The sequence below is a fragment of the Pectobacterium aroidearum genome (genome assembly GCF_015689195.1).
Lineage (GTDB): Bacteria > Pseudomonadota > Gammaproteobacteria > Enterobacterales > Enterobacteriaceae > Pectobacterium > Pectobacterium aroidearum.
Genome location: NZ_CP065044.1, coordinates 4,264,045 through 4,321,715 on the forward strand (window position 1 = coordinate 4,264,045; position 57,671 = coordinate 4,321,715).

The 57,671-nt window shown below is 48.1% G+C and carries 60 protein-coding genes and 1 tRNA gene (1 of these 61 running past the window's edge); 38 read left to right on the forward strand and 23 right to left on the reverse strand.

The features are described from left to right. On the forward strand, positions 1-1,037 hold the 3' portion of the coding sequence (locus I2D83_RS18985) for an NADPH-dependent 2,4-dienoyl-CoA reductase (RefSeq protein ID WP_205947106.1). Its footprint begins 1,018 nt before the window's first position; 1,037 of the gene's 2,055 nt are visible here — the last part of the coding sequence; the start codon falls outside the window, past its left edge; the stop codon is at positions 1,035-1,037. Between the two features lie 16 nt (positions 1,038-1,053). Here I2D83_RS18985 and rlmG read toward each other — a convergent pair whose 3' ends face one another. Further along, positions 1,054-2,193, reverse strand: coding sequence for a 23S rRNA (guanine(1835)-N(2))-methyltransferase RlmG (gene rlmG, locus I2D83_RS18990; RefSeq protein ID WP_012773243.1), 1,140 nt, complete (start codon positions 2,191-2,193; stop codon positions 1,054-1,056). 161 nt (positions 2,194-2,354) lie between these two features. Here rlmG and I2D83_RS18995 point away from each other — a divergent pair, with 161 nt between their 5' ends. The 3 genes from I2D83_RS18995 (at position 2,355) to sstT (ending at position 6,184) form a co-directional block, all read left to right on the forward strand. Beyond that, entirely contained in the window at positions 2,355-3,353 is a 999-nt protein-coding gene (locus I2D83_RS18995) for a Gfo/Idh/MocA family protein (RefSeq protein WP_205947107.1), read from the forward strand. A 272-nt stretch (positions 3,354-3,625) separates the two neighbouring features. Then, on the forward strand, positions 3,626-4,579 hold the full coding sequence (locus I2D83_RS19000) for a TerC family protein (protein WP_012773241.1): 954 nt from the start codon (positions 3,626-3,628) through the stop codon (positions 4,577-4,579). A gap of 357 nt (positions 4,580-4,936) precedes the next feature. After that, entirely contained in the window at positions 4,937-6,184 is a 1,248-nt protein-coding gene (gene sstT / locus I2D83_RS19005) for a serine/threonine transporter SstT (protein ID WP_194431552.1), read from the forward strand. A gap of 84 nt (positions 6,185-6,268) precedes the next feature. On the opposite strand, the gene I2D83_RS19010 is transcribed toward sstT, so the two are convergent. The 4 genes from I2D83_RS19010 to uxaC form a co-directional block, all read right to left on the reverse strand. Next, positions 6,269-6,799 carry a YgjV family protein gene (locus tag I2D83_RS19010; protein WP_180777436.1) on the reverse strand — a complete coding sequence of 177 codons (531 nt, stop codon included), beginning with the start codon at positions 6,797-6,799 and terminating at the stop codon, positions 6,269-6,271. A gap of 88 nt (positions 6,800-6,887) precedes the next feature. Next, positions 6,888-8,378 (reverse strand): UxaA family hydrolase, encoded by a 1,491-nt coding sequence (locus tag I2D83_RS19015; RefSeq protein ID WP_012773238.1) that lies wholly within the window; start codon positions 8,376-8,378, stop codon positions 6,888-6,890. Between the two features lie 19 nt (positions 8,379-8,397). Then, positions 8,398-9,864, reverse strand: a complete 1,467-nt coding sequence (locus tag I2D83_RS19020) for a tagaturonate reductase (protein ID WP_181829711.1) — start codon at positions 9,862-9,864, stop codon at positions 8,398-8,400. Positions 9,865-10,070: 206 nt separating this feature from the next. Then, positions 10,071-11,480, reverse strand: a complete 1,410-nt coding sequence (uxaC, locus tag I2D83_RS19025) for a glucuronate isomerase (RefSeq protein ID WP_012773236.1) — start codon at positions 11,478-11,480, stop codon at positions 10,071-10,073. Positions 11,481-11,896: 416 nt separating this feature from the next. Here uxaC and I2D83_RS19030 point away from each other — a divergent pair, with 416 nt between their 5' ends. The 10 genes from I2D83_RS19030 (at position 11,897) to I2D83_RS19075 (ending at position 19,065) form a co-directional block, all read left to right on the forward strand. Next, on the forward strand, positions 11,897-13,198 hold the full coding sequence (locus I2D83_RS19030) for an MFS transporter (protein ID WP_181847066.1): 1,302 nt from the start codon (positions 11,897-11,899) through the stop codon (positions 13,196-13,198). Between the two features lie 207 nt (positions 13,199-13,405). Beyond that, positions 13,406-14,182, forward strand: coding sequence for a transcriptional regulator ExuR (gene exuR, locus I2D83_RS19035; protein ID WP_012773234.1), 777 nt, complete (start codon positions 13,406-13,408; stop codon positions 14,180-14,182). Positions 14,183-14,636: 454 nt separating this feature from the next. Then, the gene (locus I2D83_RS19040) at positions 14,637-15,320 is read left to right on the forward strand and encodes a DedA family protein (protein WP_012773233.1); all 684 of its coding nucleotides are present in this window, start codon (positions 14,637-14,639) and stop codon (positions 15,318-15,320) included. A gap of 2 nt (positions 15,321-15,322) precedes the next feature. Next, on the forward strand, positions 15,323-15,718 hold the full coding sequence (gene mzrA / locus I2D83_RS19045; RefSeq protein ID WP_012773232.1) for an EnvZ/OmpR regulon moderator MzrA: 396 nt from the start codon (positions 15,323-15,325) through the stop codon (positions 15,716-15,718). A 5-nt stretch (positions 15,719-15,723) separates the two neighbouring features. Further along, a complete protein-coding gene (locus I2D83_RS19050; RefSeq protein WP_012773231.1) occupies positions 15,724-16,113 on the forward strand; it encodes a DUF1090 domain-containing protein in 390 nt (129 codons plus the stop codon). A 177-nt stretch (positions 16,114-16,290) separates the two neighbouring features. Then, positions 16,291-16,596, forward strand: coding sequence for an ElaB/YgaM/YqjD family protein (locus tag I2D83_RS19055; RefSeq protein ID WP_012773230.1), 306 nt, complete (start codon positions 16,291-16,293; stop codon positions 16,594-16,596). A 13-nt stretch (positions 16,597-16,609) separates the two neighbouring features. Continuing rightward, positions 16,610-17,005, forward strand: a complete 396-nt coding sequence (locus I2D83_RS19060) for a phage holin family protein (RefSeq protein WP_205947108.1) — start codon at positions 16,610-16,612, stop codon at positions 17,003-17,005. Further along, positions 17,002-17,292 carry a YqjK-like family protein gene (locus I2D83_RS19065; RefSeq protein WP_180777433.1) on the forward strand — a complete coding sequence of 97 codons (291 nt, stop codon included), beginning with the start codon at positions 17,002-17,004 and terminating at the stop codon, positions 17,290-17,292. Before I2D83_RS19060 ends, I2D83_RS19065 begins: the two co-directional genes overlap by 4 nt. 273 nt (positions 17,293-17,565) lie before the next feature. Beyond that, a complete protein-coding gene (locus I2D83_RS19070; protein WP_012773227.1) occupies positions 17,566-17,961 on the forward strand; it encodes a DoxX family protein in 396 nt (131 codons plus the stop codon). A gap of 108 nt (positions 17,962-18,069) precedes the next feature. Then, a complete protein-coding gene (locus I2D83_RS19075; RefSeq protein WP_180777432.1) occupies positions 18,070-19,065 on the forward strand; it encodes a glutathione S-transferase family protein in 996 nt (331 codons plus the stop codon). Between the two features lie 70 nt (positions 19,066-19,135). Here the strand turns inward: I2D83_RS19075 and I2D83_RS19080 are convergent, their stop codons facing one another. Further along, on the reverse strand, positions 19,136-20,032 hold the full coding sequence (locus I2D83_RS19080; RefSeq protein WP_012773225.1) for a LysR family transcriptional regulator: 897 nt from the start codon (positions 20,030-20,032) through the stop codon (positions 19,136-19,138). Between the two features lie 112 nt (positions 20,033-20,144). On the opposite strand from I2D83_RS19080, the gene I2D83_RS19085 reads away from it, so the two are divergent. Next, positions 20,145-20,843 (forward strand): pirin family protein, encoded by a 699-nt coding sequence (locus tag I2D83_RS19085; protein WP_012773224.1) that lies wholly within the window; start codon positions 20,145-20,147, stop codon positions 20,841-20,843. Positions 20,844-20,949: 106 nt separating this feature from the next. After that, on the forward strand, positions 20,950-21,459 hold the full coding sequence (zur, locus tag I2D83_RS19090) for a zinc uptake transcriptional repressor Zur (RefSeq protein WP_010298842.1): 510 nt from the start codon (positions 20,950-20,952) through the stop codon (positions 21,457-21,459). Positions 21,460-21,551: 92 nt separating this feature from the next. Here zur and I2D83_RS19095 read toward each other — a convergent pair whose 3' ends face one another. The 3 genes from I2D83_RS19095 to I2D83_RS19105 all read right to left on the reverse strand — a co-directional run bounded on the left by I2D83_RS19095 (position 21,552) and on the right by I2D83_RS19105 (position 23,341). Further along, positions 21,552-21,761, reverse strand: coding sequence for a CsbD family protein (locus tag I2D83_RS19095; RefSeq protein ID WP_010298839.1), 210 nt, complete (start codon positions 21,759-21,761; stop codon positions 21,552-21,554). 495 nt (positions 21,762-22,256) lie between these two features. Then, complete coding sequence (gene lexA / locus I2D83_RS19100; RefSeq protein ID WP_012773222.1) at positions 22,257-22,865, reverse strand: transcriptional repressor LexA; 609 nt, start codon at positions 22,863-22,865, stop codon at positions 22,257-22,259. Between the two features lie 110 nt (positions 22,866-22,975). Next, positions 22,976-23,341: a diacylglycerol kinase gene (locus I2D83_RS19105; RefSeq protein WP_012773221.1), complete on the reverse strand. Its 366-nt coding sequence runs from the start codon at positions 23,339-23,341 to the stop codon at positions 22,976-22,978. Between the two features lie 127 nt (positions 23,342-23,468). Between I2D83_RS19105 and plsB the strand changes: the two genes are divergently transcribed. Further along, entirely contained in the window at positions 23,469-25,937 is a 2,469-nt protein-coding gene (gene plsB / locus I2D83_RS19110) for a glycerol-3-phosphate 1-O-acyltransferase PlsB (RefSeq protein WP_205947109.1), read from the forward strand. A gap of 132 nt (positions 25,938-26,069) precedes the next feature. On the opposite strand, the gene ubiA is transcribed toward plsB, so the two are convergent. The 5 genes from ubiA to I2D83_RS19135 form a co-directional block, all read right to left on the reverse strand. Further along, positions 26,070-26,933: a 4-hydroxybenzoate octaprenyltransferase gene (gene ubiA, locus I2D83_RS19115; RefSeq protein WP_205947110.1), complete on the reverse strand. Its 864-nt coding sequence runs from the start codon at positions 26,931-26,933 to the stop codon at positions 26,070-26,072. Between the two features lie 12 nt (positions 26,934-26,945). Continuing rightward, positions 26,946-27,479, reverse strand: coding sequence for a chorismate lyase (ubiC, locus tag I2D83_RS19120; RefSeq protein ID WP_012773218.1), 534 nt, complete (start codon positions 27,477-27,479; stop codon positions 26,946-26,948). A 377-nt stretch (positions 27,480-27,856) separates the two neighbouring features. Next, positions 27,857-29,503: a chaperonin GroEL gene (groL, locus tag I2D83_RS19125; protein ID WP_012773217.1), complete on the reverse strand. Its 1,647-nt coding sequence runs from the start codon at positions 29,501-29,503 to the stop codon at positions 27,857-27,859. Positions 29,504-29,548: 45 nt separating this feature from the next. Then, a complete protein-coding gene (locus I2D83_RS19130) occupies positions 29,549-29,842 on the reverse strand; it encodes a co-chaperone GroES (RefSeq protein WP_005971295.1) in 294 nt (97 codons plus the stop codon). Between the two features lie 231 nt (positions 29,843-30,073). Then, a complete protein-coding gene (locus I2D83_RS19135; RefSeq protein WP_012773216.1) occupies positions 30,074-30,547 on the reverse strand; it encodes an FxsA family protein in 474 nt (157 codons plus the stop codon). A 524-nt stretch (positions 30,548-31,071) separates the two neighbouring features. On the opposite strand from I2D83_RS19135, the gene aspA reads away from it, so the two are divergent. The 7 genes from aspA to I2D83_RS19170 all read left to right on the forward strand — a co-directional run bounded on the left by aspA (position 31,072) and on the right by I2D83_RS19170 (position 38,474). Next, on the forward strand, positions 31,072-32,511 hold the full coding sequence (gene aspA / locus I2D83_RS19140) for an aspartate ammonia-lyase (protein WP_181845104.1): 1,440 nt from the start codon (positions 31,072-31,074) through the stop codon (positions 32,509-32,511). 247 nt (positions 32,512-32,758) lie between these two features. Beyond that, positions 32,759-34,060: an anaerobic C4-dicarboxylate transporter gene (locus I2D83_RS19145; RefSeq protein WP_180777427.1), complete on the forward strand. Its 1,302-nt coding sequence runs from the start codon at positions 32,759-32,761 to the stop codon at positions 34,058-34,060. Between the two features lie 131 nt (positions 34,061-34,191). After that, complete coding sequence (gene cutA, locus I2D83_RS19150) at positions 34,192-34,524, forward strand: divalent cation tolerance protein CutA (RefSeq protein WP_205948220.1); 333 nt, start codon at positions 34,192-34,194, stop codon at positions 34,522-34,524. Then, positions 34,500-36,230 carry a protein-disulfide reductase DsbD gene (locus I2D83_RS19155; RefSeq protein WP_205947111.1) on the forward strand — a complete coding sequence of 577 codons (1,731 nt, stop codon included), beginning with the start codon at positions 34,500-34,502 and terminating at the stop codon, positions 36,228-36,230. The genes cutA and I2D83_RS19155 overlap by 25 nt, the downstream gene beginning before the upstream one ends. 43 nt (positions 36,231-36,273) lie before the next feature. Then, positions 36,274-36,849, forward strand: coding sequence for a transcriptional regulator (locus I2D83_RS19160; protein ID WP_119871152.1), 576 nt, complete (start codon positions 36,274-36,276; stop codon positions 36,847-36,849). Positions 36,850-36,975: 126 nt separating this feature from the next. Further along, positions 36,976-37,051, forward strand: a tRNA-Phe gene (locus I2D83_RS19165). Positions 37,052-37,214: 163 nt separating this feature from the next. Further along, a complete protein-coding gene (locus tag I2D83_RS19170; protein ID WP_039308925.1) occupies positions 37,215-38,474 on the forward strand; it encodes a tyrosine-type recombinase/integrase in 1,260 nt (419 codons plus the stop codon). 80 nt (positions 38,475-38,554) lie between these two features. Here the strand turns inward: I2D83_RS19170 and I2D83_RS19175 are convergent, their stop codons facing one another. Next, positions 38,555-38,743 (reverse strand): hypothetical protein, encoded by a 189-nt coding sequence (locus I2D83_RS19175; protein WP_009114544.1) that lies wholly within the window; start codon positions 38,741-38,743, stop codon positions 38,555-38,557. Positions 38,744-39,611: 868 nt separating this feature from the next. Beyond that, positions 39,612-39,833 carry a helix-turn-helix domain-containing protein gene (locus I2D83_RS19180; RefSeq protein WP_205947112.1) on the reverse strand — a complete coding sequence of 74 codons (222 nt, stop codon included), beginning with the start codon at positions 39,831-39,833 and terminating at the stop codon, positions 39,612-39,614. A gap of 120 nt (positions 39,834-39,953) precedes the next feature. Between I2D83_RS19180 and I2D83_RS19185 the strand changes: the two genes are divergently transcribed. The 5 genes from I2D83_RS19185 (at position 39,954) to I2D83_RS19205 (ending at position 42,595) form a co-directional block, all read left to right on the forward strand. Then, positions 39,954-40,214 carry a helix-turn-helix domain-containing protein gene (locus I2D83_RS19185; protein WP_205947113.1) on the forward strand — a complete coding sequence of 87 codons (261 nt, stop codon included), beginning with the start codon at positions 39,954-39,956 and terminating at the stop codon, positions 40,212-40,214. 103 nt (positions 40,215-40,317) lie between these two features. Beyond that, the gene (locus tag I2D83_RS19190) at positions 40,318-40,584 is read left to right on the forward strand and encodes a helix-turn-helix domain-containing protein (RefSeq protein ID WP_012883608.1); all 267 of its coding nucleotides are present in this window, start codon (positions 40,318-40,320) and stop codon (positions 40,582-40,584) included. Positions 40,585-41,214: 630 nt separating this feature from the next. Continuing rightward, positions 41,215-41,505 (forward strand): nucleotide modification associated domain-containing protein, encoded by a 291-nt coding sequence (locus tag I2D83_RS19195; protein WP_205947114.1) that lies wholly within the window; start codon positions 41,215-41,217, stop codon positions 41,503-41,505. Further along, complete coding sequence (locus I2D83_RS19200; protein WP_205947115.1) at positions 41,498-41,980, forward strand: TIR domain-containing protein; 483 nt, start codon at positions 41,498-41,500, stop codon at positions 41,978-41,980. Before I2D83_RS19195 ends, I2D83_RS19200 begins: the two co-directional genes overlap by 8 nt. Then, a complete protein-coding gene (locus I2D83_RS19205) occupies positions 41,981-42,595 on the forward strand; it encodes an Nmad2 family putative nucleotide modification protein (protein ID WP_205947116.1) in 615 nt (204 codons plus the stop codon). Here the strand turns inward: I2D83_RS19205 and I2D83_RS19210 are convergent. The 5 genes from I2D83_RS19210 to I2D83_RS19230 all read right to left on the reverse strand — a co-directional run bounded on the left by I2D83_RS19210 (position 42,588) and on the right by I2D83_RS19230 (position 47,791). Further along, a complete protein-coding gene (locus I2D83_RS19210) occupies positions 42,588-43,607 on the reverse strand; it encodes a thymidylate synthase (protein WP_205947117.1) in 1,020 nt (339 codons plus the stop codon). The two genes, I2D83_RS19205 and I2D83_RS19210, sit on opposite strands and share 8 nt — an antisense overlap. Further along, on the reverse strand, positions 43,594-44,568 hold the full coding sequence (locus I2D83_RS19215) for a nucleotide kinase domain-containing protein (RefSeq protein ID WP_205947118.1): 975 nt from the start codon (positions 44,566-44,568) through the stop codon (positions 43,594-43,596). Before I2D83_RS19215 ends, I2D83_RS19210 begins: the two co-directional genes overlap by 14 nt. A gap of 23 nt (positions 44,569-44,591) precedes the next feature. Beyond that, complete coding sequence (locus I2D83_RS19220) at positions 44,592-45,155, reverse strand: SLOG domain-containing protein (RefSeq protein ID WP_205947119.1); 564 nt, start codon at positions 45,153-45,155, stop codon at positions 44,592-44,594. Between the two features lie 3 nt (positions 45,156-45,158). Next, entirely contained in the window at positions 45,159-46,301 is a 1,143-nt protein-coding gene (locus I2D83_RS19225) for a toll/interleukin-1 receptor domain-containing protein (protein WP_205947120.1), read from the reverse strand. Positions 46,302-46,648: 347 nt separating this feature from the next. Further along, a complete protein-coding gene (locus tag I2D83_RS19230) occupies positions 46,649-47,791 on the reverse strand; it encodes a Fic family protein (protein ID WP_205947121.1) in 1,143 nt (380 codons plus the stop codon). Between the two features lie 523 nt (positions 47,792-48,314). Here I2D83_RS19230 and I2D83_RS19235 point away from each other — a divergent pair. Further along, positions 48,315-49,574, forward strand: coding sequence for a tyrosine-type recombinase/integrase (locus I2D83_RS19235; RefSeq protein ID WP_205947122.1), 1,260 nt, complete (start codon positions 48,315-48,317; stop codon positions 49,572-49,574). 145 nt (positions 49,575-49,719) lie between these two features. Here the strand turns inward: I2D83_RS19235 and I2D83_RS19240 are convergent, their stop codons facing one another. Continuing rightward, complete coding sequence (locus tag I2D83_RS19240) at positions 49,720-49,890, reverse strand: hypothetical protein (RefSeq protein ID WP_164669135.1); 171 nt, start codon at positions 49,888-49,890, stop codon at positions 49,720-49,722. A gap of 140 nt (positions 49,891-50,030) precedes the next feature. Between I2D83_RS19240 and I2D83_RS19245 the strand changes: the two genes are divergently transcribed. After that, positions 50,031-50,372: a hypothetical protein gene (locus I2D83_RS19245; RefSeq protein ID WP_205947123.1), complete on the forward strand. Its 342-nt coding sequence runs from the start codon at positions 50,031-50,033 to the stop codon at positions 50,370-50,372. A 455-nt stretch (positions 50,373-50,827) separates the two neighbouring features. On the opposite strand, the gene I2D83_RS19250 is transcribed toward I2D83_RS19245, so the two are convergent. Beyond that, a complete protein-coding gene (locus tag I2D83_RS19250) occupies positions 50,828-51,178 on the reverse strand; it encodes a hypothetical protein (protein WP_205947124.1) in 351 nt (116 codons plus the stop codon). 97 nt (positions 51,179-51,275) lie between these two features. On the opposite strand from I2D83_RS19250, the gene mobC reads away from it, so the two are divergent. From mobC to I2D83_RS19285, 7 genes are all read left to right on the forward strand, one after another. Further along, positions 51,276-52,019: a MobC family replication-relaxation protein gene (mobC, locus tag I2D83_RS19255; protein WP_205947125.1), complete on the forward strand. Its 744-nt coding sequence runs from the start codon at positions 51,276-51,278 to the stop codon at positions 52,017-52,019. Positions 52,020-52,077: 58 nt separating this feature from the next. After that, on the forward strand, positions 52,078-52,296 hold the full coding sequence (ccdA, locus tag I2D83_RS19260) for a type II toxin-antitoxin system antitoxin CcdA (protein ID WP_015855076.1): 219 nt from the start codon (positions 52,078-52,080) through the stop codon (positions 52,294-52,296). Positions 52,297-52,298: 2 nt separating this feature from the next. Beyond that, positions 52,299-52,604, forward strand: a complete 306-nt coding sequence (gene ccdB, locus I2D83_RS19265; RefSeq protein ID WP_205947126.1) for a type II toxin-antitoxin system toxin CcdB — start codon at positions 52,299-52,301, stop codon at positions 52,602-52,604. 313 nt (positions 52,605-52,917) lie between these two features. Further along, positions 52,918-53,127: a hypothetical protein gene (locus I2D83_RS19270; protein ID WP_205947127.1), complete on the forward strand. Its 210-nt coding sequence runs from the start codon at positions 52,918-52,920 to the stop codon at positions 53,125-53,127. A 55-nt stretch (positions 53,128-53,182) separates the two neighbouring features. Then, positions 53,183-54,319 carry a HesA/MoeB/ThiF family protein gene (locus I2D83_RS19275; RefSeq protein ID WP_240346548.1) on the forward strand — a complete coding sequence of 379 codons (1,137 nt, stop codon included), beginning with the start codon at positions 53,183-53,185 and terminating at the stop codon, positions 54,317-54,319. Further along, the gene (locus I2D83_RS19280) at positions 54,303-55,385 is read left to right on the forward strand and encodes a HesA/MoeB/ThiF family protein (RefSeq protein WP_205947128.1); all 1,083 of its coding nucleotides are present in this window, start codon (positions 54,303-54,305) and stop codon (positions 55,383-55,385) included. Before I2D83_RS19275 ends, I2D83_RS19280 begins: the two co-directional genes overlap by 17 nt. Positions 55,386-55,389: 4 nt before the next feature. Next, positions 55,390-57,513: an ATP-binding cassette domain-containing protein gene (locus I2D83_RS19285; RefSeq protein ID WP_205947129.1), complete on the forward strand. Its 2,124-nt coding sequence runs from the start codon at positions 55,390-55,392 to the stop codon at positions 57,511-57,513. The last annotated feature ends 158 nt before the right edge of the window (positions 57,514-57,671 follow it).

Consider the following 57,671-nt stretch of genomic DNA (forward strand, 5'->3'; position numbering starts at 1 on the left):
ATCAGGCCTGCCTCGATCAAATTTTTGCAGGCAAGGTCACGTCCTGTCTGGTCAACCCGCGCGCCTGCCACGAAACCGAGCTGCCTATCCACCCCGCCAGAGTTGGCAAACGCTTTGCGGTGGTCGGTGCCGGGCCTGCCGGTATGGCCTTTGCCGTCAACGCCGCTGCACGCGGCCATCAGGTTACGCTGTTTGAATCCTCTTCTTATATCGGCGGCCAGTTCAATATTGCCAAACAGATCCCCGGCAAAGCCGAATTTTATGAAACGCTGCGCTACTATCGTCGACAGCTAGAACTGCTCGGTGTCACGCTACGCCTGAGCACGCAGGCGACCCCCACCGATTTACTCGGTTTTGATGACGTGATTCTGGCCTGCGGCATCGTGCCACGGACTCCCGAGATTGCAGGTATCGATCATCCTAGCGTGCTGAGCTATCTGGACGTGCTGCGCGACAAAAAACCCGTCGGCAAGCGGGTTGCCATTATCGGCGCAGGTGGCATCGGTTTTGATACCGCGCACTATCTTCTGAATAAAAAGAGCGTTCCTGACGGGAATTATCGCCTGAACCCCCATCCTTCTCAGGCAGGGTACGGCGACTTTTATGCGGAATGGGGCATTGATACGCAGCTACAGCACCGGGGCGGCCTACTGCCTCATCAACCTGACGAGCTTCCCCACCCACGGGATATTACATTATTACAGCGGAAGACCGGCAAACCGGGTGAAAATCTGGGGAAAACCACAGGTTGGATACACCGTACCACGCTGCTGCGTCACGGCGTCACGCTGCTGGGCGGCGTGGAATATCACCACATTGATGATGAGGGGCTGCACATTATCCACGACCAGCAAATGCGCTGTCTGCCGGTGGATAACATCATTATCTGCGCCGGTCAGGAACCCAACCGCAAACTGTACGACCCCTTATTGGCAGCCGGATGTCACGTTCATCTGATTGGCGGTGCTGATGTGGCACAGGAATTAGACGCACGCCGGGCGATCGATCAGGCTACCCGGCTGGCGTTAACACTATAATGTAGGCAACGTGGGTTTAGCGGGACGACCCCGTTTTCACCGCACGCAGTATGACGAACTTCGTGTTGCTGGCGACGGTTTCACAGTTGCCGAACAGACGCTTCAGCTTGTGGAAATAATCCAGATGGCGATTCCCCACAATGCGTAGTTCTCCGCCAACCTGAAGGCAGCGACGGGCATCCATAAACATCTGCCAGGCGATTTCATCCGTCACGGCTTGTTGTTGGTGGAATGGCGGGTTGCACAATACGGCCTGCAACGTATCACGCTTAACGCGAGCCAACCCGTGGTTCACTACGAAGCTACAGCGCTCGACATCCTGTGGGCAGTTAACCTCAACGTTCACCTGACTCGACGCCACCGCCATATAAGATTCATCAAAGAAGCCAACGGTGGCCTCGGGGTTAGCTTTCAGCGCTGCCAGACCAATGACGCCGTTGCCACAGCCGAGATCGATGATCTTACCGTCTATCTGTTCCGGCAAATGCTGCATAAAGAAACGTGCGCCGATATCCAACCCATTACGCGAATACACGTTAGCGTGGTTTTGAATACGATAGCCGTAGCCATCCAGCTCCCATTCAGTAGTAAGTGACTGCTCACTGACTTTTAGCTCCGCCCACTCGCAGTGAACCAGACGCGCCTTTTTCCAGGCCAGCGAGGTTTTCGTCGGCCCCATCACGCGCTCAAACAATTGCAGCGTAGAGGTATGAATATCGCGCGCTTTCGCGCCGGCAATAATACGCGTTTGCGGCGTGACGACCTTACGCAACATTCTCAACTGGTGTTCCAGCAGCGCGATCGTTTTCGGTATTTTAATCACCACCAGCGCAGGCGCCTCGGGTAGATCCGCCATGCTATCCAGCAGTGTTACCGCATTGGCATCATAGCCATTCAGTTCCAGATTGTGCCGCGTTGCCAGTTGGCTGAGATAAGAGTCGCTGATACTGACGGGCGATTGCGCCTGCAAACCACAGGCCAGCGCACCAAACGTATCATTGAAAATCAGACGCGGCCCCGGCGCGATTTCCATCGTGGACAGCTCACGCAGCAGGTATTCATCTGCGGCATCCCACGCCTGTAGCGCCGAGTTTTCGGCGACCTGAGGGTAACGCACCAACGTCAGGTTGCACGTTTCCAATTCGAGTTGGCTCATTAGCCTCTCCTGCATCATAAAATTTGCGCTGTTTATCCCTTAAAATAGTCCGTCAGTAAATGCTTTTCTCTGCCGGAACGGGAAATGATTGACGTTGCCTTGTCATTTGACCGTGATAATCTGCATAGACATCACCAATCCCTTCAGGATACCAAACGCTTATGATTCGCTTCGCTATTGTAGGAACCAGTTGGATCACCCGTCAGTTTGTTGATGCCGCCCACGAAACCGGCAAGCTGAAGCTCACCGCCATCTATTCGCGCACGGCAGAAAAAGCGCAGCCGTTTCAGGCCGATTACATGGTGGATACGCGCTTTGATTCACTGGACGCCATGGCGAAATCCGATCTTATCGACGCCGTGTATCTGGCAAGCCCTAACTCACTGCATTGCGAACAGGCTCTGCTCTTCCTGAGCCACGGCAAGCATGTCATCTGTGAAAAACCGCTGGCTTCCAACCGCTATGAAGTCGAACAGATGATCGCCTGTGCCAGAGAAAATCAGGTCGTGCTCTTTGAAGCGTTCAAAACCGCCAGCCTGCCCAATTTTAGCGTGATCCAGCAGGCGCTGCCAAAAGTCGGCCGGTTGCGTAAAGTGGTGCTGAATTACTGCCAGTATTCCTCACGCTACCCGCGCTATCTGGCGGGCGAGAACCCGAATACGTTCAATCCGGCGTTCTCCAACGGTTCTATCATGGATATCGGCTACTACTGCTTAGCCTTCGCCGTGTCGCTGTGGGGAGAACCGTGCACCACGCAGGCCAGCGCGACGCTATTAGAAAGCGGCGTAGATGCACATGGCAGCGTCATCCTGAATTACGGCGATTTTGATGTGACCATTAACCATTCCAAAGTCAGCCACTCCACGATACCCAGTGAAATTCAGGGGGAAGACGGTTCTCTGGTGATTGAAAAAGTCTCCGAATGCCATAACGTGAAATTCATTCCGCGTGAAGGCAAGCAGTTGGATCTCAGCCAACCGCAGCATATCAACAGCATGCTGTACGAAGCCGAAGTCTTTGCCGCGCTGGTCAGCGATAGCGCCATCAACCATGCAGAACTGGCACGATCGCGCACCGTCGCAGGGCTGCTGACAGAAATTCGCCGCCAAACCGGCGTCGTGTTTCCTGCCGATGCAGCCACGCCGGGAAACGCGGAGTAAGGCAGCGATAATTATTTGACCAGGATCATCTTTTCACCTATCTTCTGTCAGGCAAAGGGGAGTAACTTTTCCGCCAGCTAATCGTCATTACGATGCGTTCCGCATCCGGTTACTGGGCAACTTTGATGAAAAGCGTGATTCTTAATGAAACAGCTTCATTAACGTTGTAAGTGAGACCTTGCCGGAAGGCGAGGTGCATTTGCAGCTTTAATAACAAGCGGCCAGCGTCCTTCCGATGTTGGCCGTTTTTGTTTCTATTTAAGGATCTTGCTATGCACTCCATCGGCACGCCGTGGTTATGGGGCAGCTTCGCTGCCATTGTTATAGTGATGCTGGCCATCGACCTGCTCTATCAAGGGCGCAAAGGGTCGACAGTAATGACGTTCAAACAGGCTGCCGTCTGGTCTATCATCTGGGTTACGCTCTCGCTGCTGTTCAACGCCGGTTTCTGGTGGTATCTGGACGGCACCATGGGCCGCGAAGTAGCCAACGCCCAGTCGCTGGCCTTTCTGACCGGTTATTTGATCGAGAAAGCGCTTGCCGTCGATAACGTCTTCGTCTGGCTGATGCTGTTCGGCTACTTCGCCGTCCCCCCGCAATACCAACGCCGCGTGCTGATTTACGGCGTGTTAGGTGCCATCGTTCTCAGAACGCTGATGGTGTTTGGCGGCAGTTGGCTGGTCACGCAATTCCAGTGGCTGCTCTATGTGTTCGGTGCGTTCCTGCTATTCACCGGCCTTAAAATGGCGCTGGCGAAAGAAGATGACGGGGCGATCGGCGACAAACCGCTGGTACGCTGGCTGCGTAGCCGTTTGCGCATGACGGATACCATCGAGAACGAAAAGTTCTTCGTCCGTCGTAACGGCATCCTGTATGCCACGCCGCTGTTTCTGGTGCTGATTATGGTTGAAATCAGCGACGTGATTTTCGCCGTAGACAGTATTCCGGCTATTTTCGCCGTCACAACCGATCCTTTCATCGTGCTGACGTCGAACCTGTTCGCCATTCTGGGACTGCGTGCGATGTACTTCCTGCTGGCTGGCGTAGCTGAACGCTTCTCGCTGTTGAAATATGGTTTGGCCGTCATCCTGATCTTTATTGGTACCAAGATGATGCTCATCGACATTTTCCATATTCCGGTGGCCATTTCTCTGGGTGTCGTTGCCAGTATTCTGATCATCACCATGCTGATCAACGTCTGGGTAAACAAACGCGCCGAGCGTTAATGCTTCCTCTTCTCTCCGCACGGTTCCCGCCGTGCGGAGAGCGCTTCCCTCATTGATAGCGTTTCTACTTTCAATCCGCTCCTACCCATGCGCAATGGCCCGTAGGGTGATGGCGGATGTCTGTCATAAAAAAACGCCGGGAGTGTTTTTCAACGTTGCGTAGCAACGGCCCGTAGGGTGACGGACACGGATGTCCGTCATAAAAAACCACATCATCGCTTTTCTCAAAAATAAAATTTCATATACTGATACACGCAAACACATATCGTTACGGAAATAAAAAGTCACCCAGCTCATGCCAGAGGTGCCAGCTCCGTACAGACAACCACTTAGCGGAACGGTTATCCCGTCAAAATTATGGAAACTCAACATTCTCGTTTTTTGCAGTACATTACTCGCGGCAGCCTGGTTAAACAGATTCTTCTGGGGCTCGCCGCCGGGATTATTCTGGCTTCGCTGTCCACACAGGCCTCGCTGGCTGTCGGTCTATTGGGGACGCTGTTCGTCGGCGCATTGAAAGCCGTCGCCCCCATTCTGGTTTTGATGCTGGTGATGGCATCGGTTGCCAATCATCAGCAAGGGCAAAAAACCAATATCCGCCCGATCCTGTTCCTCTACCTCATCGGCACCTTTTCTGCAGCCTTCATTGCCGTCGTGTTGAGTATCACGTTTCCCTCTACGCTAGCACTGAGCGCGCAAGCTACTGACATCACGCCACCATCAGGTATCGTCGAAGTATTAAAAGGCCTGTTGATGAATGTTGTCGCTAACCCGATTCATGCTCTGCTCAATGCCAACTACATCGGTATTCTGGTGTGGGCTGTAGGTCTGGGGTTAGCTTTCCGCCACGGGTCAGCTTCCACAAAGAATCTGATCAGCGATGCATCTCATGCAGTAACGGCTATCGTGCGTGTCGTGATCCGCTTCGCACCGTTGGGGATCTTTGGTCTGGTCGCCTCAACATTGGCGGAAACCGGCTTCGGCGCATTGTGGGGCTACGCCCACCTGCTGATGGTGTTGATCGGCGGTATGTTGCTGGTTGCGCTGGTGATCAACCCGCTAATCGTCTACTGGAAGATTCGCAGCAACCCTTATCCGCTGGTGCTACGCTGCTTGCGTGAGAGCGGCGTGACGGCCTTCTTTACCCGCAGCTCTGCCGCCAACATTCCGGTGAATATGGAGCTGTGCCGCAAACTGAACCTGAATGAAGATAGCTATTCCGTCGCCATTCCGCTGGGAGCCACCATCAATATGGCCGGTGCCGCGATTACTATTACGGTACTGGCGCTGGCAGCCGTTCATACACTAGGGATTGAAGTTGATATCGCTACCGCATTATTACTGAGCGTGGTGGCATCTATCTGTGCTTGTGGCGCATCCGGTGTGGCAGGCGGTTCGCTACTGCTGATCCCGCTGGCGTGCAGCATGTTCGGTATTTCCAACGATATCGCCATGCAGGTTGTTGCTGTTGGCTTCATCATCGGCGTCTTACAGGACTCCGCAGAAACGGCATTAAACTCATCAACAGACGTTATTTTCACTGCCGCTGTGTGTCAGGCAGAAGATGCTAAGCTGGCAGAAAAAGAGCGCCTGAATCTGCTGTAAGCAATTAGGGGATTAATGATCCCTCTTTCTCTAACGCCGTTCGCCTTAAAACGAACGGCGTTAATATGATGAGAATTGCCCGAATTACGCCTTCTTCTCTACGCTAAAAGGATCGATGCCGCGCTGCTGCATACGCCAGAAGCGGATGATGTTAAAGCCGTTCATCACCAGGAAACTGCCTTCGATCAGCGATCCACCAATCGATCCCAACCAGATATTGTGTACCACCCAGCAGGCGGTTGAGCACCATATCACGCAGCGCGTCGTCACCCCAGACGTGCGGAACAACGCCCAGGTACTGGCAACCGTACCCGCTATCGGTAGCAGTTCCATCGCATGGTGCATACCCGATAAACCAAAGAGCAGCGTCAGTGATATAAAGACAAACATCACGAGGATGTTATGTGTTTTCAGTGAGATTAGCGTTCGTGCCGAGTTCAACAATGCACTGGCACCTGCCGCATTTGCCCCCATCAGGAAAAAATGCAGACCAATGACGGCGCTGTATGCCGAGAGCTGTATTTTGAATTTTTGATCGTTACGGTTGAAAAACATGGTAATACCGACCAGAAATGCCAGTACACCAACAGACTGGGCAATCCAATACTGTGTCATGATCCCTGCCTCTAAAAGTTGCTACGAAAAAAAACGGCGCCATTATAAAAATGAAACGCCGTTTTATTTTAATTGGAATGAATAATATTTACAACGTCACGCCGCTCTTAAATATGGCTAATTCACGGAAGTCGTTCACTTCATTCTTCGTACGCTTGCCGTCAGCAATCTCGACAATCAGCTCGACAAATTGGCTCAGCAGTTCGTCCATCGGCATGTCGTGGATCAGACGCCCCGCATCGAAATCAATCCAGTGCGGTTTTTTCTTCGCCAGTTCGCTGTTGGTCGCCAGTTTTACGGTAGGCACGAATCCGCCGTAAGGCGTGCCGCGTCCGGTACTGAACAACACCATATGGCAACCCGCACCCGCCAGCGCGCTGGTTGCGACAGCATCATTCCCCGGCGCACTGAGCAGGTTGAGCCCCGGAGTATGTAAGCGCTCACCATATTTCAGTACGTCCACCACTTTGCTCTGTCCGGCTTTTTGCGTACAGCCCAGTGATTTCTCTTCCAGCGTAGTGATCCCACCCGCCTTGTTACCCGGCGATGGGTTCTCGTAAATCGGCTGGTCGTGCGCGATGAAGTACTGTTTGAAATCGTTCACCATGTGAACGGTTTTCTCAAACGTGGCTTCGTCACGGCAGCGGCTCATCAGAATACGTTCCGCACCGAACATTTCCGGCACTTCGGTCAGCACTGTGGTACCGCCGTTGGCGATCAGATAGTCGGAGAAACGGCCTAACAGCGGGTTGGCAGTAATACCGGACAGCCCATCAGAGCCACCGCATTCCAGGCCAAACTTCAGCTCGCTCAACTTGCCCGGCTCGCGTTTGTCATGGCGCATCGCCTCATACAGCGTATGCAGACGTTCCAGACCGGCTTCGACTTCATCGTCCTGCTGCTGACACACCATGAACGTTACGCGATCGGAATCAAAACCGCCCAGCGTCGTGCGGAATGCATCAACCTGATTGTTCTCACACCCCAGACCGATCACCAGCACCGCCCCTGCATTCGGGTGACGCACCATGTTTTGCAGCATCGTACGGGTGTTTTCGTGATCCTGACCGAGCTGTGAACAGCCGAAGGTATGACTAAACAGATAAACGCCGTCGATACCTTCCGCGTCATTGGTTTCTTTCAGGAAACGCTGCTGGATCTGGCGAGCAATCCCGTTCACGCAACCGACGGTTGGCAGAATCCACAGTTCATTACGGATACCGACATCGCCATTTTTACGACGATAGAGCTGTACGTCCCGGTCGCCCATTTGCGGCGGCAGGTCGATAAACTCAGGCTGGTACTGATATTCATCCAGATCGCTCAGGTTGGTTTTCGCGTTCTGGGAGTGAATATGTTCTCCGGGAGCAATGGACACCAATGCATGGCCGATAGGCAGGCCATACTTGGTAATCATTTCTCCCGGTGCGATGGTTTCCAGCGCGAACTTATGTCCGCGCACGACAGGTTGCTGAAGTGTCACTGTATGGCTATCCACCGACACCGTTTCGCCTTGCTCAACATCACGCAGGGCGACAGCCACATTGTCCAGAGAATGAATTTTTATAATACTTTGCATGGATAACCCTTCTTGCTGATTAGCAATAACCTTCCACAGCTGCGCGCATGCCGCGCTCAACGATGGTTTGCAACTGTTCAGTCACCTGCGCCGCCAGGCCAGGAACCTGTGTTAAATCCTGTTCCCAGTGATCGGCATCGCGCAGTACTACATTCACCAGTTCAGCCAGGCTGACGGTGTTCTCTTTTACGCCTGCCCACAGCGTGGAATAACGCTCCAGCCAGTGCGCATCGTCCTGCAACGGATAGGTTTGCAGCGTATCGCCTTCACCGCTGCGCTCGCCGCGATAGAATGCAATCAAGGCCGCCAGCGCAAACGTCAGACGCGCAGGCAATTCACCGTGGCGTTCACGGTAGGTCAGCAACTGCGGCAGGATGCGAGTGCGGAATTTGGTCATGCCATTCAGCGAGATAGATAACAGCTGGTGCTGAATGAAGGGGTTACGGAAACGGCTTAACACAGCCTGAGCAAACGACGTCAGTTCGTCATGAGGCAAATCCAATACCGGCACAATCTCTTCGGCAATGGTCTTTTCCACGAATTTGCCAATCAGGGCATCATCCATCGATTCGCCAACGGTATCGAGACCCGCCAGGAATGCCACCGGCACCAGCGCGGTATGGGCTCCGTTGAGAATCGCCACTTTACGTTCTTTATACGGCTTGATGTCATCAACGATACGAACGTTCAGATCCAGTTTGTTCAGACGCAATTCTTCCGCCAGCCACTGTGGCCCCTGAATCACGAACAGGTAGAAATGTTCTGCCGTATCCCAAAAGGTATCCTGATAGCCCATTTCCTGCTGTAACGCTTCCACTTCGGCACGTGGATAACCCGTAACAATACGGTCCACCAGCGTCGAGCAGAAGGTGTTGTGATCGTTCAACCAGGCGGTAAACGTTGGCGTCAGTTTCCACTGTGCGGCATAGCGCAGCACCAGCTCTTTCAGCGCCACGCCGTTGTAATCAATCAGCTCGCACGGTAACAACACCCAGCCTTTATCCGCTGCGCCGTCAAAATGGCAGAAGCGCTCATACAGCAGACGGGTTAATTTCGCCGGGAAGCTGACAGGCGGCGCATCGTTCAGGCTGTCGTCTGCGTGATAGCTGATACCTGCTTCGGTAGTATTGGAGAAAACAAAACGAATATTTGGATCGTGCGCCAGCGCCAGATACTCATCGAACTGACGGTACACGTTGATTTCACGGTTTACCGAGCGGATCAGACGCGGTTCACGCACGGCCTCGCCCTGCTCGTTCAGACCACGGATAATGGTGGTGTACAACCCATCCTGGGTATCCAGCGCGGGCGGGAAATCGGAATCGATCGGACGAACAATGACAATGCCCGCATCCAGATCGGTGTGCTCATTCAGCAAATCCAACTGCCAGTCGACGAAGGCGCGCAGAAAGTTGCCTTCACCAAACTGAATAACACGGTCCGGGTGTTGACGACCGGGGAAGTTACGACGATTTAACGTTTGCATTAACAGGCTACCTCAGGACGAATCTCACATTCAGGGCACGACCGATCGACCACCGTCATCCTTGCCCTATATTCATATTCACCCGCACCGAACCATCACAAGTGCCGATGACAAAAGATCGAGACACCGAGAGCGGCGGCAGAAGTCCCTTTAGGAGGCTGACTACCGCGTCTCTCGCGCAATTCACACCTTACGAAACGGCGGAATTACAGCTCGATGGCAAAATAGTTTTTAGCGTTATCGAAACTGATGTTTTTCACCATTTCGCCCAGCAACGGCAGGTCTGCTGGCGCTTCGCCATCTTCCACCCAGCGGCCAATCATCTGGCACAGAATGCGGCGGAAGTATTCATGACGGGTGTAAGACAGGAAGCTGCGGCTATCGGTCAGCATGCCGACAAAGCGACTCAGCAACCCAAGCTGCGCGAGCTGGGTCATCTGGCGCTGCATGCCGTCTTTCTGATCGTTGAACCACCAACCGGAACCGAACTGCATCTTGCCCGGCATCCCTTCGCCCTGGAAGTTGCCGATCATGGTGCCGAGCACTTCGTTATCGCGCGGGTTCAGGCAGTACAGGATGGTTTTTGGCAGCAGATTTTCTTCATTCTGCTTGCTGAGCAGGCGAGACAGTTCCTGAGCCAGCGGACGGTCATTGATGGAGTCGAAGCCCACATCCGGCCCCAGCAGCTTGAACTGACGCAGGTTATTGTTGCGCAGTGCGCCAATGTGGTACTGCTGAACCCAGCCGCGACGCGCATATTCCGCACCCAGCCAGACCAGCACGCCAGTCTTGAACTGCGCCACTTCGTGTTCGCTCAGCGTTTCGCCAGAAAGACGACGCGCCAGAATGCTGTCCAGCGTCGCATCATCGGCTTCGGCAAACATCACCACATCCAGCGCGTGGTCGGACACTTTACAGCCGTGCGCCGCGAAGTGATCCAGACGTTTGGTCAGCGCCGCTTGCAGATCGCTGAAACGACGAATGTCGGTGTCAGAAACTTCACCCAGCTTCGCCATATAGTCGTTGAAGGTTGCCAGTTCAATGTTGAACGCTTTATCTGGGCGCCAGCTCGGCAACACTTTGATTGAGAAGCTTGAATCCTGAGCAACAGTTTTATGGTGGCGCAGATCGTCAATCGGATCGTCCGTCGTACCCACCATTTTCACGTTCATCTGCTGCATGATGCCGCGCGCGGTAAAGTCATCGCGCTCCAGCATGGCATTACAGCGATCCCAAATATCTTTTGCCGTACTTGGTGACAGCAGCGTACCGGTTACACCGAACGGACGGCGCAGTTCCAGATGTGTCCAGTGATAAAGCGGATTGCCGATGGTGTGCGGCACGGTAGCGGCCCAGGCTTCGAATTTTTCCCAGTCGCTGGCATCGCCCGTACACAAACGCTCAGGCACACCGTTGGTGCGCATCGCACGCCACTTGTAGTGATCGCCTTTCAACCAGATGTCATACAAATTTTTGAAGCGATAGTTTTCCGCGATCTGCTCAGGCGGCAGATGGCAGTGGTAGTCAAATATTGGCTGGTCGACGGCATACTCATGGTAGAGACGACGGGCAAATTCACTGTCTAACAGAAAATCTTCACTCAGAAACTGGGGCATGTTTTCTTCCTTACCGTGCTTCTTGTGCACCAAATTAGTTGACCGTTAAAAGATATCACACCAATTATGCGCGATATCTCACAGTATTTGTGAGGTCATGATCGCAAAAATGTAACAAGCAGTACAATAACCCAGCATTTATCGCCTCAAACCGCTTGTTGCTCTCGATTTCAGCGAGCAATTCGTTATTCCGCATAAAAATAATGGTTTTGTGATATCACTCAACTTTTAAAGTTGTATGACAAATTATTGTAGCGCTGCCTTAAGCAGGGATTCAATCGCTATCTCACAAAGAGAAGGGTTTTCCTGTTCAGCACAACAACAAAACGTGTCGTACCACATTACAAGACACCTCACACCGTGACGCTACTCAAGAGCCACCACTGTGTTTTTTATTGACTCGGAGAGAAAGTTAAATGCGTAAAATCAAAGGATTACGCTGGTATATGATCGGCCTGGTGACCATTGGCACCGTGCTGGGATACCTGACGCGTAATGCAATTTCTGTTGCAGCCCCGACGCTACAGGATCAATTGCACATCACCACACAGCAATATTCTTACATCGTTGCTGCCTATTCAGCTTGTTATACCATTATGCAACCCATCGCCGGCTATGTGCTGGATCTGCTGGGTACCAAAATCGGCTATGCCATGTTCGCCATTCTGTGGGCAGTTTTCTGTATGGGAACCGCACTGGCCAACAGTTGGGGAGGATTAGCGATCGCCCGCGGCGCGGTCGGTATGGCGGAAGCGGCGATGATCCCTGCAGGCCTGAAAGCCAGTAGCGAATGGTTCCCGGCAAAAGAGCGTTCTGTAGCCGTCGGCTATTTCAACGTCGGGTCATCGATTGGCGCGATGGTCGCTCCACCGCTGGTCGTTTGGGCTATTGTGGCGCACAGTTGGGAAATGGCGTTTATCATTACTGGTGTACTGAGCCTGATCTGGGCTATCTGCTGGCTCGTTTTCTATAAGCACCCGAAAGATCAGAAGAAACTCAGCGACGAAGAGCGTGACTACATTCTTAGCGGACAGGAAGCGCAACACCAAACCAATAATGCGAAGAAAATGTCTGCCTGGCAGATCCTGCGTAACCGCCAATTCTGGGGTATTGCGTTGCCACGTTTCCTGGCTGAACCGGCCTGGGGAACATTCAACGCCTGGATCCCGCTATTCATGTTTAAGGCCTACGGTTTTAATCTGAAAGAAATCGCCATGTTCGCCTGGATGCCGATGCTGTTCGCCGATATCGGCTGTATCCTCGGCGGCTATCTGCCGATGCTGTTCCAGAAATATTTCAAAGTGAACCTGATCGTTTCCCGCAAGCTGGTGGTCACCATGGGTGCGGTCCTGATGATTGGCCCCGGTATGATCGGACTGTTCACCAGCCCTTATGTTGCCATCGCGCTGCTGTGCGTCGGCGGTTTCGCGCACCAGTCGCTGTCAGGCGCGCTGATTACCCTGTCATCCGACGTATTTGGCCGTAATGAAGTCGCCACAGCAAACGGTTTAACCGGTATGGCTGCCTGGATGGCGAGCACCATGTTTGCCTTGGTGGTCGGTGCATTGGCCGATACGATGGGCTTCAGCCCACTGTTTGCCGCACTGGCAGTGTTTGACCTGTTAGGTGCTGTCGTCATCTGGACGGTGTTGAAAAACCAACCCGCTTCAGAAGTCGCCGCCGCAGCTGAAACATTGAAAGAAGCCAACCAGCACTGATAATCCCTGCATTATCCTGACTCATCCGGTATGATCTGATACCGGGTGAACCACCTCCCCAGTAACACATTGTAATAACTGTGACCACAACATTGGTTGCTGCTATGATTAAGTGGTATAACAAATCATCCCTCAAAGATTAACGAGATAGACACTCAGGCCCTGACGTGGCACATGGACCGTCATCTATCGAGAGTAGACATCATCATGGCACTCACTGAACCCCGACGGCTATACCAGCAGTTAGCCGCAGAATTAAAACAGCGTATCGAAAGCGGTATGTACCAGGTCGGCGAAAAATTACCGGCAGAACGCTATATTTCTGAAGAAATGAACGTCAGCCGCACCGTAGTGCGTGAAGCTATTATTATGCTGGAAGTCGAAGGGTACGTTGAAGTACGCAAGGGTTCAGGCATTCACGTCATTTCCAACCAGCAGAAGAACCCGTTCATTAATAGCGGCGATATTGAATTCGTCGCGGCTGGTCCGTTCGAACTGCTTCAGGCACGCCAACTCATTGAAAGCAACATTGCTGAATTTGCCGCTACGCAGGTAACCCGTCAGGACATCATCCAACTGATGGAAATTCAGGAGTATGCACGTCAGGAAGACCGCTTCCGTGACTCTCAGTGGGATCTGAAATTCCACGTTCAGGTCGCGCTGGCAACACAAAATTCCGCGATGGCGACCATCGTCGAAAAAATGTGGAGCCAACGGATCCACAATCCCTACTGGCGCAAACTGCATGAGCACATTGACGACAAGTCGATAGAAAGCTGGTGCGAAGAGCACGACCGCATCCTTAAGGCGCTGATTCGCAAAGATCCTTACGCAGCCAAACTGGCGATGTGGCAACATCTGGAAAACACCAAGCAGATGCTGTTTCGCGCCACGACAGACGATTTCGAGTTTAACGTCGATCGCTATATGTTCGCCGAAAACCCGGTCGTGCACCTCGACCAGATACACGCGGGTAAATCCTAATTGCGTTTTTTTGCCCCTTGTTTTGAACGAGGGGTAATATTTTGGATGCACTGGAAAAGGTCAGAAAACGTTGATTTCTGTCAGCGAGTGTAAAATATCGCAGAAATCCCAATTCTTCCTCGAAAAATCCCCCTAAACCGCCTCAGTTGTCGTAATATTTTTCTGTCTCAGAAACACCTATTTTGTTACAGTTAACGCGTCTTTCTTACGCTTAATCCGCCGCTTTGGATGTAAAGTCAGCCAAGACCAAACAATCCCTACCCGCCTGTTTATCGGGTTCGCAGCGAAAAACCAGCATCAAGTCAGACACCCGCGTCACTATCGGGCGGAACAAGGCAGAGATCATAAAAAAATAATAATCCTGCGCCCTGAAAGCACTGTATTCACTCTTATCATGTCCAGAAGCGTGATTGTCGCCAAGGCTAAAATGCAACAGCAGTATTAGGAATACCGGATGGAATTAATCAAAGAACTGTTAAACGCACTCTGGCATCAGGATTTCGATATTTTAGCCGACCCGAAGTTGGTATGGACCATCTACATTTTGCTGTTTCTGATTATCTTTCTGGAAAATGGCCTGCTCCCGGCGGCTTTCCTGCCCGGCGATAGCCTGCTCATTTTGGTCGGCGTTCTTGTCGCCAAAGGCACAATGAATTACCCGTTTACCCTATTTCTCCTGACGACGGCCGCCAGCCTCGGCTGCTGGGCAAGCTACATTCAGGGGAGATGGCTTGGCAATACCAGTGTGGTTCAGGGCTGGCTATCGCATTTACCCGCACACTATCACCAGCGTGCCCACCAACTCTTCCACCGCCATGGTCTATCCGCGCTTTTAGTTGGCCGTTTTCTGGCTTTTGTCAGAACGTTATTACCTACCATCGCTGGCCTGTCAGGCCTGAATAACGCACGTTTTCAGTTCTTTAACTGGATGAGTGGATTCCTGTGGGTATTTATTCTGGTGACGCTGGGCTTCGCCTTAGGGAAAACCACGGTTTTCCTGAAATATGAAGACGAACTCATGCTTTGCCTGATGTTGCTGCCGCTGGCGCTGCTGTTTATCGGGCTGTTTGGCTCACTCTTTGTGCTATGGCGCAAAAAACGCGACACGAAAGCCAGTAATGCAGAGAAAGGGAGCTAACCGTGTCAATCCGTTGGTTATTCCCAAAACTCACCCCCAGAAAAGTAGCTCGCATACTGATATTGCTTGCTCTGCCAATTATCGCATTGACGCAGTCCCAGTCGCTGCGTCATTCCCAGGATGATGCGATGCTGCATATCAAGCCTTATGATGGCGCCGCGTTGCCAGATGGCTTTTACGTGTATCAGCGTCTTAATGAAAAAGGGATTGCGATCAAAAGCATTACACCAGAGCAAGATAGCCTGATCGTCCGTCTTGCCTCACCAGAACAGAGTATCGCTGCCAGAGATGTCCTGCGTTTGTCTCTGCCTAAAGTCACCATTACCGCGCAACAAGCGACAACCCCGACACCGTTCTGGCAGCAGAAACTGACACAGAAACAATCCAAACTGGGGTGACAAATATGAAACTATCTTCATCTGTTCTTGCATTATCTGTCCTGCTTTCTGGCCACGTACTGGCGAATACCGCCAATCAGGTGGAAACCTGTCAGCAAAAAGCGCAGGACATTCAGCGCCAAATCGATGAAGCGCGTAAACATGGTAATCAGAACCGCATCAATGGATTAGAGAAAGCGTTGGACGGCGTGAAAACCCACTGTACGGATGCTGGGCTGGCAGAGAAACGTCAGGAAGCGATTGCAGAAAAACGTAAAGACGTCGCTGAACGGCAGCAGGAACTGAACGAAAGCCGGCAGAAAGGGGATGACGCCGAGAAAATCCTCAAGCGCGAAAGAAAGCTGGCTGAAGCCGAGCAGGAATTACGCGCTGCGGAACGTGCCGCATCGCAATAACCCATCACTATATTGTCCCTATAAAACACACAGCAATTGTTCACTTTATAATCAAAAAAACAAATCACTAAAATTTACAGTGAGTTATCAGAATTGTCCGTACTCATTTTGGGCGGCATAAATTTCAGCTTCAGCTATAGTTAACACTCAGGTTTATAAACATGAAGGGTTATTAATATGGCTAAAGATCAAAATTCTGAGTACCTACGCGCCGAATTGAAATCACTGGCGGATACGCTGGAAGAAGTATTAAGCACCTCCAGCGATAAATCTAAAGCAGAACTCGACAAGCTGCGCAATAAGGCAGAAAGCGCGCTGAAAGAAACCCGCAATCGTCTGAGCGATACCGGCGAGCGTATCGCTTCCCACACGAAAGAAGCAGTTGAATCTGCGGACGACTATGTACGCCAGAACCCGTGGACCGGTGTCGGTATTGGTGCCGCTGTCGGTGTCGTGCTTGGCGTCCTGCTGTCTCGTCGCTAATTAGCGGATCGTTATGACGGATAAATCACAACAAGGCCCCGCAAGCGGGGTCATGGCTTCTGCTCAGCGCATCATCTCCATTATTGTCAGCATGGTGGAAAGCCGTGTCCGACTTGCAGTCATTGAATTAGAGGAAGAAAAAACCAATCTGATTCAGTTGCTGATGATGGTCGGTCTGACGCTGATTTTCGCCACTTTTGGCATTATGAGCCTGATTGCGCTCATCATCTGGGGCATCGATCCCCAGTATCGTCTCTTTGCTCTGGGGGGTATCACAGCCACATTACTTGGACTGGCGCTGATAGGTGGCGTCTGGACACTCCTCAAGGTACGTCGTTCCACCTTACTCAAGGCAACCCGTAAGGAGCTGGCGACCGACAGATCGTTGCTGGAGGAGGATCCCAAATGAGCCAGCGTCAGCAGCGAGACAGAGAAAAAGCCCAGCTACTGCGCCGGATACAACAGCAGCGGCTGGATTTATCGGCAGGTAAGAAACACTGGCTGGATACCACCGCTCGTTACGATCGCGGCTGGCAAAGTCTGATGCAGTGGCGTAAATACTGGATCGTGGGCTCCAGCCTCGTCGCACTCTATGGCGTGCGCCATCCCAGCCGCATGATTCGCTGGGGACGCCGCCTCGTCGGGCTGTGGGGAACATTCAGACTCGTCCGCAAAACGTTTGACTCACGTTCATAATCTTTCCTATCGCCTCGGCGTTCGGCCTTTCCCGTACGGCATCTTTCATCTCGTTTTCTTCTAACGCGCTCACACCATTACAGCGCGTTCTCGTACATTTAACTAAACATCAATTTTTCTGAAATAAAAGAACAATTATACTCGCTGGTAGCGCAAATCATCTCTCTATACTATCTGCCCATAACCTGATGGCAGGCCAGGTTTTCAGACCACACCTGCTACAACAAACACAACAGGGCGACATAGCCCACAACAAAATTAATTGGAGAGATGATGAAAAATTTAGAAAGCACTGCACTGCTGATTGCACGTATCTTAATGCCAATTCTGTTTATCGTTGCAGGTTACGGTAAGCTGGGTGATGCCTATGCAGGCACACAACAATACATGCAGGCGATGGGCGTACCCACCTTCCTGCTGCCGCTGACAATTCTGCTGGAGCTGGGTGGTGGTCTGGCGGTGCTGTTCGGTCTGCTGACGCGTACCGTTGCACTGTTCACTGCGGGCTTTACATTGCTGACCGCACTGATTTTCCACTCTAACTTTGCGGAAGGCATGAACCAACTGATGTTCATGAAAAACCTGACCATCGCTGGCGGCTACCTCCTGCTGGCTGTAACCGGTCCAGGCGCATTCAGCATCGACCGCCTGCTGGGCAAAAAGTGGTAAGACGAGCCTTTTCCGGCCTGTACTACACTTAATAGTCGAATAATGAATTAGACGGCAAGCAAACAAGGCTTGCCGTCGTTTTATCATCACTCACTAACGGGAGGATTTATGGGACAACTGGTTGACGGCGTATGGCACGATACCTGGTATGAAACCAAATCTACCGGCGGTCACTTTAAGCGTTCAGAATCCGTATTCCGCAATTGGGTAACACCCGATGGCACCCCTGGCCTCACCGGCAAAGGTGGCTTTCCCGCTCAGTCCGGCCGTTATCATCTCTATGTTTCTCTCGCCTGCCCGTGGGCACACCGCACGCTACTCATGCGCCAGTTAAAAGGGTTAGAAGATCATATCGCCGTTTCGGTGGTTCATCCGCTCATGCTGGATCACGGCTGGACGTTCGGTACCGATTTTGAGGGGGCAACAGGAGACTCGCTCTATCAGCACGAATTCCTTTACCAACTCTACCTGCACGCCAAGCCAGACTACAGTGGTCGGGTGACCGTGCCAGTCCTGTGGGACACCGAGCAACACACCATCGTCAGTAACGAATCCGCCGATATCATCCGTATGCTGAACAGCGCTTTTGACGGCGTGGGGGCAACAGCGGGAGATTATTACCCGGAAGCGCTACGCGCTCAGATTGACGAGTTGAACGGCTGGATTTACGACAAGGTCAACAATGGCGTTTACAAAGCCGGTTTTGCGACGAGTCAGTCAGCTTATGATGAATCCGCAACGACCGTTTTCGCTGCGTTATCCGATCTGGAAGCCATATTGGCAAAACAGCGCTATCTGACTGGTGAGCAGTTAACCGAAGCCGATCTGCGGCTGTGGACGACGCTGATCCGTTTCGATCCGGTCTATCACACGCATTTTAAATGCGATAAATATCGCCTGAGCGACTATCCAAACCTGTTCGGTTTTCTGCGTGATATTTATCAAATGCCTGGCATCGCCGATACCGTCGATATGGCGCATATTCGTCACCATTACTACCGTAGCCACGGCACGATTAATCCACATGGTGTGATTTCGCTAGGCCCAGAGCAAGACCTGAACCAGCCTCATCAGCGTGATAAGACGGTGATCAGTCTATACTGAGGCGTTGTCGATTAGCGATGAAGCGCAAGGCAAGGTGTGGTTCGCACCTTGCCTTAGCAAAGTGCGGGATTTAGGGCTGGTTTAGCAGCTTCGGAATTTCACGCAGGAACCAGGACTTCGCCTCGCCCATGCTGTCTCGCCGCCACGCCATAATAATCTGGCTTTCCATCTGGTGCTCCGGCCCAACGACCAGTAAACGCCCCTCGGCAATATCTTGCGCCACCATTGGATAAGGCATGGTCGCGACGCCTAATCCCGCCAACAACGCACGCCGCTTATCATCCAGAGAGCTCACTGTCAGACGCTGCTGTTTATCCAACAGTTGCACGGTCAGTACCGGGCGCTCGCGCGCCGTGTCCGCCACCGCAATCCCACGGTATTTCACTCGGGTCGCATCCGACAGCGGCTCAGGTTCCTGATGAATGGGGTGCTCAGGGCTGGCGACATACACATTATTCATCGTATACAGCTTGCGGGTATTCATTTCGGAAGACGCACGAAAATGCATGTCCGGCGCAATCACGATATCGGCACGCCCTTGCTCAAGACGCTCCCACGCTCCTGCCAGCACTTCCGTCAGAATCGATACCTGCGTATTCGCTTTGAGCGCCAGTTTATCGATTAAGGGAAAAAGCCGCTGAGTCGGAATAAGCGCTTCCGTCACAATCGTCAGGTGTGTTTCCCAACCGCGCGCCAGCGCTTCGGCATCCGTAGTGAGTTTATCCGCCGCTTCCAGCAGAATACGTCCGCGTTCCAGCAGCATTCGTCCGACATTCGTGAATTTAGTACGATGCCCGGAACGATCGAACAACACCACGTCTAACTCTTCTTCCAGTTTTTGCATGGTATAGCTCAGCGCCGAAGGCACTCTACCCAGCTCGTCTGCCGCAGCGGCAAAGCTGCCGCGACGATCGATCGCATCCATAACCCTCAAGGCTTCCAGCGTCAAAGCTCGTTCTTTCGCCATCTTCGTACTCATTCAGGAATTTTGAATATACCCACCAGATTAACTAGCTAACAATCCAACGTCCACACAATTACTATCGGTTTAAGAAATTATTATCTGGGGGATAAAGATTATGATCACACGAAGAGCAGCGGGGCAATGCGGCCAGGCCGACTATGGCTGGTTGCAGGCACGCTACACCTTCTCTTTTGGTCACTATTTTGACCCACAGTTGCTGGGCTACGCTTCTCTACGCGTGCTCAATCAGGAAGTATTGGCACCGGGGGCATCGTTCCAGCCACGAACCTATCCACGGGTCGATATCCTGAACATTATTCTTCAGGGTGAGGCAGAATACCGCGATAGTAACGGTTGCCACATTCAGGCCAAAGCCGGAGATGTGCTGCTGCTCGCCACTCAGCCAAACGTCAGCTATAGCGAACATAATACCAGCGCCAGTAAACCGCTGACGCGGCTGCAATTATGGCTGAACGCCTGTCAGACTCGGGAGAACAGTCCGTTACAGCGTATGGAATTGGATTCATCCAGCCATACTCTGCTTGCATCGCCGGAAGGTGAACACACCAGTCTGCAACTGCGCCAGCAGGTTTGGATCCACCATGTCGATCTCCAGCAGAATGAGCAAAGCACGATCGCGCTGCAGGGAAATCAGGCATACCTCCAGCTGATTCACGGTTCAATGGTGGTAAAAGGTAATCAGAACAGTGAAGCCCTACACTGCGGCGACGGCGCCTTTATCAAAGAAGAAACAACGTTGACGCTACGGGCAGAATCGCCTTTGCGTGCGCTGCTCATCGATCTGGTCGTCTAGTTCTTCTGTCCGTTGTTTTATCAGGAAAACGCCGCCAGTTCGGCGTTTTTATTCAGCCGTGGTAAGATATCCGTCTTGTTCCTCAATGCGTCAGGGTGATATGACAATGGATTCAACCAAACAGGACAAACTTCTTGCCCAGGCTGAACAGATTTGTCAGCAGCGCGCTGTGCGTCTAACGCCACAGCGGTTAGAGGTTTTACGCCTTATGGCACAGCAGTCAGGTGCTATCAGCGCTTATGACTTGCTGGATCTGCTGCGAGTTTCCGAGCCCCAGGCTAAACCGCCGACCGTCTATCGCGCGCTGGATTTTTTGCTGGAACAAGGCTTCATTCATCGAGTCGAATCAAACAACAGCTACGTGCTGTGTCACCATATCGAAGACCACAGCCATACGTCTGCCCTTTTCATCTGTGACCGCTGCGGGCAGGTTACGGAACGTCAAACCGAAGGGGTGGAAGAAACATTACGTAGCCTGGCACAGCAGTCGGGATTTACGCTGCGCCACAGCGTTGTGGAAGCGCACGGGCTGTGTGGAGGCTGTCAGGAAGTGGCATCATGCAAGCAGCCGGATCATTGCGATCACGACCATACGGTTCCGATTAAAAAACGCTAGCGCTTATTGGTGGGGCCTTCTGCCTGACAAGGTTTTTCTATATAAAAAAAAACGATAGCCCTGAGGGCTATCGTTTTTTAGCATCACGTTCACTACCAGTGATATTTGTGGTGCTCTTCCCAGTGTTTCACTTCTTTCTCTGCCGCTTCTTTTGCGTACCCGTAACGCTCCTGGATTCTCCCCACCAGTTGGTCACGCTTACCTTCGATGACCGTCAGATCGTCATCCGTTAATTTGCCCCATTGCTCTTTCGCTTTACCTTTAAACTGTTTCCAGTTACCGCTGGCTTGGTCTTTATTCATCAGAATCTCCGTACCTTAGGTGTATTGCGCATAAACGAATCGTCACTACCGACGTAGGCGTCAGTCAGTGTCAGATAAATTGTTCAGTAAGCAGAGTCATCATTCTGTGAACCATCACGGTGCTTGCACCACTGCCCTTCCTCGATCTGCCAGGCTAACCTAAATGTGATGGCTAATGTTTAATGACTAAACGCTCAATCGAGATAAAAATGCTTACCTTGATAAAAATTATAGTCGAATATTTTACTTAAAATTAAAAATAAGGAATCTGTAACTAGCGAAGGCGCCAAGAAAGGAAAAATGACCGTAAAAGTAATGGAAAAACAGGCGGTAAGGGAGAGAAGAGAAAACACACGCGAAATGTAACGAAATATATACAACTAGCAGATTAACACGCGGGGCAACTAACACATGAAGCAATTCACACATAAAGCGATTAACACAAAAAACGTGATGCACTGACCCAGAAAGACGAGCAGTGCATCTCTATGACCGTTAGCTCCAGTCGCTGTTACGAATCACGCCAACCGCTAAGCCTTCTATCGAAAAGCTCTGCTGACGCAGGTCAACAACAATGGGGGCAAACTCTTCGTTTTCAGCGAGAAGGTGTACCATATTGCCCTGCTTTTTCAGGCGTTTTACCGTCACTTCATCGTCAATGCGCGCGACGACAATCTGACCGTTGCGTACATCTTCCGTTTTATGCACGGCCAATAAATCGCCATCCATAATACCGATATCTTTCATCGACATGCCGCTCACGCGCAGCAAAAAATCAGCGCTGGGTTTGAACATTGCAGGGTCAACCTGATAGTGACATTCGATATGTTCCTGCGCCAGCAGAGGCTCACCTGCGGCCACGCGACCAACCAGAGGAATACCCGTCTCTTCTTCCATCAGCAGACGAATACCGCGAGAAGCACCCGATACAATTTCAATCACACCTTTACGCGCCAGCGCTTTCAGATGTTCTTCAGCCGCATTCGGAGAGCGAAACCCCAGCTGTTGAGCAATTTCCGCGCGCGTTGGCGGCATTCCGGTCTGCGCAATGTGATCGCGGATCAGGTCATAAACCTGCTGCTGCCTTGCTGTTAATACTTTCATTCCGCCCCCTGGTTGTTTATACAGTCTTGCTGTGAGTATATACAGGTACGCCACAATTGGGAATGGAGATATAGGCAAAGCCTCTGACTTTTATTCATTTATGCGTGCCGTCAGGCAAAATGTTGCCAGAGAATGCTACCCCACACGACAGCCGCTAACACGATGGCAACAAAAACAGCCGCCGACCCGATATCTTTCGCCCGGCCGGATAATTCGTGATGCTCAAGGCCAATACGATCGACAACCGCTTCAATGGCGCTGTTAGCCAGCTCAAAAAGCATAATCAATACCACAGACCCGATCAGCAGCAGCTTTTCGACCAGCGTAACCGGCAGCAGACACGCAATAATCACGCCGACAATCGTCAATATTGTTTCCTGACGAAATGCCGCCTCATGTTGCCAAGCCTGCTTCAGCCCCTTAAGGGAATAACCGGTCGCCTTAATAATCCGGGTCATCCCCGTTGCTTTATTCATTTATCCTCCATTCTTTACGTAAAATAGTTCGCATTTTAACGCGCTTACGTTGTCTCACCACCACAGATTTCCGACGCAGTTTCTGGTATCCTTGCGGCGCATTGCTAACAAGAGGCTCCAAGTTGTTATGTCAGGTTGGCGTAAAATTTACTATAAATTATTGAATCTCCCACTGAAACTGCTGGTTAAAAGCAAAGTTATTCCCGCAGATCCCGTGGTCGAGTTGGGGTTAGATCCCTCACGTCCTATACTCTATGTTCTGCCTTATAACTCTCAGGCGGATCTCTTGACGCTACGCGCGAAATGCCTGGCATTGGGGTTACCCGATCCCTCGCAATCGTTCGAATTCAACGGCGTCGAACTTCCCAGCCACGTCTTTATTAACGACGGGCCGCGCGTCTTCCGCTATTACGTTCCCAAGCAGAAATCCGTCAAGCTGTTCCACGACTATCTGGATCTGCATCGCGCCAATCCAGATTTAGACGTGCAGATGGTGCCGGTTTCCGTGATGTTTGGACGTTCTCCGGGTCGGGAAGGCCATTCTCAGGCCACACCACACCTGCGATTGCTCAACGGCATTGAGAAATTCTTCGCTGTCCTGTGGCTAGGGCGTGACAGTTTTGTTCGCTTCTCCAGCCCGGTGTCGCTGCGCTATATGGCGACCGAGCATGGCACTGACAAAACCATAGCCCACAAACTGGCGCGCGTCGCGCGTATGCACTTCTCCCGCCAGCGTTTGGCGGCAGTTGGCCCACGCTTGCCGGTACGCCAGGAACTGTTTAATAAGCTGCTGGATTCGAAAGCGATCAAGAAGGCCGTAGACGATGAGGCGCGCAGTAAGAAGATTTCCCATGAGAAAGCGCAGCAGAACGCCATTGCGTTGATGGAAGAAATCGCCGCCGACTTCTCCTACGAAGCCGTGCGTCTGTCGGATCGCGTCTTAAGCTGGACGTGGAACCGCCTTTATCAAGGGATCAACGTCCATAACGCCGAACGCGTTCGTCAGCTGGCACAGGATGGTCACGGTATTGTCTATGTGCCCTGCCACCGCAGCCATATGGACTATCTGCTGCTGTCCTACGTCCTATACCATCAGGGCCTAGTGCCACCGCACATCGCCGCAGGCATCAATCTTAATTTCTGGCCAGCGGGTCCGATCTTCCGTCGCCTTGGCGCCTTCTTCATTCGTCGTACCTTCAAAGGCAATAAGCTGTATTCCACGATTTTCCGTGAGTATCTGGGTGAACTGTTTGCCCGTGGCTATTCGGTGGAATACTTCATGGAAGGCGGACGTTCACGCACGGGTCGCCTGTTGGAACCCAAAACCGGTACGCTGGCGATGACGATTCAGGCCATGCTCAGAGGCGGTACGCGCCCTATCACGCTGGTGCCGATTTATGTCGGCTACGAGCATGTGATGGAAGTCGGCACCTATGCGAAAGAGCTGCGCGGCGCGGTGAAGGAAAAAGAAGGCTTTATGCAGATGGTGCGCGGTTTACGCAAACTGCGTAATCTCGGCCAGGGGTATGTGAACTTCGGTGAACCACTCCCGTTGACCACCTATCTGAACCAGCATGTTCCGCAATGGCGTGATGCGATTGATCCTATCGAAGCACAGCGCCCAAGTTGGCTAACGCCGACGGTGCAGGATATCTCGATGGATATCATGGTACGCATCAATAATTCTGCGGCAGCAAACGCGATGAACCTGTGTTCTACGGCTCTTTTGGCATCCCGCCAGCGCTCACTGACTCGCGAGCAAATGCAAGAACAGCTGGATTGCTATCTGCAGTTGCTGCGTCAGGTTCCTTACCACAAAGATATTACGGTTCCCAAAAAGACAGCGGATGAACTGTTGGAACATGCGCTGAGCATGAACAAGTTCGAAGTCGAGAAGGACAGCATTGGCGATATCATCATTCTGCCGCGCGAGCAGGCCGTTCTGATGACGTACTATCGCAATAACATCCAGCATCTGTTGGTGTTACCGTCGCTGATTGCCAGCATCGTCATCCACCACCGTCGGATTACACTTGCAGAAGTCGTGTGCCAGATCGCGCTGATCTATCCGCTGCTGCAATCCGAACTGTTCCTGCATTATTCCAAAGAGCAGTTACCGGGCGTGCTGGAAACGTTGGCTAATGAACTGGTTCAACAGCAGTTGTTGTGCAGTCGTGACGGTGAGCTGGCGATCAATCCGCCACGTATCCGCACGCTGCAATTGCTGTCGGCAGGCGTGCGTGAAACGCTGCAACGTTATGCGATTACGCTGTCGTTGCTGTGTGCGAATCCAGAAATCAACCGCGGAACGCTGGAAAAAGAAAGCCGGAACATGGCTCAACGCCTGTCCGTCCTGCACGGCATCAATGCGCCAGAGTTCTTTGATAAAGCGGTGTTCTCAACGCTGGTCGCAACCTTACGGACAGAAGGCTATATCACCGACAGTGCGGAAGCGGCGCAAGGCGATATCGTGGCGATCTACAACATTCTCGGCGATTTGATCACCCCAGAAGTGCGCTTGACCATTGAAAGCGCCAGCTCATCCGCTGAAATGGAAGCCGAAAGCCAAGCAGTGGAAGAGACAACGCAGGAGTAGTCAGGCGAGAAAATGGCGGATGGATACGCCGCCATCAAGCCGCGAGTGCGTTTAGCATCACGGATACATCTGGATGTTCTGCCATAAAAAAAGCAGCGAGAAATCGCTGCTTTTTTGTCTCTGCTATTCAGCTTACAGGCCAAACAGCACACCGATAAATATCGCCATTCCCGCGTATTTATTGTTGTGAAACGCCTTAAAACAGGCGTCGCGCTCGCGCCCGGCCGTGAGTATTTGCTGATAGATAAACATCCCGCCAGCCACCAACAGCGAAATGTAGTACGGCATTCCCAATCCGGTCATCGTTCCTAAAATCAACAACAGCGTCAGCATACTAAACTGCAATAACCCGATGATGAGATTGTCAAAACGGCCAAACAAGATCGCAGTGGATTTCACGCCGATCTTCAGATCGTCGTCGCGATCCACCATCGCATATTGGGTATCGTAGGCGACCGTCCAGCAGATATACGCCAGAAACATCATCCAGCAGGTTGCAGGCAGGCTTTCACTCACTGCGGCATACGCCATCGGGATCGACCAGCCAAACGCGGCGCCCAGCACAAACTGAGGAAGATGGCTGACCCGTTTCATAAACGGATAGACCCATGCCAGCCCCAGCCCCGCAACGGACAGCCAGATCGTCATCGTATTCAGCGTCAGCACCAGACCAAACGCCAGCAAGACCAGCACGACAAACAGCACTTTGGCAGATTGCTCGCTCACCTCGCCGCTGGGCAACGGGCGAGAAGCGGTACGTTTTACATGGCCGTCAAAATGCCGATCGGCGTAGTCATTGATGACGCAGCCCGCCGCTCGCATCAAGAAAACGCCAGCGACAAACACAAAGAGCGTCCACGGCGCAGGCACTCCCCCTCCCGCCAGCCACAGCGCCCATAGCGTTGGCCACAGCAGCAGCAGAGAACCTATCGGTTTATCAATTCGCATCAAGCGACAATAAGCCAGCCATTTCCCTGCTGTAACACTTCTTTCCAAGGATTTATCTCCTCAAATTACCTGCCAACCTTCATCACTCGGTGTGTAATAAACCGGTGATTCCGGTAAGAAAAGCTCAGTCAACAGTAACGGAAAACCAGAAAGACACAGGCGGGAACGCCGCGCCCATAAGCCTTCGCAGCATCCGGTATGAATGTAATCACGCGTTAGCGATTTTTGCTCAAACAGATAACGGCCTAACGGCTGATTGCCTATTTTCGTCAGGGCGGAATCCGTTCCGTCGAGCGTCTGTTGTGGAACGATGGTACGGCCAAACAGCCAGGGACGCTCGTCGCCATACAGCACCACCTCACGCAGCCAATAACGTTCGTCAGGTGGAAGTTGTTCGCTCTCTTCACCCAGCGATTGTGGCGACACGAATCCCTCACGGCAAAGCGTCACGGTCAATTGGGCACAATATTTTTCAAGCCGCTGCGTCATGGAACTGGTTTCCATCAGCCAGTCACCAATATGCTCAGGTAATACCGAAGGAGGTTCAGCAAACCAGGAAATGGTGCGCAAAAGCGTAGACACATCGTCAGACATTGTCCCTACTCCAAACAGGGTTACTTTGCCAAATAACAGCATTCGTAAATAAAGTAAGCGCCCCTATTGTAGCGCAGAATGCTTGCCCCGATAACACGCTATAAACCAATTCATCCCCGATGTGGCAACATTTCGGCAATGTGGCTAGCCATCACGGTGCATCTTTCGTCATTCACACAGCCGTTTGGCAGGAAATCGATGACACAAGAGCGCTTGGCTCAATAATGCATTGAATTGATTAGATAGAAACGCGACGCATAAAAAAAGCACCACCCGGTATCGCGACCGGATAGTGCTCTTTGAAGGACAGAAAGACGTGCTTCTGTAACCTGACTCACTGTCACCGGAAAATCGCTTCCGGTGACAATGGCGTCACATTACATCATGCCGCCCATACCACCCATGCCGCCCATTCCGCCAGCAGCACCTAAGTCGGGCGCATCGCTTTTCGGCAGGTCGGTTACCATACATTCAGTGGTGATCATCAGACCCGCAACGGAAGCGGCGTATTGCAGCGCAGAACGGGTAACTTTGGTCGGATCCAGGATACCGAAGTCGATCATGTTGCCGTATTCTTCGGTTGCGGCGTTGTAACCGTAGTTACCTTCGCCCGCTTTAACGGTGTTCGCAACCACAGATGGCTCTTCACCAGCGTTGGAAACGATCTGACGCAGTGGCGCTTCCATCGCGCGCAGCGCAACTTTGATACCCACGTTCTGATCTTCGTTCTGAGCAGTCAGAGAAGCCAGTTTAGCGGCAACGCGAACCAGCGCCACACCACCACCAGCAACCACGCCTTCTTCTACCGCGGCGCGAGTCGCAGCCAGAGCATCTTCAACGCGTGCTTTCTTCTCTTTCATTTCAACTTCAGTTGCTGCGCCAACTTTGATAACGGCTACGCCGCCAGCCAGTTTAGCCACACGCTCTTGCAGTTTTTCACGGTCGTAATCAGACGTCGCTTCTTCAACCTGCTGACGGATCTGAGCAACACGGCCCTGGATCGCAGCTTCTTCACCGGTACCATCGATGATGGTGGTGGTGTCTTTGTTGATCACAACGCGTTTTGCCTGACCCAGATCTTCCAGCGTCGCTTTTTCCAGCTCCAGACCGATCTCTTCAGAGATAACGGTACCGCCAGTCAGCGTCGCGATATCTTGCAGCATGGCTTTACGACGGTCGCCGAAGCCCGGTGCTTTCACCGCAGCGACTTTCACGATGCCACGCATGGTGTTAACCACCAGCGTTGCCAGTGCTTCGCCTTCAACATCTTCAGCAACGATAACCAGCGGTTTGCCCGCTTTCGCTACGGCTTCCAGTACTGGCAGCATTTCGCGGATGTTGGAGATTTTTTTATCAGCCAGCAGGATGAACGGGCTTTCCAGTTCTACAGCACCAGTTTCCGGCTTGTTGATGAAGTACGGAGACAGGTAGCCACGGTCGAACTGCATACCTTCAACCACGTCCAGCTCGTCTTGCAGACCGGTACCTTCTTCAACGGTGATCACGCCTTCTTTACCGACTTTGTCCATCGCTTCGGCAATCATTTTGCCTACGGTTTCGTCGGAGTTAGCAGAGATGGTACCAACCTGAGCAATAGCTTTAGAGTCAGAGCACGGTACAGACAGTGCTTTCAGCTCTTCAACAGCGGCGATAACGGCTTTATCGATACCGCGCTTCAGATCCATCGGGTTCATGCCCGCTGCAACAGCTTTCAGGCCTTCAGTGATGATAGCCTGCGCCAATACGGTTGCGGTCGTGGTGCCGTCGCCTGCTGCGTCATTCGCTTTAGAGGCAACTTCTTTCACCATCTGCGCGCCCATGTTCTCAAACTTGTCTTCCAGCTCGATTTCACGCGCAACAGATACGCCGTCTTTAGTAATGGTCGGTGCACCGAAGGATTTATCCAACACAACATTACGGCCTTTCGGGCCCAGGGTAACCTTCACTGCATCAGCCAGTACATTTACGCCGCGCAGCATTTTTACGCGAGCGTCATTACCGAATTTTACGTCTTTAGCTGCCATGGTGTATTTCCCTTAAATTCGTTCAGTTCAGATGATTACGCGCAATTACGCTTCAACAATTGCCAGAATGTCGCTTTCAGACATGATCAACACTTCTTCGTTATCGATCTTCTCTGCCTTCACGCCATAGCCATCATTGAAAATAACGATGTCGCCAACTTTCACGTCCAGCGGCTTCACTTCGCCATTTTCCAGGATACGTCCGTGACCTACGGCCAGAACTTCACCGCGGGTAGATTTACCAGCAGCGGAACCAGTCAGTACGATACCGCCAGCAGATTTTGACTCGACTTCTTTGCGCTTGACGATCACGCGGTCATGCAATGGACGAATATTCATTGATAGCTCTCCTTTGAGAAAGTCCATATCGGTTTAGGATAAACGCCGACGATGTCTTGCTTATGCTTTTCATCATTGGCCTTGTGGTGTTCTAAGTGGGGGCGTTTCGTCGCCCTTCAAGGGAGAAAATTCATTTTTTTTGCGTTAGGTGCCCACTCGTCGCAGGTAGCAGATAAAAAATAAGGATTATCAATATGATAATCCTTAGCTGCTTTTTAGTTCACCTTAACGTTAACGGTCGTCACGATCGTCGCGATGTTCAATATTTGCGCTCCCGCCATCCTTACGCTGGTATTCCCCTTCAAAGGTGTTACCACCAGAAGACGACGACGCGCCGGAGCCAGAACGCCAGATATGCAGATGAGGCATCAGTTTGAGGGTCAGGCTTTTCTGTACCGGTGGCAGCAGCAGCAAAAGGCCCAAAAAGTCGGTCAGGAAACCCGGAATCAGGAGTAAGAAACCAGCCAGCACCAGCGACACACTTTTAACCATTTCAGCAGCCGGGCTTTCACCCGCCGCCATTTTCTGCTGCATCTGCACCAGCGTTTTCATCCCCTGATTGCGCACCAGCGACACGCCCACGCAAGACGTGAAGACCACCAGCAGCAGGGTCATGGCGACGCCCAACACTTCAGCCACCTGAATAAACAGCGATATCTCGATGTAAGCTAAAAGAAAAATCAGTAATAACGGTAACCAGCGCACCCGGTTCTCCTGTGTGTTTTTACGCGTACTGTGTTAAGCAGAACGAGTGTGAATAAGAACGTGTTAAGCCGTCGCGATTGAAAAATCAGTACGCTCTACTACCAATGAACTTTACGACCAATGGATAAAGTAAAAGGCACGCCTGCTCTGCGATTCGGCACATCGTGATTACGTAAATGGAGGCGTCTTTGCACATTTTCAAGCCGTCACCCCTCGATTATTGTTCTAAAATAATGACTCGTGACTACAATCACAGTTCATTTACCGTAACGGTAGAGAACGCCAGTATAGTGATCTAAACACCTGTTTTTCACTGTCGTAACGACATATCCTCACGGCAATGGATATATGGTTGGTCAAACATCCCAAGGCTATTGCTGAGAGAAGACGGTTTATCCGTAGTCGCATTGTTTTCTAAAGTCAGGCGTTTTACAAAGTCAGGCGTTTTCCGAAGTAAGCCATCCGAAAAACCAGCCCACAACGTCTAGTCACATCACTAGTCGCACAACAGGATAGGAATTTTCATGTCAGAAAACATCCGTATTGAAGAAGACCTGTTAGGCACCCGAGAAGTTCCCGCAGACGCGTATTATGGCGTTCACACGCTGCGTGCCATCGAAAACTTCTACATCAGTAACAATAAAATCAGCGACATACCCGAGTTCGTACGCGGCATGGTCATGGTGAAAAAAGCCGCGGCATTGGCGAACAGAGAGCTGCAAACTATCCCGAAAAAAATCGCCGACGTCATCATCCGTGCCTGTGATGAAGTGCTGAATAACGGAAAATGCATGGATCAGTTTCCGGTCGATGTTTATCAGGGGGGCGCTGGCACGTCGGTCAATATGAATACCAACGAAGTATTAGCCAATATTGGTCTGGAGCTGATGGGCCACCAGAAAGGCGAATACCAGTATCTGAACCCCAACGATCATCTGAATAAATGCCAGTCCACGAATGATGCCTACCCCACCGGATTTCGTATCGCGGTCTATGCCTCCGTACTGAAGCTGACGGAAGCGATCGCGAAACTGAGCGATGGCTTCGAGCGCAAAGCCAAAGAGTTTGAAGACGTTCTGAAGATGGGGCGGACCCAATTGCAGGACGCAGTGCCGATGACGCTCGGCCAGGAGTTTCATGCGTTTAACGTGCTGTTGCAGGAAGAAATCAAAAACCTGCTGCGCACGGCGGAGCTGCTGCTTGAAGTCAATCTGGGGGCTACCGCAATCGGTACGCGTCTGAATACGCCAGATGGCTATCAGCAACTGGCGGTGCAGCGTCTGGCGGAAGTCAGCGGTCTGGCGTGTGTGCCAGCAGAAGATTTGATCGAAGCGACGTCAGACTGCGGCGCCTATGTCATGGTGCACAGCTCGCTGAAGCGTCTGGCCGTGAAGCTGTCGAAGATCTGTAATGACCTGCGTCTGCTCTCTTCCGGCCCCCGTGCCGGTCTGAATGAAATCAACCTGCCAGAGCTACAGGCAGGTTCCTCGATCATGCCAGCCAAGGTGAATCCGGTCGTGCCGGAAGTCGTCAATCAGGTGTGCTTCAAGGTCATCGGTAACGACACCTGCGTCACGATGGCATCAGAGGCCGGGCAATTGCAGTTAAACGTGATGGAGCCGGTTATCGGTCAGGCCATGTTTGAATCGACCCACATCCTGACTAATGCCTGTTACAACCTGCTGGAGAAATGCGTCAACGGCATCACGGCGAATAAGAGCGTCTGCGAAGCCTATGTCTTCAACTCCATCGGGATTGTGACGTACCTGAATCCGTTCATCGGCCACCATAACGGCGACATCGTCGGCAGGATCTGTGCAGAAACGGGAAAAAGCGTACGCGAAGTTGTACTGGAACGCGGCCTGCTGACCGAAGCCGAGCTGGATGACATCTTCTCCATCCAGAACCTGATGCACCCGGCGTACAAAGCTAAACGCTACACCGATGAAAACGAGCTTCCTTAACACCGACATTTAATTCCAACAGGCACGTCCGTTCACGAAGAACAGCGTGCCTTTATTTTTTGCTGCATACAGCCATAAGAATAAGTTATGTACTCTAAATAATTCGAGTTGCATGAAGGCGGCAACCGCATGAATCCCCAGGAGCTTACACAAGTAAGTGACTGGGGTGAGTAAGGGCAGCCAACGCACAAGCAGCTTGAAGTATGACGAGTAGATTGAATTTTTTTATTAATTAAGGAGCATAGTCATGCTTGGTCTTGAGTTATTCATCGTTCTGCTCGCCATCTATTTGGGGGCACGACTAGGAGGCATCGGCATTGGTTTCGCTGGTGGCCTAGGGGTGCTTGTACTTACGCTAGGGTTCCAGATAAAGCCCGGCGCAATCCCTTTTGATGTGATTGAAATTATTATGGCCGTTATCGCCGCCATCGCCGCCATGCAGGTGGCGGGCGGAATGGATTATCTGGTCAGTCTGGCGGAGAAACTGCTGCGTAAGCACCCGAAATACGTAACCTTTCTCGCCCCGCTGGTCACCTACTTCATGACGATTCTGGCCGGAACCGGACACACCGCGTTTTCCACCCTACCCGTTATCGCCGAAGTCGCCAAAGAGCAGGGGATTCGCCCTTCTCGTCCGCTTTCGATTGCCGTTGTCGCCTCGCAAATCGCGATTACCGCGTCGCCAATCTCAGCGGCGGTGGTGTTTGTTGCCGGTATTCTTGAACCACACGGGGTTAGCTATCTATTGCTGCTGGGGATCTGCATTCCTACCACGCTGGCGGCCATCCTGTTGACGGCGATAGTGACCAATTTCCTGGGTAAAGAACTGAAAGATGACCCTATTTATCAGGAACGTCTGAAAAAAGGTGAAACTACGCTGCGTGGTAATAGCCAACATGAGATCAAACCGGGTGCCAAGCTTTCTGTGGTACTGTTTTTGATTGGTATCGTCGCGGTCGTTCTGTATGCCACGGCAATCAGCGGCACGGTTGGGCTGATTCAGAACCCGGTATTGCCGCGTAACGAAGCCATTGTGGTCTTTATGCTGACCATCGCCACGCTGATTTGCATCACCTGCAAAATCGACACCGCACGCATCCTCTCTGCCAGCACGTTTAAGTCCGGCATGAGCGCCTGTATCTGCGTGATGGGCGTGGCGTGGCTGGGCGATACCTTTGTTAAAGCGCACATTTCTGATATTCAGGACACCGCAGGCGCGCTGCTGCAAAGCTACCCGTGGATGCTGGCCGTCGTGCTGTTCTTCGCCGCGACGCTGCTTTACTCGCAGGCGGCAACGGCGAAAGCGCTGATGCCTGCGGCGCTGCTGCTGGGCGTCTCTCCGGTCACGGCCGTGGCGTCTTTTGCTGCCGTTTCCGCACTGTTCGTTCTGCCGACCTACCCCACTCTGCTGGCAGCGGTGGAGATGGACGACACAGGCTCAACGCGCATCGGCAAATTTGTGTTTAACCACTCCTTCCTGATTCCCGGCGTGATCGCGATTACGCTGTCAGTGATATTTGGCTTTATCCTCGGCAGCATACTGATCTAAAGATTGCCTTTCAGACAGACCCTCACGGATCGACCTAACACGTCGATCCGCATCATTTCCTCACACAAATAAAGCAAGGTATAGTGTGGCTCTGGTTGTCTGGGATTTGTTCATCTGACACGGAGGATATGATGTCTGACCGCCCGCTTTGCGATGCCGTCGTCATATTATGTACCGCACCTGACGAGGTCTGTGCGCAACAGCTTGCCCATTCGCTGCTGGAAACGCGGCTTGCCGCCTGCGTCACTCTGCTGCCAGGCGCTTGTTCGCTCTATTACTGGGAAGGCAAGCTCGAACAGCAATCAGAAGTACAAATGCTGATAAAAAGCGATACCTCACATCAGCAAGCCCTGCTGACTCATCTGAAACAACAACACCCTTACGATACGCCGGAGCTGTTAGTTCTGCCGGTATCCGGGGGCGATAGCGATTATCTGACATGGCTCAACGCATCTTTACGCTGATTTTCCTGTTATGGACGGCTTTCGGTACACCGAATGTGGCCGCCTCTTCTTTCGGCCAGAAACTGTTTGGCAACAGCACGACATCGCGCTTTCTGCCAGTCGATAGTGCTTTCGCCTTTGAGTTTCAGCAGCAAAACAATCAGCTCAACTTACGTTGGGATATCCACCCTGATTACTACCTGTACCGCGCACAGATCAAGATCGAAGGGAATGGCACTACACTCGGCAAGGTAGAGCTGCCGCCGGGCGAAAGCCATAACGACGAGTTCTTCGGTCAGGTCTTTATTCTGCGGGATCGGCTAGCGCTAGCGGTTCCCATTGAACAGGCCGAGAGCGGTGCGACCGTCAAAGTAACCTATCAAGGCTGCGCCGATGCGGGTTTCTGCTACCCACCGGAAACGCGCACCGTTCCTCTCAGTCAGGTGCTGGCTAACGCTGGCACAGACACATCGAATACCGCATCAGCCCAGACGCCACCGCCGCAGACCACGCCAATGCCATTCTCGCCGTGGTGGGCGCTGTTGATTGGTATCGGCGTCGCCTTTACCCCTTGCGTCCTGCCGATGTACCCGCTGATTGCCAGTCTGGTGCTGGGCAGAAAAGAGCAGTTGACGCCACGCCGCACGCTACTGCTGTCGATGACCTATGTTCAGGGGATGGCGCTGACCTACACGCTGCTCGGGCTGGTTGTCGCCGCGGCCGGATTGCGCTTTCAGGCCGCGCTCCAGCATCCTTATATTTTGATTGGCCTGTCGGTGATGTTTGCCGCGCTGGCGCTCTCTATGTTTGGCCTATATACGCTCCAGCTCCCGTCATCGGTACAAACTCGGCTGACGGAGTGGAGCAACCGTCAGCAAGGCGGCTCCGTTACGGGTGTATTCTGCATGGGCGCGTTGGCCGGGCTGATTTGTTCGCCCTGCACTACCGCCCCGCTCAGCGCCATCCTGCTTTACATCGCCCAGAGCGGCAACATGCTGGCAGGCGGAGGCACACTTTACCTCTACGCGCTGGGCATGGGCTTGCCGCTCATTCTGGTCACGCTGTTCGGCAACAAACTGCTGCCACGTAGCGGCCCGTGGATGCAGTACGTTAAGGAAGCATTTGGCTTTATTATTCTGGCGCTGCCCGTCTTCCTGTTGGAACGTATTCTCGGCGAAGTCTGGGAAATGCGGCTGTGGAGCGCGCTGGGTATCGCCTTCTTCGGCTGGGCGCTTATGCTGACGCTGCGCAGCGGCAAAGGCTGGATGCGTGGCGTGCAGTTACTGCTGCTGGCAGGCGTGGTGATCAGCGCCAAACCGCTGCAAGACTGGGTATTTCCTCCGGCTGGCGTGGCACAAGTCCACACCTCAGCACTGAACTTTGCTCCTGTCGCCAATATTGCCGATCTCAACAGCGCGCTGGCAAAGAGCGCTCAGCCTGTTATGCTCGATCTTTACGCTGACTGGTGCGTGGCCTGCAAAGAGTTTGAGAAATACACGTTCAGCGACCCGGCGGTGCAGAACCATCTGTCGCGCATCACACTGCTACAGGCGGACGTCACCGCGAACCGCGAAGAACAAAACGCGCTGCTGAAAAAGCTACAGGTTTTAGGGCTGCCGACCATCGTATTTTTTGACGCTCAGGGGAAAGAGATCCCCGGCTCACGCGTCACCGGTTTTATGAACGCTGAACAATTTCAGGCACATTTGCAGAAGTTCAGCCCATAAACGACACTTTCAATTCGCTTGTTGTGCTTCTGGAGGAGACCTAATGCAACGGGAAGACGTTCTTGAACATGCGCTTACTCTGCTGGAGCAGCACGGATTCGCGATGACGACGCTGGATATGCTGGCGGAGAGACTGGGGGTTCCGGTAGAAGAACTGACACCATTCTGGCCGGATCGCGAGGCGCTGCTGTACGACGGCCTGCGCCACCATAGTCAACAGGTTGATACCTGGCGGCGTCAGCTACTATTGGACGACGAGAAAACCATTGAGCAGAAGCTGCTGGCACGTTATCAGGTGCTGCATGAGTCGGTGAACAAACAGCGCTATCCGGGTTGCTTATTTATTGCCGCATGCAGCTTTTTCCCTGATATCAATCACCCCATCCACCAGATTGCGGAACAGCAGAAGCTAGCCTCTTACCAGTACACCCGCGATTTACTGGAAGAGCTGGAAACTGACGATCCCGAAATGGTGGCACAGCAGATGGAATTGATTCTGGAAGGCTGCCTGAGCAACCTGCTGGTCAAGCATCAGGCCGCCAGCATCGCCACCGCCCAGCGGCTGGCAGAGGATGTCTTACGCTTTGCGCTGTGCCGCAAAAACGGCGCACTCACCTGATTTCAGGCACAAAATGCGGTAAAGCCCGCATTTTGGCTGAAAAGTCGGCAGTCAGTAGGGTTTTCCATGCTTTCATTGATAAACCCGTTGACGCCACGCGGCCAATACGGTTTAATGCGCCCCGTTGCCCGGATAGCTCAGTCGGTAGAGCAGAGGATTGAAAATCCTCGTGTCCTTGGTTCGATTCCGAGTCCGGGCACCATATTTTTGTTTTGGGACGTTCCTATACGTCCGGGAACATAGCAAAATCAGTAAGTTGATGAAAATCTGGAGTACCTCGAGGTACTACCAGATTTTTTGACATCCGTAGTTTTTGGGGGCTTAATTGGGGGCCTGTCGGTTCGATAAACTACGGAGCCCCCACCATGCCTCTGACTGATACCGCCATCCGCAACGCCAAGCCGCTCGATAAACCTTACAAACTCAGCGACGCGCAGGGTCTGTACCTGCTGATTAAACCTAACGGTTCCAAGCTCTGGCATCTTAAATACCGCTTCGGCGGCAAGGAGAAGAAGCTGGCGTTTGGCGCTTACCCGACTGTCTCGCTTGCCAGTGCCCGTAAACTGCGTGAAGAAGCCCGAACTATTCTCAGCGCAGGGGACGATCCCGGCGTAAAAAAACAGCACGACAAACAGGCGAAGAAAAACGGCAATACCTTTGAAACCATCGCTCGTCAATGGGTGACCGCGAACATTCGCTGGAGTGAGGCTCACGCCGCCAAAGTCCTGCGTTCACTGGAACTGCACGTTTTCCCGCTCATCGGCAATGTCCTTGTCACCGACCTGAAAACCGCCAACCTGCTGATCCCGCTGCGGGTAGCGGAGAAAAAGGGTTGTCTGGAAACGGCTGCACGGATACAGCAACGCACGACAGTCATCATGCGTTACGCCGTACAGGAAGGACTGATTGCCAGCAATCCGGCCAATGACCTCTGCGGCGCAATCACCCCGCCGCCGAAAAACCACTACCCTGCCCTACCGCTGGAAAAGTTGCCGGAACTGCTGGAAAGAATAGAAGGCTATTCAGGCAGACTACTAACAAGGTTAGCGGTACAGCTTAATTTGCTGATCTTTATCCGCTCCAGTGAATTGCGTTTTGCCCGTTGGGTAGAGATCGATCTGGATAACGCCATGTGGACACTTCCCGCACAGCGGGAGCCCATAGCTGGCGTGCGCCACTCAGAGCGTGGCGCAAAAATGAAAACGCCGCATCTTGTGCCGCTGTCAAAACAGGCGGTAACGGTGCTGAAACAGCTAAAACTGTTGTCCGGCAACGGGGATTTACTTTTCCCCGGCGATCACGATGCCCGTAAGCCAATGAGTGAGAACACCATCAACAAGGCGCTGCGCACGATGGGTTATGACACACAGGTGGATATCTGCGGACATGGCTTCCGCACGATAGCGTGTAGTGCGTTGATCGAATCAGGTCGCTGGTCAAAAGATGCTGTGGAGCGGCAGATGAGCCATCAGGAGCGCAATCACGTTCGTGCCGCCTATATTCACAAAGCGGAACACCTCGACGAACGGACTCAGATGATGCAATGGTGGTCAGATTATCTCAATGCCTGCCAGCATCAATTCATCCCGGCTTATCGCTTTGAGAAGTCGATTAAGGTTGCCTGAGCCAGACTGATGCACCAATGGAAATAGAATAAGCCGCTGCAAAATATTACTTTGTAACGGCTTATATAATTTTTTTAAAATTATTTTTTCTCTAACCCTTTAATTTTATGAATGATGTTTTTAACATCGCCATGTTTTGTATTTGAAGGAAGATTGTTTTTTAACAATGTTCTGTTTGCTGCTGTCTCGCGGTAGCCATGCTTGCTTAAAAGATCATTTAATTCATAGTCTTGATCTTTGTTTACAAAGTCCCAGTCTGATTTAGACATTCTTTCTCCTTTTAAAATATTAATAATGTCAGAGTAATCAATTAATGGGCCATTAACACAACAAATGACTCATACTGTATATAGATGAAGATCTGAATAATTCAAGTATTACAGAACGTTTCTTTCGACATGGCAGAAACCATACTAACGTACTGGGCGTGTTTTTATGGCTTTTCAATTCCTGTGCCATTCAGGAATTGAAAAGTGACGTGAGGCGAGTAAATGCCATTTCGCAGAAATGGCTAATTTTCGTCGCCCGAACCCACCAGCGAGCGTTTCCCCCAAGGGAAACCGAGCAGGCGGGGGGGAGCCGAATAAATTTTGCCGCCCCAGCGAGCAAAAAGACGCGCCCACGCGTCGGTTTATTTGGGGGGCTAGCCCCGCACACCGTCGCCGCTAAGCCTCCGGCCACAAGCCGGTAGCGTGGCGCGACCAACCCATTTAAAGCCGCGTTTCCCGTTATTTCGCACCGAGCTTGCGAGAAAGAGAAATAACAGGCTAAAACGCGCGTCTTAAAGGGGTTGGTCGCGCGTAGCGTGCGACGGTGTGCCGCCGTTGACCTTGGGGGTTTTGGCGTGGCGTCCAGCCGCGACATTACCCCCATGCGACAGGGAATAAGGGCGTCCAGCCCGCATGAACTGGCGCACGCCGTTTTGTGCTGGGAAATGTATTTTCCGGCACATTGCTGCATTGCTGCCACCGCATTCGCCTCATGCGCTCGCCACATATACTTGCCCCATACCATGGGGCGAAGTCACGGGGTGAGAGCATGGGGCGAACAACAAAAGTAAACTGTCGCGCTTCGCTTGCCTTCTCCCGAACCGTTACCGATCTAGTTCGATAACGGTTCGGGAGATCCTGTTTTACTTTAATGATCTTCTGATTTGCGGTAACGGGAAGGCCAGATTTCCGCAGGTGAAACCCCCAGCGCTTCCGCAATCAGCTTTTCCCCTTTCGGCCAGTGTTTTGTTAACGCGTTTGCCAGCGTGGAAGACGCTAACCCCGCGTCTCGGGAAACGGCCGCCAATGTTGTTCCCTTCTTTCTTAACCCGGCGATGATATCTGCCGGGTGCCAATCCTTATCAATCATCTCCATGATCCTTATTTTGTGGCCTCACATTAAACATCATTTGTTCAGATAGTCTAAACAACTACGATGTTAAGTAATGCTAAACACTAAGTCAATGTATGATCATTGATGGTGTAATGGATGCTGCCTACTCGTCTCAAAGCCGCCCGACTACGGGCTAATCTAACTCAGGAAAAATTGGGAGTTCTTGCTGGCATTGAAGAAGAAACTGCACGTTCCCGCGTGTCTCAGTATGAAGGTGAGATACATCGTCCAACATTTGAAATGATGTGCGCATTTGCAAAGGTACTTAATGTGCCGGAATGCTACTTTTACACCGTTAACGATGATTTTGCTGAGATGGTTCTGGAGCTTTACCTTAAACATCAGAGTCATTCTTAACTAATGCAAATAAATCCCCTCCTCTATTGTTCAGGAAGTCTAAGCAACCTACGTGTAAAGTAGTGCTAAACATGCTATCAATATCCTTATTGATGATGCCATCATGTTGCCTATTCGCCTTAAAACGGCTCGTTTACAAGCCAATCTCACTCAAGAAAAGCTAGGCGTACTGGCTGGCATTGAAGAAGCCACTGCACGATCACGCATATCCCAATATGAAAGTGGTATACATCGCCCAACATTTGAGATGATGTGCGCGTTTGCTAAAGTGCTTAATGTGCCAGAGTGTTATTTTTATACGGTTGATGATGATTTTGCTGAAATAATTTTAAAATTACATAATGGTGAAATGGTTCAATGGAAAAAATAAATTAATCTATATAATGATTTTGAAAGTAAATTATATGACAAATGGTAGTTTTGGCTACCACTGGAAAGAGCAATTTTGCGGCTGTAGAAACTGTGCGATATTGGCCTTATCTGCCCTGGTGAACACCGATGTGTCTTACGACAGATACCCGCCCAGCCCACCAAAATTCAATAGCTATGCTGGATTTTCAGTATAAAAAAGCGCAGGTGTGTCATATGCCACCAGTAAAGATTAGGAAGATCAATCCCATCACCTGATTTTTCAGGTTCAGGTAATACCTAGCAACAGCCAGCAGAAAAAAAAGAACTTAATGAAAAATACATGAATGTTATTTTTTGAGGTATATCTCTATATCGATTTTTCTTGACTTGAAAAGCCACATTATTGGTGCTAGATTCGAACTGTCCTAAGTAGTTTAGCATATTATATCTGCTGATTGAGTGGCAACAGTGCCGTGAACTGGGCTTATTTTTAATAATTAGTTTATATCATCCCATCAGCAGTTATGCGCATGACATGAATCGAGAGAAACATCAATATGCAAAACTATTTTGGCGAAAATTAAAAAAATAATACGTAAATTCATATATTTTAAAACTTTTTAAGTTTTCATAAATTGAGGATAAATAAATGACAGAAACACAGTTACGCTTGATAACAGAAGATATAATACAGATATTACTAAAGAAAAATTCTGATTATGGCGGAGCAAGCTTTGATTTGGGTTTGAACGGTAATATGGTACATCTATGGGATAAGGTAAGGCGTTATCGAACCTTAGTTGAAAAACATAATAAAGGAGAGTCACCAAATTTTGAATCAATTGAAGATACCCTAAAGGACATTATTGGGTATGCAATTATTGGTCAAATCATTTTAACTGATGAAAAAAATGGAACAGAAGGAAGCCAAAATGAGTAACGTAAAAAACATTTTTATTAGCCATCATGGCAAAGATGATGAACATGTCCAAAGATTAAAAACTCGATTAAAAGATGAGGGGTATGATGTCAGAAATAGTTCCGTTGATAGCACAAAACACCAAGATGTCAGGCCATCTGATAAAGAAATAGCTAAAGACTTAAGTGACGGTATTAATTGGGCTGGAACTTTTATCTGTTTGGTTGGAGAACAAACTCATTCAAGGAGCTGGGTAAACTATGAGATTGAAGAAGCATATAAACAAGGGAAACCTATTGTTGGCATTTATATGCATGGCTGTGCCAACTCCGTAGAGTTACCTGAGAATCTTGAAAAATATGGTAACTACGTAATAGGATGGAATTCATTAGATAAATTAGGTGATGTTTTAGATGGAAAGCCGATACCTCGTGAAAATCCAGATGGTACATTAAAAACGCCAAAATTTGATGTTGTGAGGGTGAGTTGTAATTAGATGAAACACTTTACTTATAAAATTGACCATGATTTTGGTTTAGCTCCAAATCCTTTTTGGGGTTATTGTACTCTTGCTATCTGCAAATCAAGTATAAGAAGAAACAGAAATTTAAACATTGGTAGTTGGGTGTTTGGTACGGGTAGCGTAAAATTAAAAAATTTGCATAAGTTAATTTATGCTATGAGAGTAGATGAAACGTTAACTTTTAATGAATACTGGAATGATCCAAGATTTTCACATAAAAAACCTATTTTAAGTGGAAGCTTACCACAATTGTATGGTGATAATATGTACCACCAAGATCCAACTACCGAAATATGGATTCAGGAAGATTCAGCGCATTCACTTGCCAATGGTTTAGTTAATCAAAAACACCTTGACCGAGACATTAGTGGAAAAAACGTTTTAATATCTCAAAACTTTTATTATTTTGGTGATCATGCAGTTGACATACCTCAAAATCTAATTGAATCGACATGCACAAACAGTAGAGACAAGCAGTTTGTCGAAGAAGAACCAGCCATACAACTTCTATTATGGCTGGAACGAGAAGGTTATAATAAAAATTATCTTTATGGAAATCCTATAAGTTGGAAGCAACATGCTAAATAGATTTATCTGATATTATCTGATTTAAAATTGGATTAACAAAAACGACAGGGAGCTTATTTGTTTTGGAAAAAATCACTTTAGCCCAATCGTTAAAAAAATCGTCTCCAAAATCTTCCAGATATGATATTTCACCTAATCGTATTTTTTGCTCCCACTCACCTAATTTATTTACTTTTTCATCAAATCCTTCTAAAGAATTAAAACTTTTCGGATAGGAAAAATAATCATCAACTACATCGGGTATTGCAGCCAACCGCTCTACAAGTTCTCTATGAATATCATAATAATGAATATTATTAGCAATATGGTAATAAGAACCGACGTCTAACCCCAGAATCTTCGCGAAATATTCCTGCATGAACGTATAGTTAAAGATATTAACTGCACTAGCACCCCATATAAAATCATTCGAACGCATATATACGGTTAGATTCAATCTATTACTTTTGGGTTGCCTCATAAATTGTAACAATCTTGTGCAAGGAAGATCTTTTGTTTGCTTCATTCCTCCATCAATTTCGAAGCAATCTTTGGCAGGATCTCCAATTGTTATTATCCCTTGACGGGTATAAGGATCTTGCTTAAACTTCTCACTAATATAGTGAAATTGATCAACTTCTAACATTTGAAATTTAGTAATATCTTCACTTTCTCCTTTCTTATAATCTAAAGCATTTCCATTGAAACATCGAAATCGAGGACCATATCCTCCCCGCATAAATTTTCTATCATCAGAAAAATCTTCCATTCTATTTAAATAAAACTGAATTAACTCTAAATCGTTTCGTCCTAACGCTAACCATAATGATTCTGCATATGGGAGGAAAATATTCCAATTTCTGTCAGGAATTGTTATCCATCGAGAAAGTGGATTAGTAATTTTAATTACAATAGGTTCAGGAAGTTCCCAGCAAGTTTTCCCTCTAGTCGTTCGCTCAATTCCATGATCTAATAAAATCTTAGCCATACCGGTAAGGAAGCTATTTATTCCAGAAAACTCAACAGTAACCATAATCACGAACCTTATCGTTTAAATTCCATTTTGGGGGGAAGAAATAGGATATATTTGACAAGTTTTTTTTATATTTCTGTTTTATCCTTGTATTCCCTAAATTTAATTCTGGCATTTTAACTCTTAAGTATTTATCTGTTTCGCAAAAACAGTTTTGCAGATCAATAAGTTTAGGTTCTCTTCCTAATAAACTTTTAAAATTACTCTCTCCATAATACTCCCTGTAATATTCAATATTATCGTAAGTATATTTAATTAAATCCTCATTGCTATATCCTCCGTTATCAATAAAGCATTTTTTTATTCCCCGAATAGCGCCAATCCCTGCCCTGACAAAGCTATTTTCATCAAAATCAATGACATCACTATAGTTAAAATCAATAGCATACTGGTAAGCTAAAAAATCACCAATAAAAGGGCATCCTCTAAGAATTAAAAAAACTTCATTCATATTCTTTGATTTAATTATTCGGTTAAGAAGCTTTCCTTTTATAAATATTTCATCTATCATTCTTAACCATCGCTCATGTTTAGAAACATAGTGATTATACTCATTGTGACTTCCTGTCATAAGGTATGCAGAATTGAATATAGGAGTCACGGCTATTCTTTTAGCTAAAATTTTAGCTATATAGTCTACGTTGAAGTTAGAACAAGATATATTACCAAGATGATCCTCTAAATATTCCCACGTATCTATTCTATTAAAGACCTTAAAAATCAAAACCCTAAACAGCACATCTATCTCATCATATTTATGAGGTGTGTATATTACATTTCTTATCAAATACTGGCTCACTCTATCACACGACCGATATACATTAGTAAACTTATTCAAAGCTAATATATTATCATCTGTCCATGGAGAGCTTTCTTTATTAAATTTACGCCAAAAAACCTCCATTCTTTCATTCATAAAATGAAAATAATACTTAAATGCTTCATGCCTTACTTTCACCATTTCATATTCCTTAATGTTTTTTATTATAATAGTTCGAAAAAAAACATACTTGCAAAGTCAACCGTATACAAATCTGTTTTAATCATTCCAGATATTCCATCTGCCAATAATTTTGCTGCACCACCAGTAGCAGCCACTGGTAAAATTTTCGCATTTGGGTGAAAATTTTTAAAAATTTTAAATTCTTCCTCCGAACCATCCATTCCCCCAATGAAAACAGCAGCATCCAGATCTGTTCTCGAAAGCATAGTGTTTCTCATTTCAAGAAGGCTTTCTTCTCTATCATTATTAACAGCATCAACATAAACAACATTATCAAATTTTTTGTTTTCATTCGGAAACCAATCTTCAAAATATCGGCTTTGATAGAGGATAACTGATTGGGAATATTCAACCCCCATATCTTCACAGATATTCCAAATCATTGGTGTAATAGCGGGATGACCTCCCCACACTATCTTATGTTCTTTTATAACAGCTATGACTAATTCTCTAACCGCACATTGAATTAAAAAGGGGTTAGCTGTTTCATGGTATGTGCCACGATCCACTAAGGGAACACTAGCAGAAAGAAAAATTGCACTCATTATTCAAGCCTCCCAATCAGCAAATTGCCAAGCCGCTTCAAAAGACTTAACCCATCGTACACTATGTATTTCGCTTCCAAGCCACTCCAAATGCCCCAACCAACGAGAATGTAGCCCCACAGGATCGTATACAACTGCTACAGATTTTTTACTGGAATTAATTGATGCGTCATGAAGGGTTACAGAAGTAGGAACGCCCACAGTAGGATAAACAATGAGTTCTTTTTCTCCAGGAAGGCGGATAAAAATAGCTTTATGCGCACCAACACCTAAAACTTCTCCCTGAATTTGAGTAACCGCATTCCGTATGTTGCTAACAAGATTTAGGTTTCTTATAGCATGACTTTGACTTCTAACCATTTCTAACTGAACACATACTCTCTCAATAGCTTGCTGAGACAAAAATCCGGTGTTCTCATCAAATTCATTAGCGAGTAATTCAACTCTGCTTGCAGTTGCTGTTCTAGGGGAAGGCGTAGCATCTGGCCAACCCACACGTAATACAGCAATTCCTTTAGATAAGGCCCTTCCAAATTCCGCATTAGTCCATCTGCTCTCAAAATAAGTAGGCGTATCAAGCATGACTAACACATCGGAATCACATAAACGATGCCAAAGCATCGCCTGAAAATCTTCCCCTAAAGCAATATCATGAGTATCTAAGAAAACATCGAATAAACGAGCGGATAATGCATCAAATAATTGAAGTGCAACCTGTTTTGCTTCATCTCTCCGATAACTCACAAATACTCGCCGCTGTCGCGGTAAGAGTCCCACACATTCCAGCAGAGCTGTCGCCGTTCTTTCAGGGCCATGTACACTATATTCCAAGCAATTAATAGGCCTTAAAATATCAGGAATTTCTTCATGTACCTTTTTAATATCAGACACCACAGGAAGTATTGGTATACCTTTATGCAATAAATCAGAAACATTGGCAGATGATACATCTGGGGCACCAAAGAAAATAGCAGCGGCAGAGTTGGTCTGTTCAGGGATAAACTGCTCTGGGCAAACACTCCATGCAACCTCTTTCCCCAATTCGAGGCCAAACGGATGGAGTAAATCCTTCAAGGCTTTCTCCAAATCATACAAGACCGAATTTTCGATATATCCAAGCACTGCAAGCTCATAAAAACTAGACAATATTATTCCCCTAGACAATTATCTTGGTACCTACCGCTGGCTCCAAGTCTCATATTAATAGCATGTTAAAATAACAACCTAAGGTGGCTTGAATATCCATGATTCTATTTTGAGGAGTAGTAGCCTAATGTTATGTAATTTAAAGAAAAAATAAACCAAGCTACAAAACACAATTTCCCGCAACTAAACCGTGAGATAGTTCACATAAAATTCAAGACTAAGAAAAAATCCAATATATGATTTTTTCTCATTGGAATTGCAAGCATTTTTTATCCACGACACTTCAATAACAACATAATTTTACTAACTATTTAAATAACTACAGTTATAATAAACTTTTACTGCGATCACAAATCAGGAATAAACCCTTCTTCCCGCAGAACCCTAATCACCCCACGAATCAGATATGAGTTAGAAAACTTCGCCGTATAGGAACGAGCCCCCTCTTCTACTGGCTGGAGCAGTCCTCGGTCGATCAACTTACCAAGTTGATAAGTCACTTGAGCCGCTTTCAGCTCAGGTAAAGCGGTACGGAGATCACCCGCTTTTATCGTCCCTAGCTCGACAGCGCGTTTAAGAACTTTAGATTCCAACGGGTTTATTAGCCCTCTTTCAGATGAAAAGTCGATCGCCGGATACAGTATTTTTGTACTCAAAAAAGCATGGTTTGTCAGTTGATCGACTTTCTTCAACTCAGATGAAATTCCCGAAAGTACATATAAACACCATTCTTCTAAGCCCCGCTCTGTTCCCTTATCCGCTAACGAAAGCATGGCGTAATAACGCTCACGATCATTACAGAATACCGCTGTCGGATTAAGAACCCGGCCACCTGCCTGCACATTAAAACCATACTTGATCAATAACGCATAGGTCAGCAGTCTGACCGTTCTGCCATTGCCGTTGCCAAAGGGGTGTATCCAGCCGAAGCGGTGATGCACCAGCGCAATTTTCATCAGATCATATTTTGGTTTATCAGCACGGTTAATAAAGGCGGTCAGTTCTGACATATAGTCAGGAACATGGATATGATCCGGCGGTAAATGGTCAGACTGAGCGATGCTGACGTTATGTTGTCGATAAGCACCGGGCGTTCTGTCGCCTTCTTGTTGCAACCCGACAACCGCCAGACTATGTAGCTCGCGGATAAAATATTCCGTTATCTCATCACCATTATTTAGATGCTCGTCGATGAATTCCATCGCGGCTTCAATATTGTTGATTTCTTTGAGCTGCTCAGTCGAACTCTGTGTTCCTTCAACTTTGCTTTCCACATAGTCGGCAAGCGTGGTGTGGTTTCCCTCAATCCTCGCAGAGCCCAGACTCTCCAGCATGTGGAAAACGGCTTTCAACTGCGCAAACAGAATAGGGTGAACATCCGTCTCCAACCTCAGATGCCGAAGGATCTCCAGTTCCGTCAGTGCATCGACCAAAGGGGAGTCAAAACTGGGGTTCAGGAGCGAGAGTTCAAAGTGATTAAATTGAGCCATGATATGTAGTTATCTCAAATAGAGTATGAGAATATCTCAAAATAATAGCAAAAATACCAATATAATCCATATATTATAGATCACATCATTTATGATTATCTCAAAAACCACGAATCCTACATATCAAGTCTACATTTGAAAGATGTTCAATGCAGAGAGGAACAGGCCATTGCCAGCATGGAAGATGAAACCACGTTTTTAGCGCCGTTAACTGCTAAAACACCGATTCATCGTGACAACCATCACAAAAACAAAGCGATTTTTTATGGGGGCTTTCATGGGGGCGCAGCTTGACCGCTTTTCCAACAAAAACAATAATAAACAGCAAGTTAATCGTGAGTATGATTCCGAGTCCGGCACCACCTTTCCTTTTTTATGCCTCCTTATCAATCCCTATGTTGTTGCGATTCAATAAGTTGGCGTAAAAATCTTTTCCGATGCGTTTTGATTTATCCCTTCGTATCGGGGAATTTGTGGGTCAGATTGCGGGTCATTCAGTTCGATGAACGGGAGTGACCCTCATATGTTAACTGACAGCAAAGTCCGATCTGCGAAACCTCTCGCAAAATCTTATAAGCTCACTGATTCGCAAGGCCTGTACCTCACGGTATCACCCAGCGGCGCTAAGTTATGGTACTTCCGCTATCGCTTCGGCGGTAAAGAAAACCGTCTGGCCTTTGACCCCTACCCTCAAACCACGCTGGCAGAGGCCCGCGAAAAGCGCGATGCGGCACGTAAGCTATTGGCATCCGGCATCAGCCCTTCTCAGCTTCGTAAAGCGAACAACTCCGCCGTTGAGGAATCCCGCACCTTTCAGTATGTCGCTATGGCGTGGCACACCAGCAGCCTCAAGCTCTGGTCAGACGCGCACGCCGATAAAATTATCACCTGTCTGAAACGCTACGTTTTCCCCATGATTGGCGCGATGGATATCGCGCAGGTTGAAACCCGCCATCTTGCGCAGTTGGTTAAGGCGATTGACGGTAAAGGCGTGCATGACGTCGCCGGACGGGTACGACAGCATCTGACCAAAATCATGCGCCACGCCGTACAACAGGGCGTAATCAAATACAATCTGGCTTACGATTTGGACGGTGTCGTGACCCCGGTTGTGACCCAACATCACCCCGCTCTGCCGCTAAAACGCCTGCCTGAACTGCTGGCGAAGATTGACAGCTACAAAGGCCGGATGCTCACCCGTCTGGCGCTGGAGCTGAATCTGCATGTTTTTCTGCGCTCCAGTGAACTGAGGTTTGCCCGCTGGGATGAATTCAACCTCAAAGCGCATATCTGGAGCGTACCCGCCCAGCGCGAAGCGGTAAACGGCGTGCGGTTTTCAGAGCGTGGCGCGAAAATGAAGGATGAGCATCTGGTGCCGCTGTCACGGCAGGCAGTCGCCCTACTGAAACAGATTCAGGCGATTTCTGGCGAATCGGTCTTCGTTTTCCCGGGCGCGCATACCCTGAACAAGCCGATGAGTGAGAACACCATCAACAAGGCGCTGCGCGTGATTGGCTATGACACCAAAACCGAAATCTGTGGGCATGGTTTCAGAACCATGGCCTGTAGCGCCCTGAACGAGTCCGGACGCTGGTCAAAGGATGCCATTGAGCGGCAGATGAGCCACAAAGAGCGCAACGGCGTGCGGGCTGCTTACGTGCATAAAGCGGAGCATCTGGAAGCCAGAATCGAAATGATGCAGTGGTGGTCGGATTATCTGGACTTTAACCGCGACGGCTACGTCGCACCGTATATTTATGCGCGAAGTTATACGGCTGGCTAACGCGCTGCGCTTGTTTGCTCCTGACGGGCTTTCTATGTGATAGAAACCCCGTCAGGAGCGTTGTCTTAAAATCATTCGGGCATTCTGCCAACCGTCTTTTTCTACGCTAGGATTTTCTATATCGACTGACTACTTTAACCACCGCTCAGCCTTTTGGTTCAATACCGCGAGTCTGGAGTTCCTTACGCAGAACACGCTTTATCCACGTAGCCAATGTTTTATCGCCATCCTTATGGGCTTGTTCTTCTAACTGCGCACGAAACTCGTGGGACAGCCGAATTTGATACTGGTCTGTTTTTGATTTTTCACTTGACATTGTAATTACAAATTCCATAGCATGGTATAGTTGTAATTACACCGCAATTACATGGTATTTTGCAACAGTAAAGAACGAAGCCCGGCAGTGCTAGGAACACTAACCGGGCCTCTGACCACAACATTATGAGGACTAATGCTATGGCTGACACCAATAGTAACACGGGCTCGCCTTATCAATCACTGCCGGATTATGAGAACCGTTACTCTGCCATGAGTGCCGCGTTGGCGCGTCTGGATTTTTCAAACATGGACGATGACAAACTCTCGCTGGTCACAGAGTATTGCGCCGAAACCAGCGCCGGGCTGTGTCATTGCCTGAATTTCATTGGCGATGCGCTGATTACCTTTGCCGATAATGACGTGTGCGAATCCACGCCGGAAAGCTTGTGCCAATTGGGACATGGGTTAACGGCAATCAGTTTACTCATCCCTGCCCTTACCACGATGCACAAACGCGCACATTCACTCACCGCCAGATAGCCATCTGAATATAGCCAGCCTGATTAAAGCTCTGCCGTTAGGTCAGAGCTTTTTTGCTTTCGTGGCTCAATAACAATAATTCTCCCTATCCGATATTGAGTTGTTTGCAGGCATCCTCCCCCTTTCCCGATAGCCTTCCCTACTGGCTGATTCCAGTGGGGAGAAGACATGTCTGAACGTTTTGTTTTCGCAACATTTACAGCGCTCAATATGCCATTCAGGCACGACGCAGGACGCGACGGGGTTAGGCGGGTGAATGCCTGCGCCTCGCGGGCATTCATCCGTGGTGTGAGGCGAGAAAATGCCCTTTCGCAGAAAGGGCGCATTTGCGTCGCCCGAACCCACCGGCGAGCGTCTCCCCCAAGGGAAACCGAGCAGGCCGGGGGGCGCCGAATAAATTTTGCCGCCCCAGCGAGCAAAAAGACGCGCCCACGCGTCGGTTTATTTGGAGGGCTTCAGCCCCGCACACCGTCGCGGCTAAGTCTCCGGCCACAAGCCAGTAGCGAGGCGCGACTACCCGCTTTGAAGGCGTTTTCCCATTTTTTCGCTGACCGGAACGGGCAAAAGAAAAAGTGGGCTAAAAACGGCGTCTCAAAGGGGGTAGTCGCGCGTAGCGGGCGACGGTGTGCCGCCGTTGACGTTGGGGGTTTTGGCGTGGCGTCCAGCCGCGACATTACCCCCATGTGCCAGGCAATAAGGGCGTCCAGCCCGCATGAACTGGCGCACGCCGTTTTGTGCCGGGAAAGGTATTGTCCGGCGCACGACCGCATCGCGGTCACCTCTTTATCCCCACAAGATCGCCTCATGACGTCGACTCATGCCAGTGGGCGAAGGTATTCCCCCATGCAATGAGGCAATAAAACCGAAAGAGCGAACACCCCAGTAAAATGCGAAGGAGGAACCATGCTGATTTCTGATTACCGTGAACGCCGGGCGCGTAGTCACGAAAAAATGCGACGTCTGCTCACCTTTCTGAAAGAAGAAACCTACAGCGATTTTAAAAACCTGATGCTGCTTTTTGATTTTAAAAATCACAAGCCGCTGTATCTGTTGCTGGCAAAAGCCATCGACATGGGATTCATTCAAAAACAGACGTTTTGCACAAGAATGGAAAAAATCTCACTATGGGGGATCACCAACGACGGATTATCCGTTGTCGTCACACCCCATGAGGATGGCTTTCCTGCACGGTTTGAGCCCTCGAAAGTCACTGGCTGGACGCTGATGCAGCGCCTTGATCGTCAGCTAGCACGGCTCCTTCTTGAGAAGAAAGGCGCTTATGGGTGGATCAGCGGCGCTGATTCAACATTCCGCAGCCGCTATAAGGTATATCATCGCCCGGCCGGGGTGATAACGTTACCAGACGGAACCGTTATCACCGTTGAGACTGAGCGCCGTCTGAAAACCAAGGCCCGTTATCAGGCGATTATCACCAACCATTTGCTGGCCCGCACTGAAAAGCATTGGATGTACGTTTTCTACATCGTGCCCGATCCACAGAAAAAACGGGCTATCGAACTGCTGTTCAATAGTGTGAAATACGTCATCGTGGATCATCAACATATCCCACTGGAAACGAAGCACCGTAATGTTTTTCGGGTTTATACATTTGAGGAGTTGGAACGGTTGAAGCTAAATATTGGCTAATTGCTGAACAACCACGCGAAGTATATACTCAAAGTATGTACAAGAGAGGATCACCATCATGAAACACCGCGTCAGCGTTACCGTGGACAAAGACAATTATCAGGTTCTGAGTGCTGCCGGAGTCAATATTTCCGGGCTGGTGAATGACGCCATTGGCAAAGAAGCCCGCCGCATTAAGGCTGAGGAGTGGAAAAAGGAAAACCGCGAAGGGATGGAAGAAGTCGCCCGATTTATCGCGCAGAATGGCTCCTTTGCGGATGAAAACAGGAACTGGTGATCATGCAATTCATTGTTTATGAATATAAACGCGCCAGCCACTACAAAATGTTTGTCGATGTGCAAAGCGATATTGTCGACACACCAAAGCGGCGCATGGTCATCCCGCTTATCGAAGCACATCATCTGTCTGAGAAAGTGAATAAAACATTGTTCCCGCTGATTCGCATCGATGGGGAAGATTATCGGCTGATGACCACAGAGCTGTCGAGTGTTCCTGTTGAGGTGATTGGTGAGGCTATCATGGATCTTGGAGACTATGCCGATGAGATCAAGGATGCTATTAATCTTATGTTTTGGGGGATTTGAAGGGGGGTCAGCATGTTCGCATTGAGGATTACGCATAGCAACCTTCTCAGGAGAATGAGATCTATATTTCTGAAACTATTTAAAAGAGAATGGTTATCTTTACTCAGCTCCTTAAAAATCATCAACTGAAAGTTAAGTCCTTTATTGAAATAGACTTCACAACAACCTTTAAATTAAAATAATTCACATGATAATAATGTATTTGCTACTTAATTAGTCGAGAGCATTCTGTTGACCAAGAACATAAGAAGCATTATGCTGACCTAGCAATTAAAAATTACAGAAAATAAGTTTTAAAAAAGGAGTTGTTATTATGAGTAATATTTTAGATTTGACTTTTGAAGTCATTAAGAAAAACGTTATGACTCAAAATAGTGCAGGCTGTAAAACTAATGGTGTGAGTGCATGTTGTTCTACATATTGCACAGCAAAAAATTGTAAAAACATTGATTCCGAACATGAAAATGATATGAATGCTTGGGATCAATATCTACAGCTAAATTCTGGAGTATTACAATATTAATCTTCACGCCCATTTTACACTTTCATAAAATGGGCTGTTTTATAGAAAACAAAAAATGATACTGAATAAAAAATTTCATTTAAAGCGTACTATTGATGTGTATGCCTCAGAATTAGAAGATAATAAAATAAAGATCACTTTTCATCGAATGACTACACGTGAAAAAATAGAAATAGTCACGTCAAAATCAATTGCTGAGTTTTTAGCACTACTGGATGGAAAAAATACAGCATATGATATATTCACTAATTTAGGAGCTTTTAAAAAGCAGGATGCGATAACCATAATTGATTTTCTACTCAGTAGACATCTGATCACAGAACAAGATGAAAATGCAGATTCAAGTTCAAGATATGCACGTCAAATTGCTTATCTCGATGATATGGTTTTAGATAGAACAGGTTATGAAACACAAGGTATACTAAGTTCAAAAAGTGTTGCTATTTTAGGGTGCGGCGCAGTGACAGGACATATTGCAGAGTATCTTGTCAGGGCTGGAGTACTAAACATCACTCTTGTTGATGATAAAGAATTTAAAAAACAAAACTTATCAAGGCATCTATTTTCTAGGGTTCAGGATGTTGGAAAACCCAAAGTTGATGTATTAGCAAACTATTTAAAACAAATTGATTCAAGATGCAGAATTACAATTTTCAAAGAGAAACTACTTCCAAACACAGATTTATCAAAATGGATAAGCGATGATATTGACCTTGTTATTAATGGATGTGACGAACCCTACATTGGGCATACCTCACTAAAATTAGGACGCCACCTTCAATCTAGAAGCATACCATTGTATGTTATGGGAGGGTTTGATGCACATTTAATGAGTTCTGGCGAACTAGTTTATCCACCAAAGACACCTTGCATTGATTGTATTCAAAATACTTTCAGTAAAGCCTTAAGTGAATGGAAACCAGTTTATAATAGAATAGATGATATAGAACCATTGGTTAAAAATATAAAATCAAATAGCAAAAAAATTTCTTATGATATTGGCGGATCTGGTGGGCTAGCAATTATGAGTGGATTTTCAGCATCCTTTAGCTGTTTAAAAATAATACAATTTTTAGCTCAAGACTCTCAATATAACTTTACGACCATTAGGTATGAATATCTTCCTAATAATGGAGAATTAACTGAATTTAGACTACTAAAGCAGGAAGGTTGCCATGTGTGCGGAAAATAATCTAAGGCTAAGAGAGAGTATTGGAATCATTGTCCACGAGCATAATGTTGAGTTTTTTAAATCTAATGTTCGAGATGGATTTTCTTTAAAAATAGAATGCCCTGATGTTATAAAAATTTTAAGAAAATTTGATGGAAAAACAACCATTGATAATATTGTTAAAAGTAATGCATCAATAGACAAACTACAATTAGAAAAACTTGCGTACTATCTAAAAGATGAGTTTGTATTAATCGAACAAAACATACAATATCCTATTGAAGTTCTTGAGAAAGATTATCGTTTAATAAATTTGCTTGAAGATTATTTCCACTCTACATCAGAAGTATTAGGTGCAATTGAAAAGCTTAAGAAATCCACTGTCATGATTGTTGGTTTAGGAGCTGTTGGTAGTATTATTTCCGCATATTTAGCAAAATGTGGTGTCGGAAACTTAGTTCTGGTTGATAACGATTTTGTTGATTTAAGTAATTTACATAGACAATACTATTTTGAAAAAAGCATTGAATCAAATAAATCTATTGAATTAAGTAATGAGCTGAAATCAATAAACCCAGAAATTAACATATCTATTATTCCAAGTTTTTTAAAAAATGATTTTTTCACAGTAACAAAAATACCAAAAAAACTTGAATTAATCATTAATTGCTCTGATGAGCCAAGTGTTGATGTAACAAGCAATATTATTTCAAAATACGCAATGCAGCATAAAATTCCACATATTGTTGGAGGTGGATATAATCTACACTTGACACTTATTGGTCAAACTATTATCCCTTACGAAAGTGCATGTTTTGAATGCTTTAAAACAGCTTTAAATACAATTAATGATAATGACCTTATAAAAGTTAGGTCACTCCATAGAAAAAACAGGAAATTAGGCTCTTTTGCTCCATTATCAGGTATTGCAGCAAGCTTGGCTTCATTGGATGCTTTTAAAGTATTAATACATAGATACGATGTATTACAACAAACAAATAAGAGAATTGAATTTAACATTCATGACCTCAATTTTCAAACAATAAATATTGAAAGAAACCCTGAGTGTAAATGGTGCGGAGATTAACACAATGAATTACATTCAATTAAACAACATTTACACACACAACTTAAAAAATATTAACGTAACAATATACAAGAATAAAATAACAGCAATTTATGGACGCTCTGGAGCAGGTAAGAGTTCATTAGTTTTTTCTAGCCTATATCAACTATGTAACGATGAATTCGATGCTTTAGAAAATGGTTATAGTGAAAATAGTGGTTATAAAATAGAGAGTTATTCTGGCATAATTCCTGCCGTTGCTATCTCGCAATCAATAAAAAATAATAATCCAAGATCTACTCTTTATACATATCTGAATATAGCACAAATACTTTCTTTTTCTGCTAAAGAAAAAAAAACATTAATCCCTGATTTTAAATACTTAAAAACAAACAAACCAGATAATGAGTGCCCATTCTGCAAGGGATTAGGTATAATACAAAAAATAGATTCAATAAGTATTATAGATCAGGAAAAAAGTGTATCTGGAAAACCGTTTTCCATTTGGAAAACAGGGACATTCTCAGGGTTGTATCATAATTTATTATTAGCATACTGCGAAGAAGAAAATATTAACACTGAGATCCCATTTAAAAACCTTCCTGAACCTGATAAAAGAAAAATATTATTTGGAAAAACTCAAACAAGATTAGATTTTAAATTCAAATACAAAGGCGTAACAAGAAAAAGGAGAGCTTACTATGAAGGAGTATTAATTTCAGCACAAAATATGATTAGAAAAAAATCTTTAGAAGACGCTACTGTGAGAGAAATTTGCAATGAGTGTTTAGGCTCTAAAGTTAATATTTCAACCTATAATAGAATTCAAGTTATGGGAATTAACTTTGTTAATTTTCTTACATTACCATTTTCAGATTTATTAATTAATCTGGGTAAGTTACCTACAGAAACCGAACTATTTAGAGTCATAAAATCTATATGCGATATGGGGTTAGGATATTTAAATTTCTCACGTTCAGTGCCAAGCCTTTCAGGTGGTGAACTACAAAAAATTAGATTTAGCCGATTACTCAATTCAAATATATCTGGAGTCTTATTAGTAATTGATGAAATATCCTCCCAGATTAACAGCGCTGACTTTCCTTATATATTTGAAAAAATAAGAAAACTTTCAAAAAACAATACTGTTGTTTTAGTTGAACATTCACTATTTTTTATTAATAATGCAGATTTTAAAATTCACATTGGACCAGAAGCTGGTCAAAAAGGTGGATATATTTACGAAGATGAAGAAATATTACCAATTGCAAGAAATAAAAAAAAGAGACAAACCGATGAATTTTTCTTCTTCCCACAAATCAATAAAAACAATGTTATCAACCAAGAAGTTAAAATACCTAAAAAATGTTTAACCGTTTTAACTGGATTGTCTGGATCAGGTAAATCCTCTATAGCAAGAGCAATAGAGGAAAAAGTAAACGCTATCTATATTTCACAAAAAAGCTCGAGTTTCAGTGGGCGATCAGTTTTAGCATCTACAATTAAAGTAAATACCCTTATTGCTGATTATTTCTCTAAAAACACTGGGATAGATCATGAATTTTTCCTTTTGTCTAAAGAGGCTGGATGCAAAACTTGTGCTGGGAGCGGAGTGGTTAAATATGAAAGAGGATATGATAAAGATTTCTATTTAATTTGCCCAACTTGTGATGGAGACCTTTTTGATAAAGACAACGAGTTTATTGAAATTAAAGTTAATGGTCTATCTATTGTTGACTTCTATAAAAAAGAGATAAAAGAGCTTTATACTTTTACAAGTAACATAGACACAACAATTAATAAAACACTCGAAACAATGATTAGTCTTGGCTTAGGCCACTTGCAGCTAAATCGAAAAACACAAACCTTATCAGGAGGCGAATTACGGAGAGTTCGATTATGTGAGCATTTAGCAAGAAAAAAAGAAACCAGAAAAATATTGATTATAGATGAACCAGTATCAGGACTTGACCCTGAAACAGCTAGTATAATAGCTGATTTCATCTATCATAAAGTTTCTCTTTTTGGAGCTATTATATTGATAGAACATAGACCAGAGATCATTAATTATTCTGACTATGAAATTAAAGTAGGTCCTTTTTCCGGTAATTTAGGCGGGAAGGTTTTATCACAAAAATTTTTAGATTAATTACTTTAAAAATATGGATATCTTATAGAAATAATAATTCTAAAATCTTGTGGTATCCAACATCATTTTTTATGAAATGTACATTTATAAAAATAGCAAGCTAAAAAATTGAAAAACCTTAGCAGGTGCTGATGGTATTGGGATCGAATAGTAAGAAA

Coding starts and splice junctions, on each gene's coding strand:
- rlmG (WP_012773243.1), bottom strand. CDS start 2,193: ATGAGCCAACTCGAATTGGAAACGTGCAACCTGACGTTGGTGCGTTAC.
- I2D83_RS18995 (WP_205947107.1), top strand. CDS start 2,355: ATGATTCGCTTCGCTATTGTAGGAACCAGTTGGATCACCCGTCAGTTT.
- I2D83_RS19000 (WP_012773241.1), top strand. CDS start 3,626: ATGCACTCCATCGGCACGCCGTGGTTATGGGGCAGCTTCGCTGCCATT.
- sstT (WP_194431552.1), top strand. CDS start 4,937: ATGGAAACTCAACATTCTCGTTTTTTGCAGTACATTACTCGCGGCAGC.
- I2D83_RS19010 (WP_180777436.1), bottom strand. CDS start 6,799: ATGACACAGTATTGGATTGCCCAGTCTGTTGGTGTACTGGCATTTCTG.
- I2D83_RS19015 (WP_012773238.1), bottom strand. CDS start 8,378: ATGCAAAGTATTATAAAAATTCATTCTCTGGACAATGTGGCTGTCGCC.
- I2D83_RS19020 (WP_181829711.1), bottom strand. CDS start 9,864: ATGCAAACGTTAAATCGTCGTAACTTCCCCGGTCGTCAACACCCGGAC.
- uxaC (WP_012773236.1), bottom strand. CDS start 11,480: ATGCCCCAGTTTCTGAGTGAAGATTTTCTGTTAGACAGTGAATTTGCC.
- I2D83_RS19030 (WP_181847066.1), top strand. CDS start 11,897: ATGCGTAAAATCAAAGGATTACGCTGGTATATGATCGGCCTGGTGACC.
- exuR (WP_012773234.1), top strand. CDS start 13,406: ATGGCACTCACTGAACCCCGACGGCTATACCAGCAGTTAGCCGCAGAA.
- I2D83_RS19040 (WP_012773233.1), top strand. CDS start 14,637: ATGGAATTAATCAAAGAACTGTTAAACGCACTCTGGCATCAGGATTTC.
- I2D83_RS19050 (WP_012773231.1), top strand. CDS start 15,724: ATGAAACTATCTTCATCTGTTCTTGCATTATCTGTCCTGCTTTCTGGC.
- I2D83_RS19055 (WP_012773230.1), top strand. CDS start 16,291: ATGGCTAAAGATCAAAATTCTGAGTACCTACGCGCCGAATTGAAATCA.
- I2D83_RS19060 (WP_205947108.1), top strand. CDS start 16,610: ATGACGGATAAATCACAACAAGGCCCCGCAAGCGGGGTCATGGCTTCT.
- I2D83_RS19065 (WP_180777433.1), top strand. CDS start 17,002: ATGAGCCAGCGTCAGCAGCGAGACAGAGAAAAAGCCCAGCTACTGCGC.
- I2D83_RS19070 (WP_012773227.1), top strand. CDS start 17,566: ATGAAAAATTTAGAAAGCACTGCACTGCTGATTGCACGTATCTTAATG.
- I2D83_RS19075 (WP_180777432.1), top strand. CDS start 18,070: ATGGGACAACTGGTTGACGGCGTATGGCACGATACCTGGTATGAAACC.
- I2D83_RS19080 (WP_012773225.1), bottom strand. CDS start 20,032: ATGGCGAAAGAACGAGCTTTGACGCTGGAAGCCTTGAGGGTTATGGAT.
- I2D83_RS19085 (WP_012773224.1), top strand. CDS start 20,145: ATGATCACACGAAGAGCAGCGGGGCAATGCGGCCAGGCCGACTATGGC.
- zur (WP_010298842.1), top strand. CDS start 20,950: ATGGATTCAACCAAACAGGACAAACTTCTTGCCCAGGCTGAACAGATT.
- I2D83_RS19095 (WP_010298839.1), bottom strand. CDS start 21,761: ATGAATAAAGACCAAGCCAGCGGTAACTGGAAACAGTTTAAAGGTAAA.
- lexA (WP_012773222.1), bottom strand. CDS start 22,865: ATGAAAGTATTAACAGCAAGGCAGCAGCAGGTTTATGACCTGATCCGC.
- I2D83_RS19105 (WP_012773221.1), bottom strand. CDS start 23,341: ATGAATAAAGCAACGGGGATGACCCGGATTATTAAGGCGACCGGTTAT.
- plsB (WP_205947109.1), top strand. CDS start 23,469: ATGTCAGGTTGGCGTAAAATTTACTATAAATTATTGAATCTCCCACTG.
- ubiC (WP_012773218.1), bottom strand. CDS start 27,479: ATGTCTGACGATGTGTCTACGCTTTTGCGCACCATTTCCTGGTTTGCT.
- groL (WP_012773217.1), bottom strand. CDS start 29,503: ATGGCAGCTAAAGACGTAAAATTCGGTAATGACGCTCGCGTAAAAATG.
- I2D83_RS19130 (WP_005971295.1), bottom strand. CDS start 29,842: ATGAATATTCGTCCATTGCATGACCGCGTGATCGTCAAGCGCAAAGAA.
- aspA (WP_181845104.1), top strand. CDS start 31,072: ATGTCAGAAAACATCCGTATTGAAGAAGACCTGTTAGGCACCCGAGAA.
- I2D83_RS19145 (WP_180777427.1), top strand. CDS start 32,759: ATGCTTGGTCTTGAGTTATTCATCGTTCTGCTCGCCATCTATTTGGGG.
- cutA (WP_205948220.1), top strand. CDS start 34,192: ATGTCTGACCGCCCGCTTTGCGATGCCGTCGTCATATTATGTACCGCA.
- I2D83_RS19155 (WP_205947111.1), top strand. CDS start 34,500: ATGGCTCAACGCATCTTTACGCTGATTTTCCTGTTATGGACGGCTTTC.
- I2D83_RS19160 (WP_119871152.1), top strand. CDS start 36,274: ATGCAACGGGAAGACGTTCTTGAACATGCGCTTACTCTGCTGGAGCAG.
- I2D83_RS19170 (WP_039308925.1), top strand. CDS start 37,215: ATGCCTCTGACTGATACCGCCATCCGCAACGCCAAGCCGCTCGATAAA.
- I2D83_RS19175 (WP_009114544.1), bottom strand. CDS start 38,743: ATGTCTAAATCAGACTGGGACTTTGTAAACAAAGATCAAGACTATGAA.
- I2D83_RS19180 (WP_205947112.1), bottom strand. CDS start 39,833: ATGATTGATAAGGATTGGCACCCGGCAGATATCATCGCCGGGTTAAGA.
- I2D83_RS19185 (WP_205947113.1), top strand. CDS start 39,954: ATGCTGCCTACTCGTCTCAAAGCCGCCCGACTACGGGCTAATCTAACT.
- I2D83_RS19190 (WP_012883608.1), top strand. CDS start 40,318: ATGTTGCCTATTCGCCTTAAAACGGCTCGTTTACAAGCCAATCTCACT.
- I2D83_RS19195 (WP_205947114.1), top strand. CDS start 41,215: ATGACAGAAACACAGTTACGCTTGATAACAGAAGATATAATACAGATA.
- I2D83_RS19200 (WP_205947115.1), top strand. CDS start 41,498: ATGAGTAACGTAAAAAACATTTTTATTAGCCATCATGGCAAAGATGAT.
- I2D83_RS19205 (WP_205947116.1), top strand. CDS start 41,981: ATGAAACACTTTACTTATAAAATTGACCATGATTTTGGTTTAGCTCCA.
- I2D83_RS19210 (WP_205947117.1), bottom strand. CDS start 43,607: ATGGTTACTGTTGAGTTTTCTGGAATAAATAGCTTCCTTACCGGTATG.
- I2D83_RS19215 (WP_205947118.1), bottom strand. CDS start 44,568: ATGGTGAAAGTAAGGCATGAAGCATTTAAGTATTATTTTCATTTTATG.
- I2D83_RS19220 (WP_205947119.1), bottom strand. CDS start 45,155: ATGAGTGCAATTTTTCTTTCTGCTAGTGTTCCCTTAGTGGATCGTGGC.
- I2D83_RS19230 (WP_205947121.1), bottom strand. CDS start 47,791: ATGGCTCAATTTAATCACTTTGAACTCTCGCTCCTGAACCCCAGTTTT.
- I2D83_RS19235 (WP_205947122.1), top strand. CDS start 48,315: ATGTTAACTGACAGCAAAGTCCGATCTGCGAAACCTCTCGCAAAATCT.
- I2D83_RS19240 (WP_164669135.1), bottom strand. CDS start 49,890: ATGTCAAGTGAAAAATCAAAAACAGACCAGTATCAAATTCGGCTGTCC.
- I2D83_RS19245 (WP_205947123.1), top strand. CDS start 50,031: ATGGCTGACACCAATAGTAACACGGGCTCGCCTTATCAATCACTGCCG.
- I2D83_RS19250 (WP_205947124.1), bottom strand. CDS start 51,178: ATGAGGCGATCTTGTGGGGATAAAGAGGTGACCGCGATGCGGTCGTGC.
- mobC (WP_205947125.1), top strand. CDS start 51,276: ATGCTGATTTCTGATTACCGTGAACGCCGGGCGCGTAGTCACGAAAAA.
- ccdA (WP_015855076.1), top strand. CDS start 52,078: ATGAAACACCGCGTCAGCGTTACCGTGGACAAAGACAATTATCAGGTT.
- ccdB (WP_205947126.1), top strand. CDS start 52,299: ATGCAATTCATTGTTTATGAATATAAACGCGCCAGCCACTACAAAATG.
- I2D83_RS19270 (WP_205947127.1), top strand. CDS start 52,918: ATGAGTAATATTTTAGATTTGACTTTTGAAGTCATTAAGAAAAACGTT.
- I2D83_RS19275 (WP_240346548.1), top strand. CDS start 53,183: ATGATACTGAATAAAAAATTTCATTTAAAGCGTACTATTGATGTGTAT.
- I2D83_RS19280 (WP_205947128.1), top strand. CDS start 54,303: ATGTGTGCGGAAAATAATCTAAGGCTAAGAGAGAGTATTGGAATCATT.
- I2D83_RS19285 (WP_205947129.1), top strand. CDS start 55,390: ATGAATTACATTCAATTAAACAACATTTACACACACAACTTAAAAAAT.